This is a genomic window from Xanthomonas sp. WHRI 7945 (assembly GCF_035026585.1).
On the sequence record NZ_JAYIQP010000007.1, the window covers coordinates 112,595 to 169,003 of the forward strand.

The window sequence follows — 56,409 nt, forward strand, 5'->3', positions numbered from 1 at the left end:
GTAGTTGGAGAAGTCCAGCAGATGCTTGGCATAGGCGCCGTAGTACTGCGGCAGCAGCTTGCCGCCGTTGTTGAGGTTGTTGTTCGACTTCATGTACGCCGGCGGCGACCACGGCGAGGCCAGCAACAGCGCGCCATGCGAGCGCGCACGTACCGCGGCCGGAACCTGCAGGCTCCAGCCGGAACTGGAGGGGTCGATGCGCATGCGCATGATCGACAGCCCGATCTGGCCCTCGCCGCTGCCGAAGGCCAGATCGACCTGGGCCGGCGTGAGGTCGGCGATCCAGCCGGCGCCGCTCATGCCGCCGAAGCCCTGGATGGTCTGGTGCGTTTCGCTGGGGGTGACGGTGACGTTCTGCGCCAAGACCGGTGCGGTGGACAAGATCGCTGTGGCCATCGCCAGCACAGTGGCGAGGATCCGTGGTGTTCTCATGGTTGTCTCCGGGGGAATGGGACAGGGGCTTGTGGCAGGGCGTGACGCTACGCCGCCGACATGACATAGACAATCGCTGCATGCACCAAGCGCGACAAGTGGGATGCAACGCGCAGGGAGGCAGGGATTGCATTCGCGAAGGCGTAGGACAGCCGCGAGCCTGCCCCGGACACGCGCATAGCGAATGGCGATGCCTCGGCTACTGTGCAGGCCCGGCGCTGCGCATGCCGAACTGCGGGTGCATGCGCGAAAGCGGCCTTGTCGGTGCATTGCGGATACCAGGTGTTGTGCGGGCGCAATCCTGAGCCGCGCGGCCGCGACATCGCCTGCTTTGTGCACAGTTGCGCATCCAGGTTCGGCAAGTTACGCAAGTGCGCACATGGTACGTGCGTGCACAATGACGCTGGCGGCCGCCAGGGTCTGCCGGCCGCCTTTCCCCCTCCCGACGAGTCCGCCTATGCCATCGCTTTCCTGGTTTCCGCAGCGCACCGCAGCGCTGCTACTCGGCACGCTGTTCGCGCTGGCTGCCGTGGTGCCCGATGCTCGTGCCCAGGCCACCCGCTATGCCGATGCCGCGCCGGTGCTGTTGGGCGTGGCCTGGTATCCGGAGCAGTGGCCCGAGCAGCACTGGGAGCGCGATCTGGCCTTGATGGAGGCCGCGCACGTGCGTGTGGTCCGGATCGGCGAGTTCGCCTGGAGCCGCATGGAGCCGCGCGAGGGCCAGTACGATTTCGGATGGATGGACCGCGCCATCGCCGCGGCCGCGCGGCACCACATGGTGGTGGTGCTCGGCACGCCGACCGCCGCACCGCCGGCGTGGTTGACCCAGGCCTACCCGGACACGCTGCGCATCAGCCAGGACGGCGTGCGCGACGAACACGGCAACCGCCAGCAATTCTCCTTCGCCAGCACACGCTATCGCCGCTTCGCGCGCGCCATTGCCGGGCAGATGGCGCAGCGCTATGGCCGCAACCCGCACGTGGTCGGTTGGCAACTGGACAACGAGTACGCACAGGCCTCGTTCGATCCGGAGGCCAAGGCGCAGTTCCATGCCTGGCTGCAGCGCAAGTACGGCAGCATCGAGGCGTTGAACCAACGCTGGGCGACCGCGTACTGGAGCCAGACCTACAACGACTTCGCGCAGATCCCGGTGCATGAGGACGAGCAGAATCCGGCCCTGTTGCTGGAGTGGAAGCGCTTCGTCAGCGATACCTGGACCGACTATTCGCGCAATCAGATCGAGGCGATCCGTCCGCATGCCGATCCGCGCCAGTTCATCACCACCAATACGATGGGGTGGTTCGCCGGCTTCGATGCCTACAAGCTGCATGAGGTGCTCGACATCGCCGCGTGGGACGACTATGTCGCCGGGGAGCGGTACGACTGGGTGGACAATGCGGCGCGCCACGATCTCACCCGCGGCTACAAGCACCGCAACTACTGGGTGATGGAAACCCAGCCGGGCTTCGTCAACTGGCGCGCGACCAACGTGGCGCTGCGCAAGGGCCAAGTGCGGGCGATGGCCTGGCAGGCGGTGGCGCACGGTGCCGATGCGGTCGCGTACTGGCAGTGGCGCGCGGCGCCGAACGGGCAAGAGGAATACCACGGCACCCTGGTCGGCGCCGATGGCGAGCCGGTGCCGGTGTATGCGGAGATCCAGCAGGTCGGCGCGGAGTTCGCCAAGGCCGGCGCGGCGCTGGCGGGCACCACGCCGCATGCCGACGTCGCGCTGATCAACGATTTCGACAGCCGCTGGGCGCTGGGGTTCCAGAAGCATTCGGCCGATTTCGACGCGGTCGTGCAGATGAAGTCGTTCTACCGCCCGCTGCGGCAGCAGGCGCAGGTGGTCGACGTGGTCTCGGCGATGGCGCCGCTGGACGGCTACAAGCTGGTGGTGGCGCCGTCGCTCAACGTGCTCAGCGATGCGCAGGCGCAGCGCTTGCGGGCCTACGTCGAACGCGGTGGGCATCTGGTGCTGGGCCCGCGCAGCGCGATGAAGAACGCCGACAACGGCCTGCAGCCGCAGCGCCAGCCCGGTCCGCTGGGCGAGTTGCTGGGCGGGCGCGTGGAGCAGTTCTATGCGCTGGACAAGCCGATTCCGGTCGCCGGTGCGGCCGGCGAGGGCAGTGCCAGGATCTGGGCTGAGCAGCTAAAGGCACGTTCGCCGCAGACCGAGGTGCCGCTGCGCTATGGCCAAGCCAACGGCTGGCTGGACGGCGAACCGGCGGTGCTGACCCGGCGTGTCGGCAAGGGCCGCATCAGCTACGTCGGCGCCTGGCTCGACGACGCCACCCTCGACCGCCTCACCGGCGACTGGCTACGCGATGCGCAGGTGCGCGCGCCGCTGGCGGACGTGCCCGCGGACGTGGAAGTGGGCGTGCGCAGCGACGGCCGTCGCCGCGTCGTGGTGCTGATCAACCATGGCAGCGAAGCGCAGCAGGTGCGTCTGCCGGCGCCGATGCGCTCGCTGCTGAGCACCGGCGCGGCCAGCGACGTGGTGCAGCTGGCGCCGGAGGACGTGGCGGTGCTGGACGATCGCCGATGAGCGCGGTTGCGATGCGTGGCTGACGCCGTGCGGCCGATCCGTGCGTGCAGCACGTGTGGATCGGCGCAGGAACGGCCATGGCGGATGCCCCGCGCTGCGCGCGCATTGCGCGCAGCGCGTGTCGCCGCGAAACTTGGCGCAGTAACGCCGGCTTCCTGCCGGCCGGGAGGGAGCCCGTGCGCGCGATCGATGCCGAGCACTATCTGATGGATGTGACGTTGAAGCAGGACCGCGTGGCGTCGATGCAGGCTTGGCCGTATTCGCTGCCGGCGGTGCGCAACCTCGGCGTGCTGCGCTTCCATCCGAAAGTGACCTTCATCGTCGGCGAGAACGGCAGCGGCAAGTCGACCCTGTTGGAAGCCATCGCGGTGGCCTGGGGCTTCAATGCCGAGGGCGGGACCAGGAATTTCAACTTCAGCACGCTGGCATCGCACTCCGAGCTGCACCAGGCCTTGCGCCTGGGCCGCAGCGGCCGCCGCGCACGCGACGGATTCTTCCTGCGTGCGGAGAGTTTCTACAACGTCGCCAGCGAGATCGAGCGCCTGGATGGGGCGCCGTCGTTCGGCGCTCCCGTCATCGACAGCTACGGCGGCGTGTCGCTGCACGCGCAGTCGCATGGCGAGTCCTTCTTCGCGCTGATGCTGCATCGCTTCGGCGGCAACGGCTTCTACGTACTCGACGAGCCGGAGGCGGCGCTGTCGCCATCGCGGCAGATGGCGATGCTGACGCGTCTGCATCAGTTGGTGCAGCAGCGCTCGCAGTTCGTCATCGCGACCCATTCGCCGATCCTGATGGCGTACCCGCATGCCGACATCCTGCAGATCGGCGAGGATGGGCTGCAGCGCGTCGAGTATCGCGACACCGAGCACTACCGGCTGACGCGCGCGTTCCTGGAGCGGCCGCAGCGCATGCTGGACAGGCTGCTCGAGGACGATTGAAGGCGCAGCGGTGCGTCACGGTCAAGTGCCGGTACCAGTGCCGACTCTGTAGAATGGCATCGCCAGCGGGCGTCGCCGCCGCCATCGCGTCGCGGCGTCTTCCTTTCCCACTGGAGTTGCGCGTGCCTTCCCATCCGATTTCGCCTGTCGGCCGTCTGTTCGCCGCCGCGGCCTTCTTCGAAGGCCTGACCTGGGCCGGGCTGCTGCTCGGCATGTTGCTCAAGTACGGCACCCAGACCACCGGACTGGGCGTATGGCTGTTCGGCCGCCTGCACGGGGTGGCGTTCCTGGTCTATCTGGTCGCCAGCGTGATCGCCGCGGTTCGGCTGCGCTGGCCGTGGTGGGCGTGGTTGTTGAGCCTGCTGGCGGCGTTGCCGCCACTGGTCACGGTGCCGCTGGAAATGTGGTTCCGCCGCATCGGGCTGCTCGGCTTGCCGCGGCAGCGCGCGGCGCGCTAGGCGCGGCAGGCCGGGCGCACGCTGCGCGATCTTGCGCTCGGCACTCAGCTCCCTGTTCAAAGGCGCCAGACAAAAAAAAGCGGCCCGGAGGCCGCTTTTCCTGCTGCATTAGCGCTACCGCTCAGCCTTGGGTCACCAGCTTGATGTGGTGCTTCTTGGCGTAGGCATTCTGCGCGGCGTCCAGCGCGGTGGCGTCCTTGTCGAGGGTCTCCGATTCGGTGTTCAGCCGCTCCAGCAGCGGCTGCACCTGCGCTTCGGTATAGCCGTCGGGCAGTGCGGCGATCTCCTGCAGCGTCGCCAGCACCGTGTCGGCGCCCTTCTGGTAGGCCTTCAGCTTGGCGTCCATGTCCTGCGCGTCTTCGGGAATGCCGAAGCCTTCGTAGGCCTTGCCGCTGCTGGCGATCTGCTTGCGCGGGTTGTTCAGCGCGTTGCGGTGGGGCTGCATCGACTTCAGCGCGCTCGCATCGGCCAGCAGTTGCTCGCCGCGCTCGCCGCCGAGCCACGGCTCGGTCACCGTGCCGATGCCATTCCAGGTCGAGACGTTGTACATCAGGTAGTCGTCCGGCGACATGTTCTTGTTGCCGGTGGTGGGATCGCAGGCGGACAGCACGGTCGCGCACAGGGCGAGCAGGACGAGGGTGACGAGATTCTTCAAGAGGATTTCCTTGGGACGAACGAGGTACGGGCCGGGCGACCGGCACGGTAACGACGGGACAAGGAAGTCACGCATGCGGCATGCCGGGGCGAGACCGGCGCGATCATCCTTGATGGGTGCAATGGCGGCAGTCCGGACGGTGCGCGGCCTGCCTTGGCGATGCGCGGCGATTATACCGGCAACGCGCGCGGGCAGCTCCATTGCGCACGACGGACTTGTCCGCGGCGGCTATCATGCCACCCCGCGCAGGCACGCCAGAGCCGCTCGCGGCGCCGATGTCGCGCACCGTTCGCGGACGGGCGCGATGCGTCCTGCGTCGCGATCCTCGCCGCAGTCGCGCCAGCACGTACAAGCGTGTCAGGCATGCGGGGATGCAAGGGACGACAGGCGACGACCGCGAAGGAGCGAGACGATGGGCAAGCACACACGACGGCGACCGATGCACGCGGCGCCCCCCGGGCGATGGCGGCGGCTGGGCGATCGCCTGCGCCGGCCGGCCCTGCTGCTGGCCGCGGCGCTGCTGGTGACCACCGCGCTGTTGAAGCTGTTCCTGCTGATGCAGGCCGTGTCGCGCGGCGTGCTGGTCACCAGCGGAGCGCGCGGCGGTCCGTCCCGGGTGTATCGGCTGGATGCCGACGCGGGGCAATACTGGTTCTGGATCGCCTGGGACGGGGTATTCACTGTCGCGTTGCTGCTGCTGGCCGGCGTCTTCGTGTGGACACTGCTGCCGCCGCGCAAGCGGCGGTAGCGCCCGGCCAGCACGCCGCGGCGTCACTTGCCCATGCAGCGGCGCCAGCGCTCGGCGACGCGCTGCGCGAACCAGGCGGTGGTGAGGGTGCGGGTGATCTTGGGGCTTTCCAGGGTGATGCCGGGCAGCACCGCGCGCGGCAGCGGCTTGCCGGCGCTGCGCTCGGCCAACGCGAAGACCTTGCGGTACAGCGCTGTGTCGCCGAAGTCGGCAGCGTTGCCGCGCTCCAGTGCGCGGCGGATCTCCTGGTCGCGCAGCGCCAGCCGTTCGCCAAGGCTGCGCGCGGCGCGCTCGGTGGTGCCGGGCTGGTCGATGCCCGCGCCGGGAATCAACAGATCGCCGTCCAGCGCCAGGCTCATGCCGCTGGCCTTGGACAGCGCGGCCTGGAACGCCGCATTGCGGCTGGCGTACCAGCCGGCGTTGAAGTCGGCGAAGCGATACAGCAGTGCGTCGTAGTCGCTCGGGTAGCCGAGCAGGTGCCGCGTGCCGAACCAGACCCCGCCGCGGCGGCCGAACACCTCGTGGCGCACCGTGTCCTGCACCGGATACGGATACCCGTCGGTATGCGCCTCGGCGAAGGCAATGCTGACCTGCATCGGGCCACCGGTGCGCACCGGGTTCAGATCGCCGAACAGGCGCTGGCCCAGCGGCACGCTGCCGGCGACGTCCTCGAAGATGGCGCTGAGTTCCTGCTCGGTGCGTGCCGCGGCGATGCGCTCGCCATAGCTGCGGCCATTGGGCGACTTCAGCGCCAGCGCCGCATCGAGCATGAACCCGGGCACGTGCAGCGCCGCCGCGCGCCGGTCCAGTTCCGCGCGCGACAGTTTGCCGAGCCCAGGCACCGGCGGATTGGCCCGATAGGTTGACTCCTGCTCGATCACCGCCAGCACCGCGCAGATGTTGTCGGCGCTGGTGGCCATCTCCTGCGAGGACAGCGCGACATAGACGTCGTTGGCCCAGCCGCTGCGGTCGGGAATCGTCGCCGGAATGCGCCGTGCGATGTCGGCCTTGACCTCGGCCGGGGTGCGCTCGGGCGCGCGCGGCGCCTGCGTGGCGCATGCGCCCAGCAGCACGGTGGCGCACAGGACGAGCAGGCGGGCGGGCGTTGAGAAGGGCAGGCGCTGCATGGATCCGATGGCAGGCGCGACACCGTTGTCGCATGCGCCATCCTACAGGCGCGTCGGGCTGCGATGCGCCATGCGCGAGCCGGGCCTAGCGTGGCGCTTCGGCCTCGCTGGGCGTCCGGACATGCGCCGCGAATCCGGTCCGGCCAGGGGCGACCTCCGGCCGCAGCATCAGTTCCGGAATGGCGTAGTCGCCGCCGTTCTGCGTGCGGAACGCGATCGGCGGCGTGCTCCATAGCGTGTCCAGGCGCTGGCCGAGCGCATCGCGGGTCTGTGCGAACCGGTCCGCATCCATGCGGCTGGTGCGGTGGATCACGAACGGCGGCAGCACGTCGAAGCCTGGATAGTGCAGGATGCCGTGCTGGATCGGGAACAGCAGCTCGTCGATCGGGCCGTTGATGCCGCGCGGCGCGTAGTGCGACTCCCAGCCGCCGGTGCTGACGATCAGCATCGCGCGCTTGCCGGCCAGCGTGCCCTCGCCGTAGCGGTCGCCCCAGCGCGCATCGGAATGTTCGCCGACGCCATAGGCGAACCCATACGCATACACGCGGTCCACCCAGCCTTTCAGGATCGCCGGCAGCGAGAACCACCACAGCGGGAACTGCAGCAGCACCGCGTCCGCCCAGCGCAGCTTGTCCTGCTCGGTGGCGATGTCCGCGCTTTGGCGGCCGTCGGCGAAGGCGCGCTTGGAAGCGAGCGACGGATCGAAGCGGTCGCCGTCCGCGCCGTCCGCGCCGTCCAGGCTGTCCAGGCTGTCCTGCGCGTCGAGCGTGGACTTCCATCGCATCGCGTACAGGTCCGACACCTGCACGTGGTGCCCGGCGGCCTGCAGGCGCTGCACGGCGAAGTCCTTGAGGGCGCCGTTGAGCGACCTCGGTTCGGGGTGGGCGTAGACCAGCAACACGTTCATGGGCGGGCTCGGTGACGGGATGCAGGCAAGGTAGGCCGCGGCCCGCTATAGTGGAAATGAATTGAGGGAATTCCAGCTATTGCCATGCTTAATTTCGGACGCCTGGACCTGAACCTGCTGCTGACCCTGGACGCGCTGCTCGCCGAGCACAATGTGACCCGTGCGGCCGCGCGCCTGCACCTGTCGCAACCTTCGGTCAGCGTGCACCTGGCCAAGCTGCGCGAGGCGCTGGACGATCCGCTGCTGCTGCCCGGGCCGCGCGGCATGCGCCCGACCGCGCGCGCCGACGCCTTGCGCGCGCCGCTGCGGCAGGCGCTGGAGACGCTGCAGCGCGCCGTCGCGCCGGCCACGCCGTTCGATCCGGCGCAGGCCGGCAACACGTGGCGCGTGGCGGCGACCGACTACGGCGAATCGACCATCGTGCTGCCGGCGCTGGCGGCACTGCGCCGCGCGGCGCCGGGCACGCGCCTGGCGGTGCTGGAGATGTCGCCGTTGCAGATCGCGCGCCAGGCCGAGCAGGGCGAGATCGACCTGGCCCTGCATACGCGCGAGGATGCGCCGCCGAACCTGCGCCAACGCACGCTGTTCGCCGAGCGCTACGTGCTGGCCGGCCGCGCCGGGCATCCGCGCCTGCAGCGGCGGCCGACGCTGGCGCAGTTCTGCAAGCTCGAACACGTGATCGTGTCGCCGGATGGCGGCGGTTTCAGCGGCGTCACCGACGCGGCCCTGCACGAACGCGGGTTGCAGCGCCGGGTGGTGCTGTCGGTGCCGCATTTCCTGTTCGTCATCGACGCGCTGTTGCGCACCGATCTGGTGGCGATGCTGCCGGAGCGGCTGCTGCGCGATCAGCCCGGCCTGAAGGTCTGCGCGCCGCCGGTGGAGGTGGCCGGTTACGAGATGGCCATGCTGTGGCACGAGCGGGTGCACCGCGACCCGGCGCATCGCTGGCTGCGCGAGCATATCGCCGCTTCGGTTTGAATGGGGCACGTTTGGGTTTCGGGTGTGCTGCACGCTATCGGAGTGGTTCGGACGGCGTCGGGTTGGCCGCTCGCGGCGGGCTGTCTGTCGCGGCTGAAGCCGCTCCTACAAAGGGCGTGCGACAACGGGTCGAACTGGCTAGCGGCGTGTCGCCAATACGCCGTCCAACGCCAGCTCTGCGCGGAAGCCGGCCTTGTCCAGGCGCTTGGCCACCTCGCGCGGCACATCGCGGCCGCTGGTCAGCTTGTTCGGGCTGCCGGTGTAGTGGAACAGCCGCCCGCCGCGGTGCAGCACCCGCGCCAGCTGGTCGTAGAACACCTGCGAATACAGTTCGCCGGCGATGCCGAAGCGCGGCGGGTCGTGCAGCAGCGCATCCATCGACTCGCTGGCGATCGCGCCGATCGCCTCGGCCACATCGGCGTGCGCGAGCTGCAGGCGGCCGTCGCTGGCCGCCGGATCCGGCGACCACGGATTGAGCGTGCGCAGCCACAGCACGTCGGCGTTCTTCTCGAACGAGTGCAGCTGCGCCACGCCGGCCTCCAGCGCGCACGCGGCGAAATAGCCGAGCCCGCCGCACGTATCCAGCACTCGCTTGCCGCGCGGTTCGATCAGCGCGACCTTGCGCCGCGCATCCTCGAACGGCGACAGCTGTGCGCTGGGCAGCATCTTGATGCCGTCGATCTCGAAGGTCGGCGCACCCCATTCGGTGGGCACCAGCTTGATCAGCGCGCCGCCGAAGCGCGACACCGGCGCGAAGTCCTCGCCGTCCCAGTAATAGATCGTGCGGTCCTTGAGTTTCGGCGGATACGGGTAGGTCTGCCCGCCCCACTGCCAGCCGTCCGCGGCGAGCAGCGCCTGACCCTCGCTGCGCTGCAGATCCAGCGAGCCGGACCAGCGGGCGGCGCCGCCATCGCGTGCGGCAAGCAGCGCTGCGGCGAGCGGGCGGGTCAGCAGGGGGCCGGAGTAGGGATTCACGGGGTTGGCACGTTGCGTCATCGAACGCCAGATCAGCGGTCGTGACGAAGGAGGGGATGGGGCTGGCATCGTAACCGACGCGCTGCGGAACGGATATCGCCGCTGTGGAGGATCTGCGGCCTGGGGCAGCGTAGTTGTCGCTTCCCGCAAGGTCGCCGCCACGCAGTTGAAGATTCATTGGCTAAACGCCGCAAGACTCTCGGGCAACGGTGGCCTGAAGCGCCAAGGCCCCGCGGAAGCAGGGCCTTGGCGTGCAGACAGCGACGTTTGGTACTCAGGCCGTCATTCCGCCCCGTGCCTGCGCAGGCTCCTGCTGGAGCGTGTGCTGTTGCTGCAGTTCCTGCCCGCGCTGCTGGCTGTGCAGATCGATTTGACGCGTGCTCTCCTGCAGCGGCGGCGCCTGCTCGAGATCGACGCGCGCGCGGAAGCCCGGCGTGGTGCCGGCGACGAAGGCAACGTTGTCGCGTACCGTCACTTCCTGGATCTGCTGCGGGCCGTTGACGCCCTCGGCCTTCGCGGACTGCAGGGTATACGCGACCTGGGCGTCGGTGGCGTCAGGCATGCGTTCGCGTAGATGCTCGAAGTAGGGGTTCTCGGGATGCGTCGCTTCCGAGACCAGCGGCGTTTGCTTGGCCTCGGCCAGCGCCTCTCGCGTCTTGCGTCCGACGACCGCGTCGTCGTCCAACCCGTGCGCGCGCTGGAAATCCTGCAGGGCGTGGCGGGTATTGCGGCCGAAATCGCCGTCCGGGTTCAGCGGCTTGCCGTCGGCGCCGCGGTAACCCAGTTCGGACAGCTGTTCCTGCAGTGCGCGCGTCTGGTTGCTGCGTTCGTCTCCGCCCATGCGCGCCAATTGGTCCAGCGTGACCTTGCCGCTCTGGATGTCGGCGACCAGTTCCGGAGTGATGGTCTGCGCCCATTGGTCCGCGGCTCGCACGCGCTCGTCGGCGCCATTGTCGCCGCCGTTGATGATGCGTCCGGCGGCACGTGCATCGTCGCGCAGGTTCTGCGGCACGCGGTCTTCCCAGTAGGCCACCGCGAGGTTGGCGGCGGTCTGCGGCTCGGCGGCCAGGTCGGGATTGTTGGCAAGGTCGACACCGAAGCGTTCGCCATAGCGCTCGTAGTTGTCGCGGCCGGTGTACTGCAGGTAGCCGCGGCCATGGAAACGCCAGCCGTCGCCTGGCTCGGTGTTGCCGATATCGGGGCGGTTCTCGTACATCACGGTGGCGATGCGCTGTGGGTCGCGACTGGCGACGGCCTCTTCGACCTGTTGGCGAGTGAAGCGGTCGTCGGCAGAGGACACCGCGCCGATCAGGCTGTCGGCCGAGGTGTAGCCCATGTTCTCGTGCATGCGGCGGAAGTGGCCGGTCTCGACGGCCGCGTTCCCCATCAGGTTGGCCAGTTCCGCGGGCGAGGTGATGCCGGAATCGACCGCGGTCTTCAACAGCAGTGCCGAACTCTCGTTGAAACGGGGCATGTTCTACTCCTTGAGATGGGGCTATTGGATAACGGCCCGGTGCTTGTCCATTGCCTTTTGCAGTTGTTCCGGATCGATCTGCGCGATAGGGGTCCAGGGAAGGTCCGCGGGATAGCGCACCGTTCCACGAAGCACGTCCATCGTGCCGGTCTTGGGGTTCTCGGTCGGTGCGGCGCTGCTCGCTTCGGCGAGATACCACGCTTGTTTGGTGGTGTCGTACTTCAGGGTGTAGGTGACGTTGCTGCGCGCCTGCTGGTTGATGTAGACGATTTCCTGGGGTTTGAGGGTCAGGTTGTCGTCCAGGCGCGTCGCATTCCGCGCTACGTCGTTGTAGAGGCAGTCGACGGCCTGCGGACTGCGATCGGACACGGTCCATGCCTGGCCCGTCTGTTGCAGCACCAGGAGTTCGCAGGTATTGCCCGAGGCGGCGGCGGTGGCATGACGGACGATGGCCACGGCATCGTCCTGGCCGTCGCCGGTCAGGTCGTGGTTCTTGAAGGCGAGGATGTGGTCGTCCGGCTTGAGCAGCGGGCGCAGCGACGCCTCGCCGAAATCGGCCTCCGTGGCAATGGGAGGCGGAGCGCTCGCGACGGCTGGACTGGCAGCGTTAGCGTTGGCGGGCGGCGCCGCTTCCGCAGATTCTGTGGCGGCAGGCTTGCAGGCCGCCAGGCTCGCGGCGATCAGCAGAGGTAGACACTTGTGTAGTGAGGTCATTGAACGGCTCTCCGGATCTGCAGGCGCGATTGCGCACATGGCGAACGGGCTAGAGGAGCGGAAACCGTCATGTCCAAGGAGGTGGCACCTCTCCCTGTGCTTCATGCGGCATCCCGTTCCATGGACGCGGCCGCGAGCGTAGGCCCGTGGCGATGGCCGCGTTATAGCAAGGGAATGCTTAAGAAATCGTTTCGGCTCAAAAAGCGGCCCGCGCCGAATCGATGCATGGCCGCGAGGCAGCGCCTCCGCCGGACGCAGGGTCGGGATCGGACGGGCTATGGCAAGCGGTTTGCATCGAACGCATATCGGCGGCGAGTCCCAGATCCGTCGCCATGCCGCCTCGCAAACGGGTACCCCACCGGCATAATGCGGATCTCTCTCGCGTCCATGTCGATACGGACGCTCTCCGATCGCAAGAGGCTCATGATGCTCAAAGGTGTGCTGCTCGGTTTCGCCTGCTACGCCGCCTATTCGATCAGCGATGCGTTCGTGAAGGGCCTGGAGGGCGCGCTGCCGGCCTACGAAGTGGTGTTCTTCGGCGCGCTGCTGATGCTCACCGCGCTGCCGTTCCTGAAGAAGCGCGGCGACCGCTGGCGCGAGGTGGTGGTGGCGCAGCGTCCCAGCATCTGGTTGCTGCGCGCGTTCACCGGTGCGATCGGCAATCTCTCCGCGGTCACCGCGTTCACCCTGTTGCCGATGGCCGAGGCGTTCGCGCTGATCTTCCTGATGCCGATCTTCGTCACCTTGCTGTCGGTGCTGCTGCTCAAGGAAGAGGTGCGCTGGCGGCGCTGGCTGGCGGTGATCGTCGGCTTCATCGGGGTGCTGATCGTGCTGCGGCCGGGCTTCCGTCACCTGGGCGAGGGCCATGTCGCGGCGATCGTCTGCGGGCTGGTCGGCGCGGTGTCGGTGATCAGCCTGCGCATGGCCGGGCCTGGGGAGAAACGCCTCACGCTGTACGGCGCCGGCGTGCTCGGCCCGTTGCTGATGGGGGCGCTGCTGATGCTGCCGACCTTCGTGTGGCCGACGCCGCAGCAGTGGCTGCTGCTGGCCGGCTACGGCCTGCCCGCCGGGCTGGCCGCGATCTTGCTGATGTACGCCTCGCGCGCCGCACCGGTCAGCGCGGTGGCGCCGACCCAGTACAGCCAGATGCTGTGGGCGATCGGTTTCGGCCACTGGCTGTTCCACGATCACCTGGACTGGCCGATGCTGGTCGGTATCGCGCTGATCCTGGGCGCCGGGCTGTTCACCCTGGTGCGCGAGGAGAAGGTCACGCAGTGGTGGCGGCGCACCAAGATCGTGTGACGCGGCGGTGCGCTGGCGCCGGGCGATGCGGTCAAGCGCCGCGGCGCGGCCCGCGGCTGATGCCGGCACGCGGCGGGGGTGCCGCACGCCGCAGCTGAATCGTCCGGGTTTGGGCGCGTTGACGCTTCACCCGCGGCGGAGGATGCTCGCGCCCTCTCCGCCACGAAGCCGATCCCGATGATCACGATCCACCGCATCGCCGGAACGTCCGCGCAGCCGTTCTGCTGGGTGGACCTGTGCCAGCCCAGCGGCGAGGAGCTGGCCGAGGCCGACCGGAGCGTGGGCTTCGCCTTGCCCACGCGTGCGGCGATCGGCGAGATCGAGTTCAGCAGCCGGGTGCGCATCCAGGGCGATGTGCTGTTCCTCAACGTGCCGCGGTTCCAGGACGAGGACGGCCCGACCGCGCCGCTGGGCTTCGCGCTGTCGCCGCGGGTGCTGGTGACCCAGCGCGAGCAGCGCATGGGTTCGCTGGAAGCGGTGGCCGCGAAACTGGAGCAGAGCCCGTGCCGGACCAGCGACGATCTGCTGCTGCGCCTGCTCGACCAGGTGGTCGGGCAGCTGGCGGACCGGCTGGAAGCGCTGGAGGCGGAGATCACGGAGACCACCCGCGTGGCCTTCGACCAACCGCACACCTCGCGCGACCTGGAGCGGATGCTGCACGCGGTCGGCGGCATGGGGCGGCGGCTGGGCGGCATGCACAACGCCGGCCAGGGCCTGTTGCGCCTGGCCACCTACCTGGACGGCGCCGCGCCGGACTGGTTCGGCGCCGATGCGGCCAAGCGCATCAGCCTGTTGCACAAGGACCTGGTCACCCTGAGCGAGTTCGAGCAGCACCTGGACGACCGCGTCGAGTTCCTGCTCGACAGCGTGCTGGGCATGATCAACATGGACCAGAACAACGTGATGAAGGTAATGGCGGTGGCGTCGGTGGTGGGCATCCCGCCGACGGTGCTGGTCGGCATCTGGGGCATGAACTTCGCCTACATGCCCGAACTCAAGTGGCACGACGCCTATTTCTGGGCGCTGGGCGTGATCGCGCTGAGCGTGGTGCTGCCGCTGGCGTGGTTCCGGCGTCGCGGCTGGGTGTGATGGCGTCGCACGATGGCGGCCGCCTCGATGGGCGGCACCGCCGGCGCCTGCGCTAGGCCGCGAGGCTGTCGGCCTCGGCTTCGGCTTCGCTATCGCCGGGCTCCTCGCCGCTGACGTGCTGCACCGGCGCGATGTCCCAGGACACCGTGTCCGGATCGATCAGCGCGTGGATCGCAGCGCCGCGCAGCTCGCGCATCAGCCGCCGCGCCGAGGCGGTGCCGTGCGCCACGCTGTCCCACAGCAACATGTCGACCACGGTGCCGTCGCGCCGCCGCGCGATGCGCCGCGAGCGGAAGCCGGGCTGGCGCTGCAGCCAGGCATCGACCTCGGCGTTGGCGCGCAGGAAGGTGCGCCAGGTGCAGTCCTGCAGGCGGAAGGTGGTGATTTCCAGGGCTTCGGTATGCGCTTGCATCGGTTCAGCCCTGCGTTTTGCGCGGCGCGGCGCGGTGGTGGGAGGGGCAACGGCGCGCCGTCGCGGCGGCGCTCGGCGCGTTGGGGGAAGGGGAGGGGAGCAGGATGGGCATGGGAGCACTCCGGTAGACGCGGCGGGGGATCCAGCCTGCACAGGATGCGAGCGCGGCGCCGCGGCGCGTTATCGCGATCCCGCGGAATTCTTGTCCGATCCTGCAAACCGTGCCGCGGCGGCGTCCGCGCCGCCGCAGCATCAGGCAAGCTGTACGTCCCTGGATCGACCGCCACTGCGCCTTACGCCGATGACCGCGCTTGCCGACCGCTACCAAGAAATGGCCACCCTGGTTGCCCGATTGACCACCGCCGATGGCGATGGCGACACCGCCATCGACGGCTTCTTCTGTTCGCACCGCACCGCGCCGTCGCCCAAGACGCATACCGCGCAGTGGCCGTGCTTCGCGCTGGTGGTGCAGGGCGAGAAGTGCCTGAGCCTGGGCACCGAGGAATACCGCTACGGCGTCGGCAACTACCTGTTGGTGGCGCTGGACCTGCCGGTGGTGTCGCGGATCACCCAGGCCAGCCCGGAGCGGCCGCTGCTGGGCGTGGGCATGGCGATCCGCCCGGACCGGCTGCGCGACCTGCTCGAGCGCATCCCGCTGCCGGCGCAGGCCAGTGCCGTGTGCGTGCGCGGGGTATCCGTCAACACCGCCGACCCGGCGCTGCTGGATGCGGCGCTGCGCATGCTCAGGCTGCTCGAGCGGCCCGAGGACATCGCCGCGATGGCGCCGCTGATCGAGCAGGAGATCCTGTATCGCCTGCTGACCGGCCCGTGCGGGCCGAACCTGCTGCGCATCGCGCAGGAGGACAGCCCCAGCAACCGCATCGCCAAGGCGATTGCGTGGCTGCGCCAGCACTATGCCGAGCCGGTGCGGATCGAGGACCTGGCGCGCCAGGTCAACATGAGCGCCTCGTCGCTGCACCACCATTTCAACGCGGTGACCGCGATGACCCCGCTGCAATACCAGAAGCAGTTGCGCCTGCGCGAGGCGCGGCGACTGATGGTGGTGGAGCGGATGGACGTGGGCTCGGCCGGCTATCGCGTCGGCTACCAGAGCCCCTCGCAGTTCAGCCGCGAATACAGCCGCCTGTACGGCCGTTCGCCGCGCAACGACCTGGCCGAGCAACTCGGCCTGGCGGGCTGATCGCGCTTCCGATCCGAACTGGCGCCGCCCGTTGCGGACGCATGCGCTGAAGCCACTGCGATGCACCGCGCCGCAGGCGCTTCCCTGCGCCGCGCGCTTTCTCTAAGGTGCCTGACCATTCGTCGCGCGGGCAGGGCATGAGAAAGACCGGGGTGTGGCTGCTGTCGCTGGCGCTGGTATCGCTCGCGGTGTTCGCGTGGTGGTCGAACCTGCGTCCGCACAGCGCGGCGCGCGCTTCCAGCGCCCCGGCGCCGACGCCGCTGGGCTGGCTGGCGCAGTTGCAGTGGGTGGCCGGCGACGGCGTGCGCGGCCTGGCCGATGGCGCCGCGGCACGCGCACGCTTCGCCGATCCCTACGGCATCGTGGTCGATGCGCACGGCACGCTGTACGTGGCCGATGCCGGCGACAACAACCGCATTCGCCGCATCGACCGCGACGGCACGGTCGCCACTGTCGCCGGCGGCGCCGAAGGTTTCGTCGACGGCATCGCCAGCGCGGCGCGGTTCGATACGCCCTCGGGCATCGCCGTGGATGCGGCGGGCACGCTGTACATCGCCGATACCGGCAACCACGCGATCCGCAAGCTCACCGCGCAGGGCGTGGTGACGACATTGGCCGGCGACGGCATCGCCGGCTTCCGCGACGGTCCGGCGGCGCAGGCGCGCTTCAACGGCCCGATGGGCGTGGCGGTGGATGCGCAGGGACGCGTCTACGTCGCCGACACCTACAACGACCGCATCCGCGTGATCGAGCGCGACGGCCAGGTGCACACGCTCGCCGGCGGCGAGCGCCCCGGCTATGCCGATGGCCTGGGCGCCGCCGCACGCTTCGATACGCCGACCGACCTGAAGGTGGATCGTGCCGGCGTGATGTGGATCGCCGACCTGCGTAACAACGCGATCCGCCAGCTGCTGCCGGACGGACGGGTGGTCACCCTGGCCGGCGCCAGCGACGCGTCGCCGCTGGCGCGGCCGCTGAGCCTGGGGCTCACCTTCGACGGGCACTGCTACGTCGGCAGCGACGATGGCCGGGTGTTGCAGGTCACTTCGACCGGGCACGTGCTGGTGTTGTCCGGCGAACGCAGCGAGACCAGCCTGGCGCGTCCGGCAGGCATCACCGTCGCCGCGAACGGCGTGGTCTACGTCACCGATGCCGGCAGTGCGCGCGTGCACCGGTTGCTGCCGACCACGGCGCAGGCCGCTGCCGCCGCCGCGCCGGCGGTGATCGGACCTGCCGCCGCGCAACCGCTGCCGCTCACCCGCGGCCGCTGGCCGCTGAGCCCGCAGGACGGCTGGCACGAGGTGGTCGGCACGCTCGGCGAAGTGCGCGGCAACTACCAGGGCGAGAGCCGCGACCATCTGCATGCCGGCCTGGATATCCGCGGCGACGTCGGGCAGACGGTCTACGCGATCGCCGACGGCAAGGTCGCCAGCGCCAGCGCGACCTGGGCGCTGGGCAAGCTGGGCGAAGGCATGGCGCTGGACCAGCTCGGCTACATCCACATGCGCGTGGGCCGCACCGCGCAGGGCACGGTGCTGGACCCGCAGCGCTTCCATCTGCTCGTCGACGACAGCGGCGCACCGGAGCGGGTGCGGGTGCTGCGCGGCACCCGCTTCGCCGCCGGCGAGGCGCTGGGCACGATCAACGCGATGGCGCACGTGCACCTGAACGTAGGCGCCAGCGGCTTCGAACGCAACGCGGTCCTGCTGGGCTTCCGCGACTACGCCGACCACTACCCGCCGCAGATCCAGCGCATCGAGCTGCGCGATGCCGCGGGCCAAGCGCTGCCGGCGACGCGCGGGCGCGTGCGGGTGGCGCGCGGCAACGGCGGCGTGCAGATCGTGGTGGAGGCCTGGGACCAGGTCGACCGCAACCTGCCGCGTCGGCGCCTGGGACTGTATGCGCTCGGCTACGAGGTGCTCGATGCGCAGGGCCGGCCGTTGCCTGGCGCCACGCCGGCGCGGCCGAACATCGAGTTCGATCGGATGCCTGCCGATCAGGAGGCGGTGAAGCTGGCGTACGCCGCCGACAGCGGCATCACCGTGCACGGCAGCGCGCGGACCCGCTTCCGTTACGTGGTGACCAATACCGTGCGCGATGGCCGCATCGCCGAAGGCCTGTGGCAGCCGGACGCGCTGCCCGCTGGCGACTACCTGATCCGCATCGCCGCGCGCGACTACAGCGGCAACCAGGCCACGGCCAACCGCGATCTGCCGGTGACGCTGGAGTAGGCGCGGGGCAGCGCATCGGAGTGTTCAGGCGGCGCGCCGGCTGGAGAGACGGCTGTGGAATCGCTTCTCTTGTCCATCTGCAGGGATGAAATCCCTTGTGGGAGCGACTTCAGTCGCGACGGGGGGTGTATCGGGAAAACCCGTCGCGACTGAAGTCGCTCCCACAACGCTGCGTTGGCGTCGAACGTCCGGGTGGAAAGTGCTCGGGCGCCATCATCGGCGGGCCTCATTCGCGACGGCCCTGGAGCCGCTTTCTTGTCTATCCGCAGGGAAACCCATTGTGGGAGCGACTTCAGTCGCGACGAGGGATGCCGGGAGCACCCGTCGCGGCGGAAGTCGCTCCTACACTGCTGCGTTGGCGTCGAGCGGCCGAGCGGAAGGCGCTCGCGCACGGTGATCTCGCGCGCGGGACACCGGTTGCGTCCCCGCGCAATGGCGATCGCTAACGCATGCGCCTACTGCAGCTGCTTGAGCCGTTCGACGATTTCTTCGGCATGGCGGCCGACCAATCCTTCGGAGGTGCCCCAGGCGCTGGTATTGGTCGACTCGACATCGAAGCGCGCCGCGGTCTTGCCGTCCGCGCCGGCGACTTCGATCCGGCTCTTGATCTTGTCGCGCCCGGCCATGATGCCGGCCCAGAAACGCGCCCCGTTGCTGCGCATGTAGTAGTGGTCGATGGTGATCGTCATCTTGCGCGCGTCCGCCTTGCCTTCGGCACCGCGCAGATGCGCCGCGTCCAGCTTCTCGTCGAGCTGGCGCTGGAACATGCCCAGGCTTTCGGCATCGGTGTCTGCATTGCCCTTGATCTGGTACCAGTAGGTTTCCGGCGCGGCGGCCTTGTAGCTCTGGCGTACCACGCTGTTGGTCGAGCACCCGGCCAGCAGCATGACGCCCGCCAATGCGAGCGCGCTCCATACGTTCTTCATGATGTCCCCTTGTCGATGTCCTTTTCTGCCGGGGCGATCGCCGCCGGCGTCGGCAGCATAGCGCGGCGTCGATGCCGCTGCCGCTGTCTCTGCCCCAACGATTGGTGCCGCGCGGAAGCAGCTGCGGCGACGCGTCGTTCGCGTTGCCGAGGCTAGTCCGCATCCCCCAGCCACGGCGCCTGCGCCTTGCGGTACTCGCCGCTGGCCTTGCTCAGGTGCAGCCACTGGTCCACGTAGGCCTTCCAGGCCATGTCGTCGCGCGGCAGCAGGAACGCCTTTTCGCTGTACTGCAGCGGCTGCTGCGGGTTCACCGCGCACAGCCCGGGAACGCGGCGCTGCTGGAAACGCGCTTCCGACGCGTCGGTGATCATCACGTCGGCGCGGCCTTCGGCCAGTTCGCGGAAGATCGCGGTGTTGTCGTCGGACAGGGTCAGCCGCGCCTGCGGCAGCTCGCGGCGGGCGAAGGCCTCGTTGGTGCCGCCGCGCGGCTCGATCACCCGCACCTCGGCGCGGTTGATCTGGGCGACGTCGCGATAGCGGTCCTGGTCGGCGCAGCGCACCAGCGGGATCTTGCCGTCCACCTCGAGCACGGCGCTGAACCAGGCGTGGCGTTGCCGCGGCAGCGACACCGAGATGCCGCCGACGGCGATGTCGCAGCGGTCGGCGAGCAGGTCCGGCAGCAGCGTCGCCCAGCGCGTGGGCACCCAGCGCACCGGCACTTCCAGGCTGGCCGCGAGCGATTGCGCCAGGGCGATGTCGATGCCTTCGTAGCGGCCGTCGGCGCGCAGCAGGCTGTGCGGCAGGTAGTCGCCGGTCGTGCATACGCGCAGCGCGCCGCGTTGCGCGATGGCGTCCAGGTGCGACGTCGCGGCGGCTGCCGGCAGCGCCGCGGCCGCGCTCAGCAGGCAGGCGCCCAGCCATCGGATCATTGCGTTCTCCAAACTCAGGATATCGGGGGCGCCGGCGTGCGCTGGCTGTACGCCGGCTGTCGCGGTGTCGGCGCGCGCCACCTTAGCCGGTTTCCTCGCCGCATGGCGCAGCGTCAAGCGCGGCAGGGGTTTTGCACCTGCAATCCGGCGGCGCATGCCGGGACATGGCCGTTGTGGACGCCGGCCGACACGTTTCGGCACAGGAACTCACGGCACCATAGCGGGGTCCGGAGACAATCCTCCGGTGGACGTATACCTCGCTATGGAATCTCGATCGTCGTGACGTCTGCGCCTGCGGAAGACCGGCTGCTGCGCCTGGGCGCGGCGGCCACCACCTTGCTGATCCTGCTGCTGCTGGGCCGATTGCTGCTGATCGCGCCGTCGCCGCCGCCGGCGCATGCCCACGATGCGCTGCGGTTGGTGTTCGTGCCGCGGCCGGTGCAGGTCGCCGCACCGCAGCCGCAATCGCCGGCCGCCCAGTCCGCGCCGCATGCCGCGGCACGGCGCGCGCCGGCCGCCGCACGCGCGGCGCAAGCGCCGCTGCCGCCACCGACCCGCACCGCCGCCCCCGTGGCCACGCAGGCCGCGCCGATGAGTGCGACGCTGTACACCCGCGACGGCAGCGCACGGTTGCCTGACGGCGTGGCGGTGGATCCGTTCGCCGAGGCGCAGGGCACGCCGCCGGGCACCACCAACCCGCGCGACCTGGCCAAGGCCAAGCGCCTGCTCGAGCGCCCCAATCCGATCGACTATCGGCGCACCCGCTTCGACAAGGACTGGGCCAGCGACGGCACCCTGGGCGACGTGGCGATGCAGGGCATCGGCGATGCGATGAAGAAGATGCTGCCCAAGAGCACCCATCAGCCGGCGGTGGCGCGGCCTCCGCCGGAGGTGCGCTTCAATCCCGGCTTGCACGAGCGCCCGGGCGATCTCGGCAGCGAGGCCACCGGCGACGCCTACAAGGCCGCGCCGATCGCATTCGAGAAGGCGCCCGGGCTGGACGGCGAGGCCAGCCGCCGCATCCGCAAGGCGATCGGCGAGCTGGAGCGGCGCCGCGCGGCCTGCCCGGCGCCGCAGCGCAGCCGCCTGCTGCAATCGGTGCTGGACAACCTGGATGCGCTGCAGCGGGTGGAAAACGCCATGGCCAAGGGCGCCGACCCGATCCAGGCGCAGCAGACGCTGCCGCGCGCCGCCGACAGCGCCTACGACCTGGCGCGGCGCGCGCTGTGGTACGCGGATCAGAAGCTGGCGGTCTGCGCGCCGTAAGGGGGCGCAGGCCGCTTGCCTTTGTAGGAGCGGCTTCAGCCGCGACAGGCAGCCGAAGGTTTCTGTCGCGGCTGAAGCCGCTCCTACAGTGCACACACCATCGTGGCGGGGCGTTCCTCGCTCGTGCCGGCGGCCGGTGCGCAATGGTACGTGCCCAGAGGTTGGCGACTTGCGCGCCCAAGTTGTTCGCCCGTTGGCCTGCCCTTGTAGGAGCGGTTCAACCGCAAAGGAAGAAGCCATCCGGTATCCGGCTTCGATGCAGTCGGGACTGAAGTCCCTCCCACAGTGCACCCAGCCGGCTCGCCGCAAGTCCCTGTGGGAGCGGCTTCAGTCGCGACGAACGGAGTCGGGATCCGCGACGGTTTTCGGCAGCCTGTCGGGACTGAAGTCCCTCCCACAGTGCACCCGGCCGGCTCGCCGCAAGTTCCTGTGGGAGCGACTTCAGTCGCGACGAACGGAGCCGGGAACCTCGGCAGCGTCGGTGACCTGTCAGGGACGCTGCCCCACCTAAAGTGCGCGTCAAAGCCTCGGTCGAAAGGGGGCCCATTGCGGTCCTCACCCGCGCCGACGCCCGGTGCGCGATGATGCGCGCCCACCTTTGCCCGTCCTGCAGCCCACCCATGCCCGGTTCCCGAACGCTGCTGATCCTGTTGCTGTCGTGCTGCGTCGCCGCCGGCGCGCAGGCGCGCACGGTGTACCGCTGCGTGCGCGACGGCACGGTCAGCCTGGCAACCGCGCCGGAGCCGGGCTCCAAGTGCACGCCGAAGGAGCTCGACGATGCCGCGATCGCCACGCCCAACCTGTGGGGCAGCATGGGCGTGTTCAGCGGCACCTTGTACGAGCGCGAGCAGGACGGGCGCCTGGTGTATTCCACGCGCAACCTGCCTGGGTCGCGCCCGTACCTGCGCTTCACCGCGGTGACCCCGCCGGGCGAGGCGGCGCACCCGGGCCTGGGCAAGGTCGGCGCGCCGCAGTTGAACATGCACGCCAAGCAGTTCCGTGCCGCGGCGCGCGCCACCGGCGTGGACGATCCGTGGCTGCGCGCGATCGCGCATGCCGAAAGCGGCTTCGACGCCGCCGCGGTCTCGCCGAAGGGCGCGCAGGGCGTGATGCAGCTGATGCCCGAGGTGGCCAAGGAATACGGCGTGGCCGATCCGTTCGCCGCCGACCAGTCGATCGCTGGCGGCGCGCGCTACATGCAGTCGCTGCTGCGCCGCTACCAGGGCGACCGCACGCTGGCCGCGGCCGCCTACAACGCCGGCATCGGCACCGTGGCGCGCTACCGCGGCGTGCCGCCGTATGCGGAGACGCGCGAGTACATCGACAAGGTGCTGGCGCTGTACCAGCGCTACCGCGAGGCGATGGGGATCAAGGCGGAGACGCCGGCGCAGTAGCGCGCGTTGCGATCGGGCGCTTGCGGGTCGCGTGGTCGCGCGCGTCGCTGCCGACGCGCGCACGATCGAACCTGGCATCCGCACACATCCCGCAACGGTGCGTTCGCGCAGCGCACGGCATCGCATGGGGCATGGCGTACCGACCCGGCGGTCATGCACGGCATCCGGCCATTCCATCGGCAAGCCAGGCTGGCCGCGTGTGTGCCAGGCCTCAGCTCCTGGCCTGCAGCGCCACTTCTTCGTACGGCTGCACCATTCCCAGCCGTCGCCGGCGAAACGCAGCTGGATGCTCTTACCGGAGTCGCGGCCAAGCAGCGTGCCCAGGCTGACGCCGGCGGCGAGCTCTCAGCTCCTGGCCTGCAGCGCCACCTCCTCGTACGGCTGCACCATTACCGAGCCCTCGCCGGCGAAACGCAGCCGGATGCTCCCACCGGAGCCGCGGCCAAGCAGCGTGCCCAGGCCGAGGCTGGCGGCGAGCCCTCAGCTCTTGGCCTGCAGCGCCACTTCCTCGTACGGCTGCACCACCACCCAACCGTCGCCGGCGAAGCGCAGCTGGATGCTCTCGCCCGAGCCGCGCCCGAACAGCGTGCCCAGGCTGACGTCGGTGATGATCTCCGGGGTCAGCCCACCGGACCAGGCCACGGTCGCGTTGGGGTCGGTGAACACTGGCCCGGTCTGCGCGTTGACCGGCAGCGTCAGCGGTTCGTAGTGCGAGGTGATGGCGACGATGCCGTGGCCGCTCAGGCGCACGTTGAACAGGCCGCCGGAGAGCATGCCGGCGACCTTGCGCATCATGGTGATCTGGCTGTCGATGCCGGACTCGGTGGCGAGCACGTCGTTGCCGTTGACGAAGATCGCCTCGCCGGCCAGGCGCAGCAGGGTGATCTTCTTGCCGGCGTCGGCCAGGTACACGCGGCCTTCGCCCTCGACCTTCATCAGCTGCATGCCTTCACCGCTGACCGCTTTCTTAAGCAGGTTGCCCAGGCCCTGTTCCATCAGCCCCTGGCGGGTGAACTTGACCGCGCCCTTGCGCGCCACCATCGCCCCGGCCTTGGCCCAGACCAGACCGTCCAGGCGCACTTCCAGCAGGTGCGGGTTTTCCAGTTCGAACGCGTCGGCGGACGCGTCCTTCTCGCGCGAGGCGGACAGGAATTCGGCCAGGGTGCGTACGCTCATCGTCGGTCCTTGGTGTGGGCAAGGACCGCAGCATACCCGCCGGCCGGCGCCTCAGGGCGTGGCCGGCTCCGCCTGCCGCTGGCGCTGCGCCGCCGGTGCGGCCGCTGCCGGCGCCGTCGGCGTGGCATACAGGTCCAGCAGCAGCAGGGTCACGCCGTTGGTCCAGCCGAAGCCGTCCTGCAGCGCGTATTCGCCGCCGCCGCCGCCGCTGGCCTGCGCGTCCACACCGTACTTCTCCACCAGCTTGTGCTGCTGCGCGAACAGCGCCTGCACGCGGGCCAGGAAGCGGCTGCCGATGCGCTGCGCCAGCGCGTCCTGGCCGTAGCGGCGCAGGCCGTTCACCGCGATCCACTGCAGCGGCGCCCAGCCGTTGGGCTCGTCCCACTGCTGGCCGGTGTGCAGCCGGGTGCTGGCCAGGCCGCCGGGACGCAGCAGCTGCGCCTGCACGGTGTCGGCGCTGCGCTTGGCGCGCGCCGGCGAGGCGACGCCGACGAACAGCGGATACAGCGCCGCGGCGGTGACCTGGTCGCGCAGACGGCGCTGCTGCCAGTCGTAGTCGGCGTAGTAGCCGGCGTCGCTCCACAGGTGCTTGTCCATCGCGGTCTTGCGCGCGCCGGCCAGGGCCGCGTAGTCGGTGTCGCAGCCGGCCGCGCCGGGGGCCTTGGCGCAGGCCAGGGCCAGGGTCGTTTCGAGGTGGTAGAGCAGGCTGTTGAGGTCGACCGGGACGATGGCGGTGGTGCGGATCGTGGCCAGGGTCTTGCGGTCGCCCAGCCAGCGGCTGGAATAGTCCCAGCCGCTCTCGGCGCCGGCGCGCAGGTCGCGGTAGACCTCCGCGGCCGGGCGGTCCTTGGCCTGCGCGGCGGTGCGTACGTCGTGCAGCCAGGCTTCCGGGCGCGGGGTGTCGCGCGCGTCCCAGTAGCGGTTGAGCAGGCTGCCGTCGGCCAGCCGCACCACGTGCGCATGCGCGCTGCCCGGGGCCAGCGCCTGCGCGCCTTCCATCCAGTACGCGTATTCCTTCTGCAGCTGCGGCAGGTAGCGCGCGTAGGCGGCGTCGCCTTCCACCTTGGCCTGCAGCTGCACCATGTGCGAGAAGAACGGCGGCTGCGAGCGGCTCAGGTAATAGGTGCGGTTGCCGTTGGGGATGTGTCCGTAGGTGTCGATCAGGTAGGCGAAGTTGTCCAGCATCTGCCGGCTGCGCTCGGTCTCGCCGCTCTCGACCAGGCCGAGCATGGTGAAGTAGGAATCCCAGTAGTAGACCTCGCGGAAGCGCCCGCCCGGCACCACGTACGGCTGCGGCAGCGACAGCAGGCTGCTGTGCGCCGGCACGTCCACCTGGCGCCGCACCAGCAGCGGCCACAGCGCGTCGATGTGCTCGCGCAGGCCGGTGTCCTGGCGGATCGCCTCGGTCTGCACCGGGCCGGATTCCTCGAAATTGGCGGCGACGAAGCGGCGCAGGTCGAAGCCCGGCTGCTGGCGCTGGGCCAGGTAGTCGGCGTTGATCAGCGCCGGGTCGCGCAGCGGCAGCGCGTCGACGAAATGCTTCTGGTCGTCGAACAGTTCCTGCTGCTGCACCGCCTGGAACAGCTCGGGGTAGGCCAGGTCCGGGGTCAGCGGCACGGGCGTGGGCGCGGTCTGCACCGCCGCCGGTGCGGCCTGCGCGGCGGCGGTGTCGCAGCTGCCCAGCAGCAGGCCCAGCGACAGGCTCAGCAGCGGGGTGCAGCAAGGAGGAGCGGCATGGCTCATCTCGGGTCCAGAGCAGGATGCGTGCGGCATGGTAAACGACCGAAGGAGGAGACGGGAGACCGGCGGCGGTGGCGGCCGCGTGCCGACGAAAGAAGAAAGCGCAGCGCGGTCCGGGCCGAGGCACGACGCAGGCGGCCGATCTGGCGATATCGGCCATGCGCCGGCTGGCTTGAATCGGAGGGTGGACGGCTGGGACATGCGCAAAGCGATGCAAGAGCGGGGCCAATCGCGCTGCGGCGCGGATTCCGCGGCGCGTCGGAGGCGGCCGCCATCGGTTTGATCGCCATGGCCCATGGCCCGGGTGCGCCGGGGTGAGCAGGCGACCGGAGCCTGGAGCATGCGACCCAAGGGGTCTATGGCAAGCGCGAGCTTTTGTGGGAGCGACTTCAGTCGCGACGGGCTTTACCGGTAGTGCGTCGCGACTGAAGTCGCTCCCACAGGTTCGCCGCCCGCTCGGCATGATTGCTCGTACGCGCGTGGTCGTGCATGACGGCGTGGCCGGTCCGCGCTTCGCGGCTGACGTGGCCGCTGGCGGCGTCCGGGTGACGCGCTGCGTCAGGTGCCTGGGCCGACGCCTCCCGCGCGCAGCTGCGCCTGCAGCGTGGCGGCATTGTCGAGGGCATGGCCGAGCGCGGTGTTGTCGAAGATCACCCAGGCCTCGCCCGTCGGCGGCGTGGCGGCGACGACGCGTGCGGCCAACTGCTGCAGGACGTCGTCGGGATAGTCGCTGTAGTAGATGCGCGGTGCGCCGTGCCAGCGCCAGTAAGCCGGCGCGGCCGTGCCCGCCGGCTGCGCGGCGGCGTCATTCAGGGCCGGGTCGGCGGCCACACGCGAGACACCGTGGTGCTGCCACAGCGCCTCGGCGCGCGCGCTGAACCAGCTGGCGTGGCGCGGTTCGCAGGCGATGCCGCCGTGCCAGCGGCGCCGTAGCATCGCGAAGAAGGTGGCGGCGGTGCGCGCATCGAAGGCCAGGCTCGGCGGCAGTTGCACCAGCAGGCAGCCGAGCCTGTCGCCGAGATGGCCGACCTCGCCGAGGAAGGTCTGCAGCAGCGGCGCGACGCGGTACAGGCGCGCGTCGTGGGTGATGGTGCGCGGCAGCTTGGCCGAGAAGCGGAAATCCGCCGGCACGCTGTCGGCCCAGCGCTGATAGGTGGCCGGGCGGTGCGGGCGGTAGAACGAGGAATTGATCTCGACCGCATCGAAGCGGGTGGCATAGCGCGCCAGCTGGCTGGCGCCGTCGCCGACCAGTGCGCGCTGCGTGCTGGCGATCGACCAGCCGGCGCAGCCGACGCGGATGCGTGGGGCGGCGTCGGCACGGCGGGGCGAGGCGGTCGGCATCGGCGGTGGTAGGTGAGGACAGGCGTTCGGGATACCAAGCGCTGCGGCCAAGGGCCGTGAAGGACATTGCCGGCCATGCGCGCCTTGCCTGCCGGTTCATGCGTCGTACGCATCCTCCTCGTCGATCAGCCCGTGGACGAACTGGAGGAAATCCGGGCACACCGGCCGTTCGGCATTGACCTGGTTTTGTTCCGGGCTGAGGTCGCTGTCGAAGGTGTCGGTGGGGAAATAGCTGACGGCGCCCGTGTCCAGATCCAGGCAAAAGAAGTTGCCGCCCCAGTCGTTCGCGAACGGCAGCAGGCGTGCGGGCAGAACCTGTTTCTGCAGCATCGACCGGTAGCTGGACAGCAGCGTGTAGTCGCCATGCGCAATCGGTTTGAAAGCGGCGACTTCTATCGGCTCGTCCCCATCCTCGCCGACCCAGTACGCCCGATCCGGCATGCCGCCGTTGTACTTGAGGTAGTGCGCCCTGAACGACGCCGGCAGCTTGCAGCCGATGACGGATTCCAGGTGATCCAGGTCCGCCGGGACGATGGCGGCTTCGCCATCAGAGAAGGTGTTTTCGAGCATCGCGATCTCCGATCGGCAGCAGCGTCCAGGAGGCGAGTCTACTTCTTGGAGGATGCCTGGTCGGCCAGCTTACGGATGGCGCAAGGACCGGCTCGCAGTCTTGTCATTGGCCGTAGCGCTTGCATGCCGCGCGACCGATAGTGGAACTCGCAGCGATGGCTGCGTGCTGTACCCGCTTGTGTGCATGCAGGTTGCGCCGGAGCGCAGCGTGCGAGGCCACATGCCGTCGCATGTCGCATGCCGCATGCCGCATGTCGCATGTCGCATGCCGCATGTCGCATGTCGCATCGCGCGATGGCGATGGCGATGGCGATGCGTTGCGATGGCGCCGGCGGATCACGCAGATGCCGACGCGTCGCGCATGGCCGGGCAGTCCCGGCCATGCGTGTGCGGCGTTACTGCTTGCCGGCGGCCTTGGCCTTCGCCTTGACCGGCTGGCCGTCGCTGTCCAGCACCTGCACCTCGCCCAGCTTCAGCGCGCGCACCGGCGCCTCGATCTGCTTGAGGTCGCCGACGATGACCCAGGTCATCGCCTGCGGCGCGACGATCTCCTTGATCGCCGCCTGCGCGGCGCGCTGATCGATCGCTTCCAGGCGGGTCTTCAGGGTCTGCACGTAGTCGTCCGGACGGTCGTACTGGACGATGCTCTCGACCGCGCCCAGCACCGCGCCGGTGGTCTCGAAGCTGCCCGGCAGGGCGCGGATGCGCTGGTTCTTGATCTTGGCGATCTCATCGGCGGTCAGCGGCTTGTCGCCGACCACGGCCTTGGCTTCCTTCAGGATCTCGGCGGCCGACTCGGCGGTCTTGTCGGTCTGCACCGGGGCGAAGAACAGGAACGGGCGCTGGCCCTGCGCATCCAGCATGAAGCTGTTGGCGCCGTAGGCCCAGCGCTTGTCTTCGCGCAGGTTCATGTTCAACCGCGAGGTGAAGGTGCCGCCGAACGCGCCGTTGGCCACGCCGATGGCCAGGTTGTCCGGCGCCTTGGTCGACGGTGCCAGCAGGCCGGCCAGGATCAGCGACTGCGGCGCGTCGGTGCGGTTGATCAGGTACACCCGCGGCTTGGGCTGCGCGGCGACCTGCGACAGGGTCTTGGTCGGGCGCGCGGTCGCCGGCGGCTGCCAGTCGCCGAACGCCGCGTCCAGCTGCGGGATGATCTGCGCCAGCGTGGTGTCGCCGGCGACCAGGATGCGCAGGTTGTCCGGGCGCAGCCAGTCGTTCTGGAACGCGGTCAGGTCGCTGGCGCCCAGGCTCTTGATCGCCGCCTCGGTGCCGCTGCCGGTGAGCGGCACGCCATAGGGATGCTGCGGGCCGTACAGCAGCGGCGGCAGGGTGCGCAGCGCCAGGCCCTGCGGCTGGGTCTTCTCCTGCGCGATGGAGGCCAGCCACTGGCCGCGCACGCGCTCGATGTCCTCGGCCTTGAACGCCGGGTTGCGCACGATGTCAGCGAACAACGCCAGCGATGGCGCCAGCTGGTCGTTGAGCGCATCGAGCGAGGCGGCGCAGCTGTCCAGCTCGCACGCCACGCTGGTGATCGCGCCCAGGCGCTGGCGGCGCTGCGCCACTTCCACCGAGTCCAGGCTGCGGGTGCTTTCGTTCATCAGTGCCGCGGTGAAGTTGGCGGTGCCGAGCTTGCCGCCCTGGTCGACGGCGTAGCCGGCGTCGAACAGCAGTTCGACCTGCGTCACCGGAATGGTGTGGCGCTCGGCCAGCACCACCTCGATGCCGTTCTTGAGCTTGCCGCGCTGCAGCTGCGGGAAGCTCAGGCTCGGGAACTGGGTGGTTTCCGGGATGCCGGCGGCACGGTCGATCTGGTTCTTGCCGACGCTGTAGCTGGCCTTGGCCGGCAGCTTGGGCGCGGGCTTGCCGTCGGCCACGGGCAGCGGCTTGAGCGCCTTGTCCTCGGCCACCGGGTCGAAGCCCTCGGCCGCCGGCAGCACGGTCAGCAGGTAGTCGCCCTTGCCGAACCAGGTGTCGGCGGCCTTGCGCACGCTGGCCGCGGTGGCGGCCTGGGCGCGCTGCAGGTCGTGCTTGTAGGCGCCCGGATCGTTGCGATAGACCTGGCCCTCGGCCAGGATCGCGGCCTTGCCGGTGAAGCCGCCGACCTTCTCCAGGCCGCGCACGAAGCCGGCGCGGTAGTTGACCTGCGCGCGCTGCAGTTCGTCGGCGCTCGGGCCTTCGCTGAGGAATTTCTTCAGTTCGTCGGCGATGGCGGCCTCGACCTTGGCCGGGTCCACGCCGTCCTTCACGTCGGCGCTGATCTGCAGCTGGCTGGCCAGCGCGAACGGCTGGATGCTGGCCGAGACGTCGTCCACCAGGTTGTCGCGGTACACCAGGCGCTGGTACAGGCGGCTGGTCTTGCCGCCGCCGAGCACGGTGGTGGCCAGGTCCAGCTGCACCGCGTCGTCGGTGCCCAGCTGCGGCGCAACCCAGGTGCGGTAGATGCGCGGCTGCGCGACCTGGTCGTGCTGCACGCCACGGGTCTGCTTGGCCAGCGGGGTGATCCACGGCTGCTGGCGCGGCACCGGCTTGCCGGCGGGGATGTCGCCGAAGTACTGCTCGGCCTTGGCCTTGGCCTGGGCCACGGTGATGTCGCCGGCCAGCACCAGGGTGGTGTTGGCGGCGCCGTAGTTGTCGTGGAACCACTGCTTGACGTCGTCCAGCGAGGCCGCGTCGAGGTCGGCCATCGAGCCGATGGTGTCGTGCTGGTACGGATGGTTGGCCGGGAAGATGTTGGCCAGGATGTTCTCGTCCACGCGCCCGTACGGACGGTTCTCGCCCTGGCGCTTCTCGTTCTGCACCACGCCGCGCTGGGTATCCAGTTCCTTCTGCCCGATCGCGCCGAGCAGGTGGCCCATGCGGTCCGATTCCATCCACAGCGCCATGTCCAGCGCGGTGGTCGGCACGGTCTCGAAGTAGTTGGTGCGGTCGAACCAGGTGGTGCCGTTCATGTCGGTGGCGCCGACCTTCTCGAACGGCTGGAAATAGGTGCCCTTGTGGTTTTCCGAGCCGGAGAACATCAGGTGCTCGAACAGGTGGGCGAAGCCGGTCTTGCCGGCCGGTTCGTCGCCGGAGCCGATGTGGTACCAGATGCTCACCGCCACCACCGGCGCCTTGTGGTCCTCGTGCACCACCACGGTCAGCCCGTTGGGCAGGGTGAAGCGGGTGTAGCCGATCTCCGGCACGGTGGCCTTGGCGGCCAGCGCCGGCGGCGCGGCGCTGGCCGGCGCGATCGCGGCGCCCGCGCCGAGGGTGAGGATGCTGGAGATCAACAGCGACAAGGGTCGGAGCATACGGCGGGCCTGACAAGGAGAATGGTCCAGCATAGTGGGCGCGTGGCGGGCCCGGAACGTGACTGATGGCACGGCATGGCGGCCGTTGTGCGCTGCGCCGGGCGGAAACGGGCCGAAACCGACGGCAGCGCCGCTGGAAGCCTCCGGTTGCGCGGCCGCCGTGCAGCGGGCGGCGAGGCGGCCACACCGCAGACGGTGCGCGGCACGCAGGCCGCGCACCGTCTGTCTGCACAGAGGCCGCTCCCATTCCGGGCAGCGCGGCGTGTGCGCCGCCCAAGGCGCCGCCGCTGCGTGCGCATGCGGCGTGCCGGCCGCGGCATCCGTCGCTACACTCCGACGCGCACACCAACCAAGGGGCAAGAGTGAAGCGACCGATCCTGGGCATGCTGGCGCTGGCGATTTCAGGCGCGCTGATGGCGGCGCCGCCGTCCGCGCCGAACTTCGATACGCAGCGCATTTCCGCCGACGTCAAGACGCTGGCGTCCGACGCCTACGAAGGCCGCGCGCCGGCCACGCCGGGCGAGGACAAGACCGTGGCCTACCTGAGCGCGCAGTTCCAGGCCGCCGGCCTGCAGCCGGGCGGCGACCTGCAGGACGGCAAGCGCCTGTGGACGCAGGCGGTGCCGCTGCGCCGCGCCGACATCGTCGGTACCCCGCAGGTGGCAGTGGAGGCCGGCGGCCAGCGCCAGGCACTGACCCAGGGCCAGCAGATCGCCGTGCGCGCCGCGCTCGACGGCAGCAGCCAGGTCGCCATCGACGGCGCGCCGCTGGTCTTCGTCGGCTACGGGGTCAAGGCGCCGGAGCGCGGCTGGGACGACTTCAAGGGCGTGGACCTGAAGGGCAAGATCGCGGTGGTGCTGATCAACGACCCGGACTTCGAGACCGGCAAGGGCGCCTTCGACGGCAAGGGCATGACCTACTACGGCCGCTGGACCTACAAGTACGAGGAAGGCGCGCGGCAGGGCGCGGCCGGCGTGCTGATCGTGCACGAGACCGCGCCGGCCTCCTACGGCTGGGCCACGGTGGCCAGTTCCAACACCAACAGCATGTTCGACGTGGTCCGCGACGATCCCAAGTCCGCGCATCCCGCGCTCGAGGGCTGGATCCAGCGCGACGTCGCGGCGGACCTGTTCAAGCGCGCCGGGCTGGATTTCGATGCGCTGAAGAAGCAGGCGCAATCGCGCGACTTCAAGCCGGTGGAACTGAAGGGTGAGCGGTTGCACGCAAACTACGCGGTGAAGTCGGAGGTCATCACCTCGCACAACGTGGTCGCGCGGCTGCCCGGCAGCACGCACCCGGACGACAGCGTGATCTACACCGCGCACTGGGACCACATCGGCGTGGGTACGGCCGACGCCAACGGCGATGGCATCTTCAACGGCGCGCTGGACAACGCCAGCGGCACCGCCGCGTTGCTGGAACTGGGCCGGGTGTTCGCGAAACAGCCGGCGCCGCAGCGCTCGGTGGTGTTCCTGGCGGTCACCGCCGAGGAGAAGGGCCTGCTCGGCTCGGAGTACTACGCGTCCAAGCCGCTGTATCCGCTGGCGCGCACGGTGGCGGTGATCAACATGGACGGCATGAGCCCGTTCGGCCCGTCGCGCGATTTCGGCATCTACGGCAGCGCCAAGCTGGAGTTGCTGGATGACCTGAAGACGGTCGCCAAGCGCTGGGACCTGCGCTACACGCCGGACCCGAAGCCGGAAGCCGGCTACTTCTTCCGCTCCGACCACTTCTCCTTCGCCAAGCGCGGCGTGCCGGCGCTGTCGTTCGCCGCCGGGCAGGACTGGGTGGACGGCGGGATCAAGGCCGGCAAGGCGGCCTCCGACGACTACACCGCCAAGCGCTACCACCAGCCCGGCGACGAATGGCTGCCGAGCTGGACCTTCGCCGGCGCCGCGCGCGACCTGCAGGTGCTGTACACGCTGGGCGCGGAGCTGGCCAATTCGTCGCAATGGCCGAACTGGAGCAGCGATTCGGAGTTCCGCGCCACCCGCGACGCCAGCGCGACGCAGCGGCAAGCCGGCCCCGCGACGCGGTGACGGCCGAGGGACCGGACCCCGCGGCCGATCCGCGGGCGGTCCCGGCCGGAGCTCAGCAGCGCCTCGCCCGGCCTGCGCCGGGCGAGGGCGCCGCTCCATTGCCGCGCTGGCTGGTCCACACCGGCGTGGTGCTGGCGTTCCTGATCGCCGGCCCGCCGCTGGGTACGGTCGTGGTCGGCTTTCCGGTGGCCATGGTGTGGTCGGGGCAAGGCCCCTCCGTCAGCACGCTGTTGCTGGCCCTGATGATGGCGCTGTTTTCCTATGCGTTCGGCGCGCTGCCGGCGCTGCTGACCGGCCTGTTGGCGGCACGTTGCTGGCCACGCCTGCGCGGCTGGCGCGCGCATCTGCGCCTGGGCCTGGCCGCCGCGCTGCTGTCGGCGATCTGCGTCGGCGCGGCGATCGTCCTGCTGCGCCGTCCGCTGCCGCCCGCCAACGAGGTCGCCATCGCGTTGGCCTTGTGCGCGCTGGCGGGGTTCGTCGGCGCCACGCTGGTTTCGCGTTTGCTGCAGGCGCTGCGCGGCGGGACGCGCGCGCGTGCGCCCGAATCGGCATAGCCGTACTGCTGCGGTCCGTGTCCACCCCGGCAGCGTGTTCGCGTTGCTGGACCTGTCGCCGGGGCCGTCCTTCCGCTGCGCAGCCCGCCGATGGCGAATCGGCATTTCCCCGATCTCGCGTCGCCGCAGGTGGGCGCCACGCAACAACGCGTCAACGACACCTAACGGCACTGATCCATGACGAACGACGATCCATCCGATACCGATACCGCCTCCGCCAGGCCCACGGCTGCAGCGCATGCACCGCAAGTGCCCGGCCCCGATATGCCGCAAGGCGACGATCCGGCCGCCACCCCCGATGCCATCGATCCATTGCATCCGGGCCTGGTGCGCACCGGCGTGGTGCTGGCGTTCCTGATCGCCGGTCCGCCGCTGGGCACGTTCCTGGTGGCGGCGCCGTTGCTGCTGATCGGATCGCTGGGAAGCAGCCTGCCGTCCGGCAATGCGCTGCTGGTCGCGCTGGCGATCGCGCTGGTTTCCTATCTGTTCGGCGCGTTGCCGGCCTTGCTGACCGGCGCGACCGCCGCGTGGTATTGGCCACGGTTGCGCGGCTGGCGCGCGCATGCGCGGATCGGCCTGGTGGGGTTCCTGTCGTCCCTGCTCTGCCTCGGCATCGCGTTCGCGGTGCTGGACATGCAGCGCGATGCCATCGAGACCGTCAGCATGGCGTTGCTGTGCAGCCTGCCGGGATTCGTCGGCGCCACGCTGGTCTCGCGCCTGCTGCAGGCGCTACGCTGACCCGCGCCGACGCCGGCCTCAGCCGGCGCTGGCCTGCTGCAGCGACGGGGTGCGCCAGCCGGCGCGCACGCCCCAGAAATAGAAGCCCAGCGCGACCACCGCGACGACGGCCAGATCCGGCCCGTAGGACAGGTAGCCATGCCCGCCGAAGGTGGTGCTGCCGGCCCACGACAGCAGCGCGATGGTCGGCAGGTAGGCGATCAGCCAGCTGGCGCCGCGCAGGTGCTTGCCGAAATCCTTCCAGCCCTGGCGGTGCTGGTAGTAGGCGTACACCGGCAGCGCCACCAGCATCAGCACGATGATCTCGCCGGTCAGCGGCCAGCGCGCCCAGTACAGCAGTTCGGTGGCCAGCACGAAGGCGGTGGCGGCCAGCACCGGCAGGCCGAAGATGCGCAGCGGACGGTGCATCTCCGGCGCGTGGCGGCGCAGCGCCATCGCGCTGATCGGGCCGGTCAGGTAGGAGATGATCGTGGCCACCGAGATCACCGCCGCCAGCGTGCCCCAGCCGCGGAAGAAGAACAGGAACAGGTAGGACACCGCCAGGTTGAAGAACATCGCCGGGCGCGGCACGCCCCAGTGCGGATGCAGCTTGCCCAGCACCGCCGGCAGCGTGCCGTTGCGCTCCATGCCGTAGATCATCCGCGCGGTGGTCGCGGTGTAGGTGATGCCGGTGCCGCTGGGGCTGACGAACGCGTCCACGTACAGCAGCATCGCCAGCCAGTGCAGGTTGACGATGATCGCCAGCTGCGCGAACGGCGAGCGGAAATCGATGCCGTGCCAGCCGGCCTTGGCCAGCAGCTCCGGCGGCACCGCGCCGATGTAGGCTACCTGCAGGATCAGGTAGATCACCGTGGCCAGCGCGATCGACCCCAGCACCGCGAACGGGATGCTGCGCCCCGGATTGCGCGCTTCGCCGGCCAGGTTCACCGGGCTCTGGAAGCCGTTGAAGCTGAACACGATGCCGGCGGTGGCCACCGCGGTCAGCACCGCGGCGAAATCGATCACATGCGCACCGCCATGCAGGCCGACGCTGAAGTTACCGCGGTGGAAACCGCTGGCGATCAGCGCGATGCCGGTTAGCGCCGGCACCACCAGCTTGAACACGGTGATCAGGCTGTTGGAGCGCGCGAACAGCTTCACGCTCCAGAAGTTCAGCAGGAAATACACCAGCACCAGCGCCGCGGCGATGTACAGGCCGGGCACCGACAATTCGCCGGCGCCGCCGGGCTGCTGCATGTACAGGTCCTGCGCCCACTGCCACGGCCACGAGGCCATGTACTGCACCGAGGCCTCGGCCTCCACCGGGATCACCGACACGATCGCGATCCAGTTGGCCCAGCCGGCGATGAAACCGACCAACGAGCCGTGCGAATAATGGCTGTAGCGGACCATGCCGCCGGATTCGGGGAACATCGCGCCCAGTTCGGCATAGGCCAGCGCGATGGTGGTGACGATCGCCGCGCCCAGCAGCCAGGCCCAGACCGCGCCGGGGCCTGCCAGCCCAGCGGCGCGCCAGGCGCCGAACAACCAACCAGAGCCGATGATCGAACCCAGGCCGGTCAGCATCAGGGCGAATGGGCCGACATCGCGGCGCAGGGCGGTTTGGGTCATGGGCTGTTCCAGGCGGCGCGTGCTGCGGGAAACCGCGGATGATCGCAGATGCGGCCGGCTGTCGCACGGCTGCAGGGGGCTTGGAGTCGGGACCAGGGACCGGGGACCAGGGACCCGGAAGAGCGCGTCGCCGCATCTGGGGCATTACCGACTTCCGTTCTTCGGGTCCCTGGTCCCCGGTCCCTGGTCCCGGCTTCATTCTTACGCAAGCTTTACGTCGCAGCGCCAGGCCGGAATGGCGCGCTTATGCGGCACGCGCCTAGAGTCTGCAGCGTCCTTTCCGTTGGATGTCTTCCATGTCGATTCTGCTGATCCAGGGCCCGCATCGCGATGCGCCGGCCATTGCCGTTGCGCGACGCCTGGCTGGCGCGTCCGGTGCGCATGTGGTGCCGGTGGCCTGCGCCGATGCGGCGCAGATCGTGGCGCGGCTGCGGCAGGGCGCGCACGACGAGACCGAGCTGGTGCTGCTGGATTCCGGCGAGTTGCCGGCCGCGGACCTGGCCGAGCACGGCGCGCACCTGCGCGAGGCGCTTGATGCGCTCGGCCATCCGTACATCGAGATGCACGACGCCAGCGCGCAGGCGCTGGAGCCGCTGCTGCATCCGCGCCACGCGCCGCTGCTGACGGTGATCGCCAACGGCGCGCTCGCCGACAGCTACGCGATCGCGCTGGGCGTGGCCGCGCGCCGGCTTGGCGCGCGCGCCGCGCTGGCCAACTGAGGGCGCCGCCATGTCGATCCTGTTGTTGCGCGGCCCGGACTGCGTGGCCGGCCATCGCGGCCGCCCGGCGCGCATCGCGCCGCCGGTGCTGCGGCAATTGCTTGCGCATGCCGGGCGTGCCGGCAAGACCCTGGCGGTGCGCGGCTGCGCCAGCGAGGCCGAACTGCTGCAGGCGCTGGCCCAGGCCGATGCGGCGCGGGTGGAGATGCTGCTGCTGGATCCGGGCGCGTGCTCGGACAGCGCCGCCACCGCCGCCGCGGTCGCGCAACTCGGCCGGCCGTACGTGGAAGTGCACGACGATGCCTGCGACCAGCGCGAACCCTGCCTGTGCGTGGTCTCGCGGCAGCGCGTGGGGCAGGTCGGCGGCTACTGCGCGCAGAGCTACGCGCTGGCCTTGTCGATCGCGCTGGAACACCTGGGCTGCAACGGCTACGAAGGCGATGTGCACGTCGGCACCTGAGCCTGCGCGGCACTACCTGGCCGACTACGACGCCTACAGCTTCGGCCAGCGCGTGGCTTGGGGCACGCTGGCGCACAGCTGGGACAGCGGTGAGCCGCTGGACCCGGTTCGGCTGCTGCAACGGTTGCGCGCGCAGGCCGCGCAGCGGCACGGCGTGGACAGCGACGACATCCGCATCCGCAGCGTCAGCCGGCTGTAGCGCGCACCGCGCATGCTGGCCAGTCGCGGAGGCGGTAGCAAGGCGTAGCGCCGCATCGGCGTGCTGTCACCAACGAAGCGCAGGCGCGGCGTATGCGGAGCGCGCTGAAGCTTCGGCGAGCGAAGCCGACACCGCCGCGGCGTGGCAAGCGAACCAACCCGCTGCGCTGCGGCGCAGACGGCATGTCCGTCGACCGATGCGTCGGAGCTTTTCGATGCAGCGAAGCCGCGGCCGCCATGGCGAGGCTGGCGACGCGATGCCCTTTACGCGAACAGGGCGGCCAGTCGCGCCACCGCCGCCTCCGACGCGGCCCGATCCGGAGTGGCGTCGGCATTGCCGAAGTCGCCGTCGGCCTGCGCCTGCACCAGGATCCCGTCGCGGCGCGGCACCACGTTGAGGTTGTGGCCGCGATAGACCAGCCCGTACGTCACGTCCGGCTGCGGCACCAGCCGCGCGGTCTGTCCGCGCACCGGCACCAGGCTGTCGTCGCCGAGCAGGGCGCGCGCGCCGTAGCCGGTGGCGTTGACCAGGGTCTTCTCGCGCAGCTCGGCGAACTGGCGCGGGCTTTCGAATTCGCGCGTCTGGATCTCGCCGCCGGCGGCGAGGAAGTCGTCCAGCAGCAGCCGCGCATAGGCGCTGATGTTGAACACCAACTGCGTGTAACGGCGCACGTGCGCCACCGGGAACGGATGCTGGCTCGCCGTCAGCGGCTGCGAGCGCGGGCCCAGGTCGGCCAGATACTGCGCCTCCAGCGCTGGATAGTCGGGTTCGCCGTTGCCGCCATGGCCGTTGGGCTGGTCGAACGGCACGTCGGACAGCACGTAGCCGTCGCGCCACTCGATCGGGTCACCGGGCAGGCCGAGCAGGTTCTGGTACATGCCGAACGAAGTGCGCGCCATCTGTTCCCAGCGTCGCCCGAATTCGGGCGTGGCGTAGGCGCTGGTGCACACCCGCGAATCCGGCGACCACACCCCGGTGGCGAAGGAGGAGCGCACTTCCGGCGGCCGCTCCTTTGCATAGATGCGCACGCGCAGCCCGGCGCGCTGCGCGACCAGTGCGGTGGTCAGGCCGATCGCGCCGCAGCCGATCACCGCCAGCTCGGGCTGGCCGGTGGCGCGCGCCAGTTGCGTGGCGATCGCCGCCGAGCCCCACGACAGCGACCAGCCGCTGCCGCCGTGGCCGTAGTTGTGGATCACGGTCTTGCGGCCGATGCGCTCGGCCTCGATGCGCGGCCCCTGCGCGCGGAACGGCCGCGTGCACGCGTGCAGCGCGACGATGCGGTCGGCGCTGGCGCGGATCGGCGCCAATGGCGACGGCGGCGCGAACGCGGCGGGGGCGGGCGCCGCCGGCAGGACCGGCAGGGTCGGCGCTGGCCGCGGCAGCGCGGCGTCGCGCTGCGTACGTGCGAACAAGGGACCGGCGCCGAGCGTGGCGGCGGCCAGTGCGCCGCTGCGCAGAAAGTGTCGTCGGTGCATGCCGGGCTCCTGATCGTGACGGCGAAGTTTAAGCGAGCGCGTGCGCTCGCGTCGCCAACACCGCTTGCTTGCGGTATGCGTCCTGCGCCTGCGCTGGCGCAGGCTTCGCTGGGCGCAGCCACAGCGACAGGGCAGGCGGTCGCTGTGCAGCACGGCTCGGTCCCGTCGTGCGCTGCGGTCGCGGGACGCCCCCGAAGCCTCGCCAGCGCCATGTTTCGCTCCGCCGATCCGCTGCCTCGTCCGCGTCGGCGCGGTTTCGTCGCAAGGGGACTGGCGGCCCGCGCCGCCGCGGCTATGCTCGCCGCATGTCACCGATCCCCGCCGCCATGTTTTCCAGCGTGTCCCTGATCATCCGCCTGCTGTGCGCCTGGGCGGCCGCCGTAATCGTCGCCGGCTTCGTCTGGAGCGGCCTGTTCTACGGCATGGAAGACCGGCCCGGCTGGTTCTTCGGCCTGCTGGCGATGCTGCTGATGCTGTCGGCGCTGGTCGCCGGCATCACCCACCTGCGCCGGGTCTGGTTGATCGCCGGGCGCCTGGACACCGCCAGCCTGTCCAGCCGCCAGCGGCGCCAGATCGAGATCCCACTGGACACCCGCGAGGCGTTCGCGCTGGTCGATGCGGCGGTGCGCGAACTGCCGCGGGTGGAAGAGATCGAGAGCGCCGCCGACAGCCTGCAGGTGCGCGCGAAAGTGCGCCGCATCGATCCGTACAACGGCCGCAAGCCGTCGCGCTGGAACCTGGCCGCGCGCTTCGCGGTCAAGCGCAACCAGGTGCTGGCGACGCTGACCCCCGGCGCCGGCAGCAGCAGCCTGATCCTGTTGCTGGAGCCTGACGCCAGCGCCTGGATCGACCTGTTCGCCGTCGACGAAGGCAGCAACTACGAGAACGCCGAGGCGCTGAGCCGCGCGGTGGCGCGCCGCGTCGCCGAACTGCGCCGTGACGAACAGGCCGCCGCCGCGCAGGCGGCCACCGCGCAGGAACTGACCGTGGCGCGGCTGAACCTGCTGCACGCGCAAGTCGAACCGCACTTCCTGTACAACACGCTGGCCAGCGCGCAGGTGCTGGCGCGCACCGATCCGCCGCGCGCCGACCTGATGCTCGGCTACCTGATCCAGTACCTGCGCCGCTCGCTGCCCAGCGCCGAGGACGCGCTGAGTTCGCTCGGCGAGGAACTCGAACGCACCCAGGCCTACCTGGAGATCCTCAAGATCCGCATGGGTGCGCGGCTGCAGCTGGAAGTACAGGTGCCGGAGGCGATGAAGAGCCTGGCGCTGCCGTCGATGATGCTGCAGACGCTGGTGGAGAACGCGATCAAGCACGGCCTGGAACCCAAGCCCGGCGGCGGCACGGTCTGGATCCTGGCGCGCGCCTTCGACGACCACGTCACCATCACCGTCGCCGACGACGGCCTGGGCTTCAACAGTCAGTCCAGCGGCACCGGCATCGGCCTGAAGAACCTGCGCGAGCGCCTGCGCCTGACCTATGCCGGCGCGGCCACGTTCGCGATCGTGTCCAACTTCCCCAGCGGCGTGGCCGCGACGATCACCTTGCCGTGTCCGCCGCAATGGCAAGCGCCGTCGCCGTCGCCGGTCCCGCCGCCGCTGCCGGCAGGAGCGCGACATGGTTGATGCGATCGTCGCCGAAGACGAGGAACTGCTGCGCACCGCGCTGGTCGCGCTGCTCGGCGAGGTCTGGCCGCAGCTGCGCATCGTCGCCGAGTGCGAGGACGGCGCCAGCGCGCTGGAGCGCCTGGCCGAGCACCAGCCGGACGTGGCCTTCCTGGACATCCGCATGCCCGGCCTGAGCGGCATCGAAGTGGCGCGCGCGCTGGGCGAACTGAGCCCGCGCACCCAGGTGGTGTTCGTCACCGCCTACGATCAGTACGCGATCGACGCGTTCGAGCAGGGCGCGGTGGACTACCTGCTCAAGCCGATCGCGCGCGAACGCCTGCTGGCGACCGTGCAGCGGCTGCAGGCGCGCGCCGCGCAGGGGCCGGACGTGGCAGTGCTGGATGCGTTGCTGCAGCGTCTTGGGCAGCGTCCGCCGTCGCCCTCGGCGCCGCCGCCGCTGGCCTGGATTACCGCCAACAGCGGTCGCGAGACGCGGCTGATCCTGCTCGACGACGTGGTCTATTTCCAGGCCGACAACAAGTACACCACGGTGCTGACCCGCGACGGCGAGGCGTTGTTGCGCACGCCGCTGCGCGAACTGCTGGACGTGCTGGACCCGGCCGCGTTCCGGCAGATCCACCGCTCCACCATCGTCAACCTGAAGGCGGTGGCCTCGGTGGTCCGCGACGACACCGGCAAGGGCCGGATGAAGCTGCGCCACCGCGACGAAGTGCTGACCGTCAGCCAGCCGTACATGAGTCTGTTCCGCGGCATGTAAGCGCCGCGTTTTCGCCTTTTCGCACTGGAACAAGGAATTCGCCATGCGTCTGCTCTCCGCGCTGTGGTCGTGCCTGCTCAGCCTCGCCGGCTGCCAGGGCCACGCCAACCTCGACCTGTCCACCGACGCCCACCGCGAGACCGTGGTGCATACCAGCGAGCGCGGCGTGGCGGTGATCTTCAGCCGCACCACCTACCGCGGCGGGCTGGCCACGTTCCGCTGCGTCGACAGCCGCAGCGGGCACTGCCACTACCAGGTCTATGCCGCCTGCGCGGCGCCGGACGCGGCTGCCGGCAGCGGCACGGCGACAGCGTCGTGCGCGCCGCGCGTGCTGCAGGAGTTCGACCTGCAGGTCGGCCAGCGCCGCGACGTCCCCGGCCTGCCGCGCGACTTCGGCCAGTGCGTCGCGCCCGAGACCCCGGCGGCGGGGCAGCCGTGCGCGCAGGGGTGAGTGGCGGCCGACGTCGAGGGGGCAGTTGCCGATACCGTCGCGGGTCAGAGTCCGCTCATCAGTCCCGACTGTTTCCAAAGCCGGATAGCTGGATGCTTCGTCGTCGCGGCTGAAGCCGCTCCCACAAAGACTTGCACCAAGCCTACTGGGTGCACTGTGGGAGGGACTTCAGTCCCGACTGCTTCCGAAGCGGGACAGCAGATGGCTTCGTTCGTCGCGGCTGAAGCCGCTCCTACAGGAAGCAAGCGGCCGACTCGCTGGGTGCACTGTAGGAGCGGCTTCAGCCGCGACAGGTTGCCGAAGCCGCTGCGATATCGATCTTTTGGGCCCATCTGTCGCGATCGCTTCATGAGGCCTGGCAATCGGACGGCTCCGCTCGTCGCGACTGAAGTCGCTCCCACAGTGGCCTGCGGTGAGCCGTCTGGGTGCACTGTGGGAGGGACTTCAGTCCCGACTGCTTCCGAAGCCGGACAGCAGATGGCTTCGTTCGTCGCGGCTGAAGCCGCTCCTACAGGAAGCAAACGGCCGACTCGCCAGGTGCACTGTAGGAGCGGCTTCAGCCGCGACAGGTTGCCGAAGTCGCTGCGATATCGATCTTTTTGGGTCCATCTGTCGCGATCGCTTCATGAGGCCTGGCAATCGGACGGCTCCGCTCGTCGCGACTGAAGTCGCTCCCACAAGGAATTGCGGCGAGCCTGCTGGGTGCACTGTGGGAGGGACTTCAGTCCCGACTGCTTTCGAGGTCGGATAGCTGGATGGCTTCGTTCGTCGCGGCTGAAGCCGCTCCTACAGAAGCTCGCGGGCTATGCAGGAGCTCGCGACGACGAGCTGGGTGCACTGTAGGAGGGGCTTCAGCCCCGACATGTCGCGGGGCCGCTGAGTTGCTTGCAAAGCAAACGGGGCGCTAGTAATCCACGCCCACCGAGAACAGCAGCGTGCGCGGGTCGCCCAGCGCCACCGCGCGCTGCAGGCCGCCGCTGTAGTAGTCGTGGTCGAATGCGTTCTTCAGGTTCAGCGCGTAGCGCCAGTGGCCCTGGCGGTAGGCCAGGCCGGCGTCGAACACCACGTAGCCGGGGATGCGGTGGCCGTAGGCGGTCTTCTCGCCTTCGGCGCGGCCGCCGCCGCTGAAGGTCCAGCCGTCGTCCACGCCGTGCGGCGCGTACTGCAGCCACAGCGAGCCGCTGTGCCTGGGCACGTTGTACAGGCGGTCGCCGACGGTGGTGACGCGTTGCGCGCCGTCGTCGGTCACCACCGCGTCGGTGTAGGCATAGCCGGCGAACAGGCTGACCCCACTGCCCAGGTCGGCGGCGGCGTTGAGCTCCACGCCGCGGCTGCGCTGCTCGCCGACCGCGATGCTGTAGCCGTCGTTGAGCGGATCGGCCTGCAGCACGTTGCGCCGGCGCAGGTCGTACAGCGCCATGCTCAGGCTGGTGCCGGCGTCCAGTTCCATCTTCACTCCCAGCTCCACCTGGCGGCCGCGCTCGGGGTCGAACTGCGCGCCCTGCGCGTCGGTGCCGACGTTGGGAAAGAACGAGGTGGCGACGCTGGCATAGGGATGCAGTCCGCCGCCGGCATCGAACATCAGCGCGGCCGAGCCGGTGGTGGCGCTGGCGTCGTTGCGCGCGTCCACGCCGGTGAGATGGTCCTCGCTGCGGTTGCGGCTGCGGTCGTGACGCAGGCCCAGCAGCAGCTGCCAGTCGCGCGCGAACTGGATGCGGTCGCGCAGGTAGAGGCCGCCGGAGGCGACCACGCTGAGATTGTCGCGGCTGGGCGTGGCCGGGCAGGCGATGGCGCCGCCGTAGACCGGCGCGTACACGTTCAGCGTGCCGACCCGGCAGGTGGATTGCACGTTCCATTCCCAGGTCTTGAACGCGTCCACGCCGACGGTCAGCGTGTGCTGCCAGGCGCCGGTGGCGAGGCCGCGCTGCAGGTAGGTGTCCTGCACCCAGGTGCGGCCGTCGTAGTGCTGGTCGGTGGCGGTGCGGCGTAGCGTGCGCAGGTCGGCGGCCAGGCCGTTGTTGGCGATGAAGAAACCGTCCAGCCCGAATGCCTGCCAGCGCGCCGCGTGGTGCAGGGTCCAGCCGTTGTCGAAGCGGTGGTCCAGCACGTAGCCGACGCGGCTCTGGTGGCTGTGGTACGGCGGTTGCGTCGGCTCGCCGGTGAACAGCGAACGGTCGATCCTGCCGTTCGGATTGGCGTCGGCGCTGCCTTCCCAGGGCAGTCCCTGCTGGCGGATGTAGTCGCGTTCCTGGTAGCTGGTCAACAGCACGAAGTCGGTGCGTTCGCCCAGGTCCAGCGACAGCGACGGTGCGATCCAGCGGCTGCGGAAATACACGTGGTCGGTGGGGTCGTCCGCATTCATCGCCAGGCCGTTGAGGCGCAGCGCGACCTTGCCGTTGGCCGACAGCGGCTGGTTCAGGTCGACGCTGCCCTGCTGCAGGCCGTCGCTGCCGACGCCCAGTTCGGCGCGGCGCAGCGGCGTGCGCGCGGGGCGCTTGCTGACCAGGTTGACCAGCCCGCCGGGCAGCACCTGGCCGTACAGTAGCGAGGCCGGCCCCTTCAGCACTTCCACCTGCTGCATGCCGAACAGCTGCTCGGCGACGCGGTTGTTGGCGGCGGTGCGCAGGCCATCGACGAACAGCGAGTCGGAGGCGGTCTGGCCGCGGATGATCAGGTCGTCCCAGCCGCGCCGGCCGAAGGTGTTGGCGACCACGCCGGACACGTTGTGCAGCGCATCGGCCAGAGTCTGCGCCTGCTGGCTGTCCAGCAGCGCGCGCGGCACCACGGTGATCGAGAATGGGGTCTGCGCCAGCGGCGCGTCCGACTTGTCGGACTGCGCCGGCGCGGTGCTGCGGAAGCCGGTGTCGACCTCGGCGCGGACCTGCACCGCGGGCAGCGCGGTGGCCTGCATGGCGTCGGTCGCGTTGGCCGCGCGCGCAGCCGTGGAAGCCGCCATGCCGAGCAGGCAGGCGAGCGGAAGGGGATGCAGTTTCATCGGAACCGTGGAGTGGAGGCGGGGAGGGCTAATCGAGAATGATTATATTTCGCGAAGAGGCATTTGCGAAGCGCCGGCGCTCGGCGCGGCGGGCGGCCTCCGGTGCAGGCGCCGCGCAGGCTGGCGCCATCGTCGCGACCCGAACGCTTTATCCGGGAGACGCAGGAGTATCGCTACGGGCAGTGGCGGCCACGGGCGAGGCGGCGCACGACGACTTGCGGTGCGTTGGCATGCCATAGATGCGCACGTCACCGGTGCGCATGCGGGCCGCCAACGGCCGCGGCGGCAAGAACCTGGATGGGGTGCGGACAACGGGCATCGGTGTAGCGTTGTCGCCGCGCACGGCGCGCCGACATGCCCACTACGATGATTGCGCCCGCCCTCCGTTGCGGAGGGCGATGCGCCTAGTTGAGACGCGTCGTGCAGTAACGGTGCGACGCAGCCGGCTCAGCCGGCGACGCGGAACACGCCGGTCTGGCCGCCCGGCGGCAGCCCTTCGAACTGGATCAGCGCGGCGACCAGTTCGGCGTGCAGGCGGATGCGGCCCATCTCGCGCATGATGCGGATGTCCTCGTGGCGCAACTCGCGGTTGGCGACCACCTCGCGCTTGTACTCGAGGATCTCCGGATACTTGCGCGCCATGTTCAGCGCATCGGCTACGCACTCCACCGTGTCGGCATCGACGGTCAGCGGCTCGCGGCTGTTGAACGCGGTGAGCCAGCGCTCGAAGCCGGCGGTGCGGTCGAACATGTTGGCGATGAACCAGATCACGAACAGGATCGCGACCCACGAACTGAACACGATGACGATGCGGGAGAAGGTCACGTGGTAGTCGTGCTGCCACAACTGGTTGGTGATGACTCCCAGGATCACCAGCGAGATCGCCTGCCAGCCGACGATCGAGGCCACCAGCCACTGCTGCTTGGCCTTGGCCAGCAGGTCCACTTCCGAGCGCAGCTGCGCTTCGCTCTTGTGCTGCCAATGCGCGACCTGTTCGGGGAACGAGCGCTGGTGCAGCGCGTTGTCCTCCAGCAACAACCCCAACCCCTTGAACAAAGCGATCATGACAGGCTCCTTGCAGATACGGTGACGAACGACGATGCCGCTGGCGATCTTGAGGCAGGTTCTTTCTAGCACAGTGGCCGCAATTGCCATGCTGCGGTCGCACATGCGGCCGTCGCAGCGCCGCGCCGCCGCACCGGCTGCGGCGCGGCACGCGCAGCCCCCGGCGGCCGCTGCATTGCGTGCGACGTCGCCAACGCGGGCATGCGGTTTGCGCGGCGCATGCACGCCGCTCGCTACCATGTGCCGATGACCGCCATGCTGCGTACGCTCACCGCCCCGGCTTCCGCCCAGATCCGCCGCTGGGTGCTGGGCGCGTTCCCGCGTGGCCATAGCGGCATCGACTACGATCAACCACACGGCGACGCCGGCCTGTTCGGCCCGGACAGCGTCACCTGGCGCATCCATGCCGAGTTCCCCGGCATGCTCTCCGGCGGCCTGTGCGCCTTGCTGCTGCAGACCCTGCATCCGCTGGCGCTGGCCGGCGTCTACGACCATTCCAATTTCCGCGAGGACCTGGTCGGGCGCCTGCGCCGCACCACCCAGTTCGTCGCCGCCACCAGCTATGCGCCGCTGGCCGAGGCGCAACGCCTGATCCAGCGGGTACGCGCGATCCACGCGCGGATCCGCGGCCACACGCCCGATGGCCGCGCCTATGCCGCCGACGATCCGGCGCTGCTCACCTGGGTGCACGTCACCGAGGCCTACGGTTTCCTGCAGGGCTATCGCCGCTACTGCCGCGCGGTGCCGCCGGCCATCGCCGATCGCTACTACGACGAGGTGCGGCGCGTGGCCGAGGCGCTGGGCGCGCAGGCGGTGCCGTCGTCCGAGCGCGAAGTGCTGGCGTACTTCGCCCAGGTGCGTCCGCAGCTGCGGGTGGACGCGCGCTCGCGCGAAGTGCTGGCGGTGCTGTCCTCGCTGCGCCTGCCGGTGCCCGCCGCGGGGCTGTCGCGCGACCTGTTCCTGGGCGCAGGCGCGGCGCTGCTGCCGCCGTGGGCCACGGCGATGCTTGGACGCGGACGCCTGCAAGGCCTGCACGCGGCGGCTTCGGCGCGGATGCTGCAAGGGCTGGCGCCGCTGTTCCGGGTGGCGCTCAGCGACGGCATCGCGCAACGCGCCTGCCGGCGGGTGGGGATCGCGCCGCAGCAACTGGCGCACTGGCCCGGCTAGGTACGGTCCGGCCGTTGCGGAAGATGAACGGGAATGCGCGTGCGCAGTCCGGATGCACGGCTCCTGGCCGGTCAAGATCGCGGCCGCCGTGCCGCTCTAAAGACGACCTATGCCGCACCGTTTCTCCGCCACCGACAAGACGCGCGACCTGCGCTTCAGGCACCGCCTGCGGCGGGCGTTGCGCGCGCCGCTGCATGCGATCCTGGTGTGGGGCCTGCTGCTGGCGGTGGTGCTGGCCGGTGCGCTGGCCTACGTGCTGGTGCAGGACCGCGACAACCGCCTGGCGGCCGCACAGCGGCAGAGCCTGGCGCTGGCGACCGGCGCCGACCGCCTGCTGCAGGTGAAGCTGGACACCTTGGGCCAAGCGCTGCGCGGCGAGGCGGCGAACGCGCAGGCGCTGCGCGCGGAGACCCCGGCACATGCGCCGGCGCTGGTCGAGGCCTCGCTGCAGGGGTTGCTGGCGCGGCATCCGGAATTGCACAGCGTGGCGCTGCTGGATGCGCAGGGTGCGCGCTGGCTCGGCGGCGCGGGCGATCCCAGCGTGCGCCAGTGGACGCAGCAGGCGCAGCGCGGCAGCGCGGGCGTGTTCGTCGGGCCGCTGCAGCGCACCGCCGACGGCGAGCCGGTGGTGCGCCTGGCGTTGCCGCTGGCCTCCGGCGGCTGGGTGCTGGCGCGCTGGCGGGTCGCGGCGCTGCAACAGATCGTCGCCGGCTTCGATACCGGGCACGACGGCGTGGTCGGCCTGATCGACGCCCACGGCCTGCTGCTGGCCGCCAGCGGTCCGGCCGCCGGCGGCCGCGTGCAGCTGCCGCCGGGCCTGGCACGGTCGCAACCGCAGGGCCTGGCGCTGGGCATGCGCGCAGCGGTGTTCGGCCAGCAGGCGCGGATGGTGGCGATCAGCGGCGGGCGCGACTATCCGCTGCTGGCGGTGGCGGGGCTGTCGGTGCGCGAGGCGCTGGCCGGCTGGTGGTGGTTCGCCGGCGGCGCGAGTGCGGTGTACCTGCTGTACCTGGCCGGGTTCACCTACCTGCTCGGCAGCCTGCGCCGCGCCGAGCACCGCCAGCGGCACCTGCTGCAACGGTTGCGCCGCGGCGACGAGGACCTGCGCCTGGCCCACGAGATGGGCGGCATCGGCACCTGGCAGATCGACACCGACCAGCGCCAGCTGCTGCTGTCCGAGCCGACCGGGGCGATGCTGGGGCTGCCGCGGATGAGCATGACGGTCGACGCGTTCCTGGCCCGGGTGCACGACGACGACCGCGCACGGGTGGCGCGCAGCTATGAGGACGCGCTGCAAGGGCTTGGCGAGTACAACGCGGTGTACCGCATGCACATGCCGGACGGGCGCCTGCGCTGGCTGGCCGCGCGCGGCGCGCTGGTGCATGGGCGCGACGGGATGTGCATGACCGGTGCGGTGCAGGACGTGAGCGAGCGGCTGGAGGTGGCGGCGCGGCTGATCGATGCCGAGCGCCAATTCCGGCTGATGTTCGAACGCAACCCGCTGCCGTTCTGGCTGTTCGCGGTGGACAGCCTGCGCTTCCTGGAAGTGAATCAGGCCGCGATCCGCCAGTACGGCTACAGCCGCGACGAGTTCCTGGCGATGACCCTGCTCGACCTGCGACCGGCCAGCGACGCCGAGCGGCTGCTGGCGGACGTGCGCAAGCCGCGCGAAGGCTTCGACGAGCCGAGCATCTGGACCCACCGGCGCAAGGACGGCAGCCTGCTGTCGGTGCGCATCCACAGCGCCGACCTGGAGTTCGGCGGCGCGCCGGCGCGGCTGATCCTGGCCGAGGACGTCAGCCAGCGCCTGGCCTACGAGCGCGAACTCGCGTTCCGCGCCAGCCACGACGTCGCCACCGGCCTGCTCAATCCGCGCGCGCTGGCCGAGGCGCTGAACGCACGGCCGCACGCCGCCTACGCGGTGGCCTACGTGCAGCTGCGCGGCCTGGCGCTGATCGGCGACACCCTGGGCCGCGCCGCCGGCGACGCGGTGCGCTGCGCGGTGGCCGCGCGCGTGCGCGGGCTCGGCGAGCGCTTCGGCCTGACCGCATACCAGCCATCGCAGGACTTCGTGCTGGCGGTGCTGGATCCGCAGCAGCTGCCGCAGGCGCTGCAGGCGCTGCTCGAGGCGGTCGCCACGCCGGTGCAGGGCGGCGACTTCGCCCAGCAGCTGCAGGCGCATGTCGGCGTGGCGCTGTGTCCGGACGATGCCGCCGGCGCCGAGGAGGCCATCGGCAGCGCCGCGCAGGCGGCGCACGCGGCGCAGGCCGACGGGCGCAGCGTCGCCCGCTTCGAGCGCAGCATGTCCGCGCGCATCGGCGAACGCCTGCGCCTGGCCGGGCGCATCCACCAGGCGATCGAGCGGCAGGAATTCGAGCTGTATTTCCAGCCGGTGGTGCGCGCCGACAGCGGCGCGCCGCGCCTGCTGGAGGCGCTGATCCGCTGGCCGCAGGCCGACGGCAGCTACATCGCCCCGGACCAGTTCATCCAGCTGTGCGAGGACACCGGGCTGATCCTGCCGTTGGGCCGCTGGGTGATGCGCGCCGCGGCGCAGGCACGGCGGCAGCTGGCGGCGCACGGCTGGCCGGGGTTGCCGGTGGCGGTGAACGTCTCGGCGCTGCAGTTCTTCGATGGCGACCTGGTCGCGGACCTGGCACAGGCCTGCGCCGAGGCCGGCCTGGCCGCCGACGGCCTGCACCTGGAGCTGACCGAGAGCAGCCTGATGCGGCATCCGCAGCAGGCGCTGGAGGTGCTGCGGCAGCTGCGCGCGCTCGGCGTGTGCGTGGCGCTGGACGATTTCGGCACCGGCTTTTCCAGCATGGCCTACCTGCGCGACCTGCCGCTGGATGCGCTGAAGATCGATCGCAGCTTCGTCGCCGACGTGCATCGCGACGCGCGCAATGCGTCGATCTGCGAGGCCCTGCTGACGCTCGGCCGCAGCCTGGGCCTGGAAGTGGTGGCCGAGGGAGTGGAAAGCGCCGAGCAGTTGCAGTGGTTGCGGGCGCATGGCTGCGACCACGTGCAGGGCTACCTGATCGGAAGGCCGGTGCCGTTGGCGCAGGCGATCGACGCGCTCGGCGCGTTCGACGCGGTTACAGCATGATGTCGACGGACTGCTGCGCGCCGGGTGCCGGCAGCGGCACGCCGTCCCAGTAGCGGCGCAGCGGCTCGCGCACCAGGTCCAGCGCGGTCGAGGCACCGCGCGCGCCGGGAAAGCGCTGCAGGTTGTGCGCTTGCAACGCGAGCATGCGCCGGTCCTGCTCGCCGACCTTGCGCAGCAGCGGCCACACCAGCCAGCGCACCGCCCATGCCGGCGCCCAGCGCCCGTCCACGTGCAGACTGGCGAACACCTCGGTGCTGCGCAGGCCGACCGGGGTGAAGTGCAGGCTGATCCGTACGCGGCCGCCGCGCGCGTAGCGGTATTCGATCTGCGCGGTGCCCGGCGCGGCGAAGTGCGCGCGTTCCAGCGTGCGCGGCGATTCGAACAAGCGGTACAGCCAGCCGCTCTGCGCGGCGGCGCCGGCGTAGTCGACGTGGAAGCCTTCGGTGGTGGTCTGCAGGCAGGCGCGCATCGCGGTGCGCGCGCCGCCACGGCGCACCAGTCCCGGATGCAGCAGGTGGGTATGCAGCGGGTCGAGGAAGTTCTCCAGCGCATCGACCACGTGCGCCTCCCAACGCGTGCGCCACAGGAAGCGCCGCGACGGCGGCTGCAAGGCCTGCACCAATTGCGCCGGGTGCGCGTCGCCGTCGGGATCCGGGCGCAGCCAGATCAATCCGTCGTGTTCGCGCGCGGCGAAGGCGCGCACCCGCACCGCCGGCGGCGCCTGCCCGGGCGGCATGCCGGGGATCTCGCGCAGCGCGCCGTCGCGGCCGAAGCGCCAGCCGTGGTACGGGCAGGCCAGTCCGTCGCCGGTGGCGCAGCCGGCCGACAGCGGCGCATGCCGGTGCGGGCAGCGGTCCTCCAGCGCGAGCAGGCTGCCGTCGGCGCAGCGCGCGATCGCCGCGTGCCGGTCCATCACCGTCACCGCCAGCGGCCGAGTGCGCAGCGCGTCGGCCCGGGCGACGGCGAACCAGTGTCGGTACAGCGAGGGATGCCAATCGTTCATGGCCGCTAGCGTCGCATGCGCGGCATGCCGATGTCTGGAGGCGTGTTCCCGATGTGGCGCGTGCGCGCCGGCGGGCGCTGCGTTTTGGCGTCGCCGCAAGCGATCATTACGTTGTGCAGGCATCGGTGTGCGGTGTGCCCTTGTACCCGCGCAACACCGCCGGTCCGCTACGCTACGCGACGATCGTTCCGGTCACCCTGTTGCGCCCGCCGCGCTTGGCCGCGTAGAGCGCCTGGTCGGCGATGAGCACCAGCTTCTGCCATTCGACCTGCGCCTGGGCCGAAATGCAGTAGCCGACGCTGACCGTGCAGGCGACCGGTACGCCGGACGGGGCCACGATGTCCTGGCGCTCGACCATGCGCCGCAGGCGCTCGGCGATGTCGCGCACCACTGATTCGTCGCCATGCGGGATCAGCACCATGAACTCTTCGCCGCCCACGCGGGCAAGCAGGTCCGGGCTGCGGATGTGCCGTGCGAGCGTGTCGGCGATGGCGACCAGCACCTGGTCGCCGACGGTGTGGCCCAGCCGGTCGTTGATGGTCTTGAAGTTGTCGACGTCGATCATCAGCACCGTGATCGGAGAATTCCTGTCGCGCGCCTTCTGTGTGGCCGATTCGCCCTTGTCCCACATCACGCGACGGTTGGCGACGCCGGTGAGGGCGTCCTGCGAAGCGTGGCGAATCAGTTCCGCATGCATCTGCCGGGTCAGCATCCACAGGAATCCGGGGGTGATGATGGAGGTCAGCACCATGCGCGAGAGCAACCCGAAGGTCGAGGTCGGATCGTAGCTGGTGTCCGCGGACGGGTTGAACGACCACCATGCGATCCGCAACAGCAGCATCAAGGCCCACAGGAAGTGGAAGGCGGCGGTGAAGCGCGCCGCGGTTCGTGCGGTCGGGTCGGCGTAGCGCCACAGGGCCACGCCCGTGGCGACCGTCAACAGGCCGCGCAGGACACAGCCGCAGATCACCATGATGCGGAGATTGACGCCGCCCTGCTGCAGGAAATAAATCTCTGCGGCGGCGATGAGCGCCACCGGAATCACGATCCACAGCTGCAACAGTGGCCGCCGCAGATAGGCGTTCACCGCGACCAGGGTCAAGAGCGTGGCCAGATCGAGCGTCAGATTGCCGATCAGCCCCACGCTGGCGTTGTACACCGGCAACGCCGGCAGCAACAGGATGCCGAAGCCGGCGGCGAAGGTGGCGTAGCTCAGGCCGAGCAGCCGCAATCCGCGAACGGGCGCCGCATTGCGTCCCGTCAGATGGATGGCAAGGAACACCGCCGCCGACACGGCCGCCAGCAATGCGTTGACGATCAACAGCGTGCCGGCGTGAGCCAGGTGCGCGATCCACTCCACAGGTCCCCCGATCCGCGGCAGAAACGATATTCTGATGCCGCCCATTATAAAACAGCACATATGCGCCGGCGGCGCGACGTGGCCCCCCGCCTGGGCATAACGCGCCGGATACGCCAGCTTGCCGGCGGTGGAGCTTCGACGCGGCGGTCTCTCTACAGGGCAGGGACAGGTTTGCGATAAACGTCGGTTGCCCATCGCTGCGTGTTGCGAGCGAATGCAGGAGTGTCGGCATCGCCGGAAAGATCTTTAGGGAGTTCCCTGCGCGATCGGAGTCGGAACTGAGGGCAGACCTGATTGGTCGCCTGCGCCCCTCGTCATGCGTCTGTGCAAACCGGCGTGGCTGCCGGCGACGCCGTTCACAGCCGATAGCGGCGCATCAGCGGCACGCCGATGCGTTCGGTCAGCGTGCCGAGCGCGGCGATCGGCTGGCGCCGGCGCAGCGGCAGGTGGCGCGCGTCCACCGCGCTGTACTCGATCACCGGCGTGCCGCCGCGCTGGCGCTTGAAGCTGGCCGCGCCGGCGCTCTGGTTGAGCCGGCGGCCGTGGCGCAGCGCGTGTTCGAAGCCGCACGCGGTGAGCGTGCGGTACAGCGCCAGCCGTTGCGGCTGGCGCAGGTCGTAGCCGACGATCGGCGCGGTCAGCGTGCGTCCGATGCCGAACAGGCCGGTGATGCAGACCAGTTCGCCGCTCGCGTCGCGAAAGCCATCGAAGCGCAGCAGTCCGGCGCGGTGCCAGGCGCGCAGGAACTCGGGGTGGTAGTCCGGATTGCAGCGCGAATACTTGTCCAGGTACAGCTGCGCGTACAGCGCGGCGATGCGCGGGTAGTCGGCCTCGCCGATGGCGTCGTTGCCGCAGCGCTGCAGGTCGGTGCGGGCGGTGAGCTTGAGGTCGCGGGCCAGGTCGCGGTGCTGCAGCAGCGCCGGCCAGTCTTCGTACAGATACACCTGGCGGCTGCCGATCAGGGTGAAGCCCTGCGCCTGCAGCGCGTCCAGCCAATGCGGCGTGTCCACCCGGTTCAACGAGCGGAACCACAACGCGTGGTCCGGCCAGCGTGCGCGCGCGGCGTCGAGCAGGGCGCCCAGTCCTTCGGGCGGCAGCGGCGGATACAGGTTGGTGGACAGCAGCCAGTTGTTGAGGGTGACCGCGCGGTCGATCCGGGCCCAGTCCAACCACGCGCCGATGCCGCCGCACAGCCCGCGCAGCGGCGCGGCCAATGCCGGCGGCAGCAGGCGCGCGGCTTCCTCGGCGGCGTAGTCGGCATAGGTGGTGCGCGGCGAACACACCCAGGCGTTGCCCGCGCGCTCCTCGCTGACCGTCGCCGGCATCGCCAGCGTGCCGGCCTGCAGCATCTCGATGCGGGCGTACAGATTGGAGCCTACGCTTTGCGCATCGCGGCCGGCGTGCAGCGCGGCGAAGCGTTGCGCTTGCACGGCGTAGTCGGTACCGGGCTCGGCGTCGTCGTTCATGGCGGCGGCAGGACCTCGCCGTCCCATTCGATGTCGCGGGTGGAGGCCTCGCGCAGCGTGCAGCGCTGGGCCAGCGCCAGCCGCGCATGGCTGCCCAGGTCGCGCAGCGCGCCGGCCAGCGGGCGCCGGTCGCCGCGCGGCGCCAGCACGTCGTCGGCGCGCGCATAGTCGTCGCGCCAGCGGCGCAGCTGGCCGTGGCGCAGCGCCGCGGGCAGGGCGACGCCGAGCATCAGCGGGCCGAGCATCGCCGCGCGCGTGGCTGCCGGGCGTACCACCGCCGCCGGATCGCGGCAGCTGCCGTCCAGCGCCGCGACCAGTGGGTCGGCGGCAGCGAACAGGTGCAGGCCGCTGGTCGCGCGCGGATTGCATTCGATCACGCTGCAGCGGCCCTGCGCCGAGACGATCCAGTCGAAGGAGATCTGTCCGCTGAAACCGAGCTGGCCGACCAGCTGCGCGGTGAAGCGCTCGATCTGCGGCGACGGCGCGGCCTCGAAGTAATAGCTGGAGCTGCGCTGCAGCCGGTAGCGCGGCCGGTACACCGCATGCGCCAGCAGCACGCCGTCGCGCGCCACCGCGTACGAACAGCGTTCCTCGCCTTCGCAGTAGCGCTGCGCGACCCAGTCGCCCTGGTCGGGCAGCGGCGGCGCGGCGGCGGGCAGGCCTTGTGGATGCACCCGCACGTGCACGCCGAAGCGCGAGTATTCCGGCTTCAGCACCAGCGGCGCGCTGCCGGCCCAGTCGCGCGCCTGCGTCAGGCTGCGCACCCGCATGCTGTCCGGCACGTCCACGTCGGCATCGAGCGTGCGCGCAAGCTGCAGGAACTGCCATTTGCTGTGCAGCGTGCGCAGCGTGTCGAACGCGTCCACCAGCACGTCGAGTTGCGCCGGCAGCGCGTGACGGTAGCGGGCGAGGTAGAACACTTCCTCGCAGGTCGGCAACAGCAGCGCGATGCGATGGCGTGCGACCAGCGCATTGAGGTCGGCGACGTAGGCGGCCGGCGCGTCGCGTGCGGGGGCGATGCGATGGCTGGCGGTCGCCGCGCGCGACCAGGCGGAGATGCGGCAGGCCACGCTGTCGGCCAGATGCACGCGCCAGCCCTGCGCGGCGAAGCGCCGCGCCAGGTCCAGCGCCACCGGCGCGCGCGCGCCGGTGATCAGCACCGCCGGTGCGCTAGCCATCGGCCGCTGTGCGTGCGGCCGGCCGCCATTGCCGGCAATGCGAAGGCACCATGCGCAGCGCCGGTTCGGCCAGGCGCAGCGCATGCAGCCGCGCCAGCGTGTCGCGATAGACGCGGTGATCGCCGAGCAGGCGGGTGACCAGCGCCGGCGGCGGCGTGCCGTCGGCGATCGCGGCGCTGGACCAGGCCGCGTCGGCGACCAGGAACACCGGTCCGTGCGCATCCTCGAACCACAGGCCGTAGTGGCCGGGTGCGTGCCCGGGCAGTGGCACCAGCAGCACGCTGCCGTCGCCGAACAGGTCGCGCAGCGTGCCGAAGCCGCGCAGTGCCGCCGGTGCCGGACAGGTCGGCAATGCTTCGAACCACTGCATGCGTTCGCGCGCGCCGTGCAGCAGCGCCGGCAGGAAGCCTTCGCGCAACGCCGCCAGCCGCCCGCGCCGTTGCAGGTCGTCCCAGGCCTGTTGCGCGCAGGCGATGCGCGCCTGCGCGAAGTCGGCCACGCCGCCGACGTGGTCGCCGTGGAAATGCGACAGCACGACCCAGTCGATCGCCGCCGCATCGATGCCGTCGCGGGCCAACTGCTCGCGCAACGACTGGCCCGGCGCCAGTTGCACCGGCGTCAGCACGCGGTACAGGCGCTCGGGAAACTGCGCGGTGGCATCGAGGAAGTGCTGCGAGTAGCCGGTGTCGAACAGCAGGTTGCCGTGTACCGGGTGCTGCAACAGCGCCGCCAGCGCCGGGAACTGGCACGGCGCCAGCGTCGCGCCGCGGCGCGTGGCGCGCTCGGGATGGGTGCAATGCCCGGCTTCGTACAGCCGCCATTGCAGCGTCGGTGCGCTCATGTGCGTCCTCGCCCGGCGGCGTGGTGCGTGGGCGATGTTGCGGCCACGGCGCTTTGGCGGGCAAGTCGCGTCGGGACTGAAGTGCCTCCCACGCGTGCAAAAGCGCGCACGCCTGCGTCGGCGGGCGATGCCGGGCAGGCCGGGCCATGGGCTGGCCGGGACCGCCTCACCTGCGCGCCAGGGCCGCCAGCCCGGCCTCGGTGGACAGCACCGGCGCGTAGCCGAGTTCGCGCCGGGCGCGGCCGATGTCCAGCGTCTGCGAATAGCCGAGCACGCCGATGCCGTAGCGGCTCAGCCGCGGCTCCGGTTGCCCGCGCCGGCGCAGCGCGATCTGCTCGCCGACCGTGGCCAGCGCCAGCGCCAGGCCGCGCGGCACCGGCAGCAGGCGCACCCGCAGCTGCAGCACCGCGAACAGTTCTGTGAGCAGGTCGCGCACCGCGATCGGCGCGCCGTTGCTGATGTTGTAGGCGCGGCCGTCGCCGACGTGCTCGGCGCGCAGCGCGGCCAGCGCCGCGGCCACCGCGTTCTCCACGCAGCACACGTCGATCATCGCGCGCCCGCCGTGCACCAGCGGGAACCGGCCGCGCTGCGCCACCGCCAGCAGCCGCGGCACGATCGCGTTGTCGCCGTGACCGAACACCGCGCGCGGGCGCAGCACCAGCGCCGGCAGCCCGGCCGCGGCGGCGGCGCGCACCTTCTCCTCGGCTTCCCACTTGGTCTGCGGATAGCCGCCGATCCAGCGCGCCGGCGGGGTGAACTCTTCGCTCACCTGGTACTGG

General features: G+C 70.3%; 47 protein-coding genes (2 of these 47 only partly in view). 22 read left to right on the forward strand and 25 right to left on the reverse strand.

Going from position 1 to position 56,409, the window contains the following annotated elements; all coding sequences use genetic code 11:
• Positions 1-432: the 5' end (the start) of a glycoside hydrolase family 30 beta sandwich domain-containing protein gene (locus VDQ83_RS07940; RefSeq protein WP_455434490.1), read on the reverse strand. The gene continues 786 nt to the left of window position 1, outside the view; only the first 432 of its 1,218 coding nucleotides appear in the window; the start codon lies at positions 430-432; its stop codon lies off the left edge, out of view.
• Positions 433-889: 457 nt separating this feature from the next.
• On the opposite strand from VDQ83_RS07940, the gene VDQ83_RS07945 reads away from it, so the two are divergent.
• From VDQ83_RS07945 to VDQ83_RS07955, 3 genes are all read left to right on the forward strand, one after another.
• Complete coding sequence (locus tag VDQ83_RS07945) at positions 890-2,977, forward strand: beta-galactosidase (RefSeq protein ID WP_455434491.1); 2,088 nt, start codon at positions 890-892, stop codon at positions 2,975-2,977.
• Between the two features lie 176 nt (positions 2,978-3,153).
• Entirely contained in the window at positions 3,154-3,915 is a 762-nt protein-coding gene (locus VDQ83_RS07950) for an AAA family ATPase (protein WP_455434492.1), read from the forward strand.
• A 137-nt stretch (positions 3,916-4,052) separates the two neighbouring features.
• A complete protein-coding gene (locus tag VDQ83_RS07955; RefSeq protein WP_455434553.1) occupies positions 4,053-4,373 on the forward strand; it encodes a DUF3817 domain-containing protein in 321 nt (106 codons plus the stop codon).
• A 121-nt stretch (positions 4,374-4,494) separates the two neighbouring features.
• Here VDQ83_RS07955 and VDQ83_RS07960 read toward each other — a convergent pair whose 3' ends face one another.
• Complete coding sequence (locus tag VDQ83_RS07960) at positions 4,495-5,028, reverse strand: hypothetical protein (RefSeq protein ID WP_309918774.1); 534 nt, start codon at positions 5,026-5,028, stop codon at positions 4,495-4,497.
• A 439-nt stretch (positions 5,029-5,467) separates the two neighbouring features.
• On the opposite strand from VDQ83_RS07960, the gene VDQ83_RS07965 reads away from it, so the two are divergent.
• Entirely contained in the window at positions 5,468-5,776 is a 309-nt protein-coding gene (locus tag VDQ83_RS07965; protein ID WP_455434493.1) for a hypothetical protein, read from the forward strand.
• A 23-nt stretch (positions 5,777-5,799) separates the two neighbouring features.
• On the opposite strand, the gene VDQ83_RS07970 is transcribed toward VDQ83_RS07965, so the two are convergent.
• Positions 5,800-6,903, reverse strand: coding sequence for a DUF1615 domain-containing protein (locus tag VDQ83_RS07970; RefSeq protein ID WP_455434494.1), 1,104 nt, complete (start codon positions 6,901-6,903; stop codon positions 5,800-5,802).
• Between the two features lie 85 nt (positions 6,904-6,988).
• Complete coding sequence (locus VDQ83_RS07975) at positions 6,989-7,810, reverse strand: NAD(P)H-dependent oxidoreductase (protein ID WP_455434495.1); 822 nt, start codon at positions 7,808-7,810, stop codon at positions 6,989-6,991.
• Between the two features lie 84 nt (positions 7,811-7,894).
• Between VDQ83_RS07975 and VDQ83_RS07980 the strand changes: the two genes are divergently transcribed.
• Positions 7,895-8,788: a LysR family transcriptional regulator gene (locus tag VDQ83_RS07980; RefSeq protein WP_455434496.1), complete on the forward strand. Its 894-nt coding sequence runs from the start codon at positions 7,895-7,897 to the stop codon at positions 8,786-8,788.
• Positions 8,789-8,926: 138 nt separating this feature from the next.
• Here the strand turns inward: VDQ83_RS07980 and VDQ83_RS07985 are convergent, their stop codons facing one another.
• From VDQ83_RS07985 to VDQ83_RS07995, 3 genes are all read right to left on the reverse strand, one after another.
• Complete coding sequence (locus VDQ83_RS07985) at positions 8,927-9,784, reverse strand: class I SAM-dependent methyltransferase (RefSeq protein ID WP_455434497.1); 858 nt, start codon at positions 9,782-9,784, stop codon at positions 8,927-8,929.
• 253 nt (positions 9,785-10,037) lie between these two features.
• A complete protein-coding gene (locus tag VDQ83_RS07990; protein ID WP_455434498.1) occupies positions 10,038-11,237 on the reverse strand; it encodes a peptidoglycan-binding protein in 1,200 nt (399 codons plus the stop codon).
• A gap of 21 nt (positions 11,238-11,258) precedes the next feature.
• Complete coding sequence (locus VDQ83_RS07995) at positions 11,259-11,951, reverse strand: hypothetical protein (protein ID WP_455434499.1); 693 nt, start codon at positions 11,949-11,951, stop codon at positions 11,259-11,261.
• Between the two features lie 426 nt (positions 11,952-12,377).
• Between VDQ83_RS07995 and VDQ83_RS08000 the strand changes: the two genes are divergently transcribed.
• Both VDQ83_RS08000 and VDQ83_RS08005 read left to right on the forward strand, forming a co-directional pair.
• Positions 12,378-13,253, forward strand: coding sequence for a DMT family transporter (locus tag VDQ83_RS08000; protein ID WP_455434554.1), 876 nt, complete (start codon positions 12,378-12,380; stop codon positions 13,251-13,253).
• 177 nt (positions 13,254-13,430) lie between these two features.
• Positions 13,431-14,342 (forward strand): CorA family divalent cation transporter, encoded by a 912-nt coding sequence (locus VDQ83_RS08005; protein ID WP_455434500.1) that lies wholly within the window; start codon positions 13,431-13,433, stop codon positions 14,340-14,342.
• Positions 14,343-14,394: 52 nt separating this feature from the next.
• Here VDQ83_RS08005 and VDQ83_RS08010 read toward each other — a convergent pair whose 3' ends face one another.
• Positions 14,395-14,754, reverse strand: coding sequence for a hypothetical protein (locus VDQ83_RS08010; protein ID WP_263397012.1), 360 nt, complete (start codon positions 14,752-14,754; stop codon positions 14,395-14,397).
• 301 nt (positions 14,755-15,055) lie between these two features.
• Between VDQ83_RS08010 and VDQ83_RS08015 the strand changes: the two genes are divergently transcribed.
• Positions 15,056-15,955, forward strand: coding sequence for an AraC family transcriptional regulator N-terminal domain-containing protein (locus VDQ83_RS08015; RefSeq protein ID WP_455434501.1), 900 nt, complete (start codon positions 15,056-15,058; stop codon positions 15,953-15,955).
• 137 nt (positions 15,956-16,092) lie between these two features.
• Entirely contained in the window at positions 16,093-18,186 is a 2,094-nt protein-coding gene (locus VDQ83_RS08020) for a gluconolaconase (protein WP_455434502.1), read from the forward strand.
• A gap of 455 nt (positions 18,187-18,641) precedes the next feature.
• On the opposite strand, the gene VDQ83_RS08025 is transcribed toward VDQ83_RS08020, so the two are convergent.
• A complete protein-coding gene (locus VDQ83_RS08025) occupies positions 18,642-19,112 on the reverse strand; it encodes a DUF4410 domain-containing protein (RefSeq protein WP_263397015.1) in 471 nt (156 codons plus the stop codon).
• Between the two features lie 152 nt (positions 19,113-19,264).
• Positions 19,265-20,041, reverse strand: a complete 777-nt coding sequence (locus VDQ83_RS08030; RefSeq protein ID WP_455434503.1) for a transporter substrate-binding domain-containing protein — start codon at positions 20,039-20,041, stop codon at positions 19,265-19,267.
• Positions 20,042-20,320: 279 nt separating this feature from the next.
• Here VDQ83_RS08030 and VDQ83_RS08035 point away from each other — a divergent pair, with 279 nt between their 5' ends.
• Complete coding sequence (locus tag VDQ83_RS08035) at positions 20,321-21,307, forward strand: hypothetical protein (RefSeq protein ID WP_455434504.1); 987 nt, start codon at positions 20,321-20,323, stop codon at positions 21,305-21,307.
• A gap of 620 nt (positions 21,308-21,927) precedes the next feature.
• Entirely contained in the window at positions 21,928-22,701 is a 774-nt protein-coding gene (locus VDQ83_RS08040) for a lytic transglycosylase domain-containing protein (protein WP_263397018.1), read from the forward strand.
• A 480-nt stretch (positions 22,702-23,181) separates the two neighbouring features.
• Here VDQ83_RS08040 and VDQ83_RS08045 read toward each other — a convergent pair whose 3' ends face one another.
• From VDQ83_RS08045 to VDQ83_RS08065, 5 genes are all read right to left on the reverse strand, one after another.
• The gene (locus tag VDQ83_RS08045) at positions 23,182-23,877 is read right to left on the reverse strand and encodes an AIM24 family protein (RefSeq protein WP_455434505.1); all 696 of its coding nucleotides are present in this window, start codon (positions 23,875-23,877) and stop codon (positions 23,182-23,184) included.
• A 51-nt stretch (positions 23,878-23,928) separates the two neighbouring features.
• Positions 23,929-25,620, reverse strand: a complete 1,692-nt coding sequence (gene treA, locus VDQ83_RS08050) for an alpha,alpha-trehalase TreA (protein ID WP_455434506.1) — start codon at positions 25,618-25,620, stop codon at positions 23,929-23,931.
• A gap of 555 nt (positions 25,621-26,175) precedes the next feature.
• Positions 26,176-26,958 carry a DUF72 domain-containing protein gene (locus VDQ83_RS08055; protein ID WP_455434507.1) on the reverse strand — a complete coding sequence of 261 codons (783 nt, stop codon included), beginning with the start codon at positions 26,956-26,958 and terminating at the stop codon, positions 26,176-26,178.
• A 96-nt stretch (positions 26,959-27,054) separates the two neighbouring features.
• The gene (locus VDQ83_RS08060; protein ID WP_455434508.1) at positions 27,055-27,528 is read right to left on the reverse strand and encodes an SMI1/KNR4 family protein; all 474 of its coding nucleotides are present in this window, start codon (positions 27,526-27,528) and stop codon (positions 27,055-27,057) included.
• Between the two features lie 395 nt (positions 27,529-27,923).
• The gene (locus tag VDQ83_RS08065; RefSeq protein ID WP_455434509.1) at positions 27,924-30,818 is read right to left on the reverse strand and encodes a M16 family metallopeptidase; all 2,895 of its coding nucleotides are present in this window, start codon (positions 30,816-30,818) and stop codon (positions 27,924-27,926) included.
• Positions 30,819-31,180: 362 nt separating this feature from the next.
• On the opposite strand from VDQ83_RS08065, the gene VDQ83_RS08070 reads away from it, so the two are divergent.
• The 3 genes from VDQ83_RS08070 to VDQ83_RS08080 all read left to right on the forward strand — a co-directional run bounded on the left by VDQ83_RS08070 (position 31,181) and on the right by VDQ83_RS08080 (position 34,149).
• A complete protein-coding gene (locus VDQ83_RS08070; protein ID WP_455434510.1) occupies positions 31,181-32,857 on the forward strand; it encodes a M28 family metallopeptidase in 1,677 nt (558 codons plus the stop codon).
• A gap of 98 nt (positions 32,858-32,955) precedes the next feature.
• Positions 32,956-33,411 (forward strand): hypothetical protein, encoded by a 456-nt coding sequence (locus tag VDQ83_RS08075; RefSeq protein ID WP_455434511.1) that lies wholly within the window; start codon positions 32,956-32,958, stop codon positions 33,409-33,411.
• A gap of 249 nt (positions 33,412-33,660) precedes the next feature.
• On the forward strand, positions 33,661-34,149 hold the full coding sequence (locus VDQ83_RS08080; protein WP_455434512.1) for a hypothetical protein: 489 nt from the start codon (positions 33,661-33,663) through the stop codon (positions 34,147-34,149).
• Positions 34,150-34,167: 18 nt separating this feature from the next.
• On the opposite strand, the gene VDQ83_RS08085 is transcribed toward VDQ83_RS08080, so the two are convergent.
• A complete protein-coding gene (locus tag VDQ83_RS08085) occupies positions 34,168-35,760 on the reverse strand; it encodes an APC family permease (RefSeq protein WP_455434513.1) in 1,593 nt (530 codons plus the stop codon).
• A gap of 296 nt (positions 35,761-36,056) precedes the next feature.
• Here VDQ83_RS08085 and VDQ83_RS08090 point away from each other — a divergent pair, with 296 nt between their 5' ends.
• The 3 genes from VDQ83_RS08090 to VDQ83_RS08100 are packed head-to-tail and all read left to right on the forward strand — an operon-like array spanning position 36,057 to position 37,138.
• Positions 36,057-36,479, forward strand: a complete 423-nt coding sequence (locus VDQ83_RS08090) for a hypothetical protein (protein WP_263397028.1) — start codon at positions 36,057-36,059, stop codon at positions 36,477-36,479.
• A gap of 10 nt (positions 36,480-36,489) precedes the next feature.
• Complete coding sequence (locus tag VDQ83_RS08095) at positions 36,490-36,939, forward strand: type II 3-dehydroquinate dehydratase (RefSeq protein ID WP_263397029.1); 450 nt, start codon at positions 36,490-36,492, stop codon at positions 36,937-36,939.
• A complete protein-coding gene (locus VDQ83_RS08100; protein ID WP_455434514.1) occupies positions 36,920-37,138 on the forward strand; it encodes a hypothetical protein in 219 nt (72 codons plus the stop codon). The genes VDQ83_RS08095 and VDQ83_RS08100 overlap by 20 nt, the downstream gene beginning before the upstream one ends.
• A 263-nt stretch (positions 37,139-37,401) precedes the next feature.
• On the opposite strand, the gene VDQ83_RS08105 is transcribed toward VDQ83_RS08100, so the two are convergent.
• Positions 37,402-38,613 carry an FAD-dependent oxidoreductase gene (locus tag VDQ83_RS08105; RefSeq protein ID WP_455434515.1) on the reverse strand — a complete coding sequence of 404 codons (1,212 nt, stop codon included), beginning with the start codon at positions 38,611-38,613 and terminating at the stop codon, positions 37,402-37,404.
• 326 nt (positions 38,614-38,939) lie between these two features.
• Here VDQ83_RS08105 and VDQ83_RS08110 point away from each other — a divergent pair, with 326 nt between their 5' ends.
• The 3 genes from VDQ83_RS08110 to VDQ83_RS08120 are packed head-to-tail and all read left to right on the forward strand — an operon-like array spanning position 38,940 to position 41,452.
• A complete protein-coding gene (locus VDQ83_RS08110; RefSeq protein WP_455434555.1) occupies positions 38,940-40,241 on the forward strand; it encodes a sensor histidine kinase in 1,302 nt (433 codons plus the stop codon).
• Positions 40,234-41,001 (forward strand): LytR/AlgR family response regulator transcription factor, encoded by a 768-nt coding sequence (locus VDQ83_RS08115; protein ID WP_263397032.1) that lies wholly within the window; start codon positions 40,234-40,236, stop codon positions 40,999-41,001. The genes VDQ83_RS08110 and VDQ83_RS08115 overlap by 8 nt, the downstream gene beginning before the upstream one ends.
• A 43-nt stretch (positions 41,002-41,044) precedes the next feature.
• Positions 41,045-41,452, forward strand: a complete 408-nt coding sequence (locus tag VDQ83_RS08120) for a hypothetical protein (protein WP_455434516.1) — start codon at positions 41,045-41,047, stop codon at positions 41,450-41,452.
• Positions 41,453-42,356: 904 nt separating this feature from the next.
• Here the strand turns inward: VDQ83_RS08120 and VDQ83_RS08125 are convergent.
• Positions 42,357-44,447, reverse strand: a complete 2,091-nt coding sequence (locus VDQ83_RS08125) for a TonB-dependent siderophore receptor (RefSeq protein ID WP_455434517.1) — start codon at positions 44,445-44,447, stop codon at positions 42,357-42,359.
• Between the two features lie 447 nt (positions 44,448-44,894).
• Positions 44,895-45,512 carry a hypothetical protein gene (locus VDQ83_RS08130; protein WP_455434518.1) on the reverse strand — a complete coding sequence of 206 codons (618 nt, stop codon included), beginning with the start codon at positions 45,510-45,512 and terminating at the stop codon, positions 44,895-44,897.
• Positions 45,513-45,713: 201 nt separating this feature from the next.
• Between VDQ83_RS08130 and VDQ83_RS08135 the strand changes: the two genes are divergently transcribed.
• Both VDQ83_RS08135 and VDQ83_RS08140 read left to right on the forward strand, forming a co-directional pair.
• Complete coding sequence (locus tag VDQ83_RS08135) at positions 45,714-46,679, forward strand: oxygenase MpaB family protein (protein WP_455434519.1); 966 nt, start codon at positions 45,714-45,716, stop codon at positions 46,677-46,679.
• A gap of 109 nt (positions 46,680-46,788) precedes the next feature.
• Positions 46,789-49,782 (forward strand): bifunctional diguanylate cyclase/phosphodiesterase, encoded by a 2,994-nt coding sequence (locus VDQ83_RS08140; protein ID WP_455434520.1) that lies wholly within the window; start codon positions 46,789-46,791, stop codon positions 49,780-49,782.
• On the opposite strand, the gene VDQ83_RS08145 is transcribed toward VDQ83_RS08140, so the two are convergent.
• The 6 genes from VDQ83_RS08145 to VDQ83_RS08170 all read right to left on the reverse strand — a co-directional run.
• Positions 49,772-50,785 (reverse strand): Rieske 2Fe-2S domain-containing protein, encoded by a 1,014-nt coding sequence (locus VDQ83_RS08145; RefSeq protein ID WP_455434521.1) that lies wholly within the window; start codon positions 50,783-50,785, stop codon positions 49,772-49,774. The genes VDQ83_RS08140 and VDQ83_RS08145 overlap by 11 nt on opposite strands.
• Positions 50,786-50,957: 172 nt before the next feature.
• Positions 50,958-52,340, reverse strand: coding sequence for a diguanylate cyclase (locus VDQ83_RS08150; RefSeq protein WP_455434522.1), 1,383 nt, complete (start codon positions 52,338-52,340; stop codon positions 50,958-50,960).
• 161 nt (positions 52,341-52,501) lie between these two features.
• Positions 52,502-53,611 carry a hypothetical protein gene (locus tag VDQ83_RS08155; protein ID WP_455434523.1) on the reverse strand — a complete coding sequence of 370 codons (1,110 nt, stop codon included), beginning with the start codon at positions 53,609-53,611 and terminating at the stop codon, positions 52,502-52,504.
• Positions 53,608-54,789, reverse strand: coding sequence for an ATP-grasp domain-containing protein (locus VDQ83_RS08160; protein WP_455434524.1), 1,182 nt, complete (start codon positions 54,787-54,789; stop codon positions 53,608-53,610). Before VDQ83_RS08160 ends, VDQ83_RS08155 begins: the two co-directional genes overlap by 4 nt.
• Entirely contained in the window at positions 54,782-55,630 is an 849-nt protein-coding gene (locus VDQ83_RS08165; RefSeq protein WP_455434525.1) for an MBL fold metallo-hydrolase, read from the reverse strand. Before VDQ83_RS08165 ends, VDQ83_RS08160 begins: the two co-directional genes overlap by 8 nt.
• 166 nt (positions 55,631-55,796) lie before the next feature.
• Positions 55,797-56,409 carry the 3' portion of an NAD-dependent epimerase/dehydratase family protein gene (locus tag VDQ83_RS08170; protein WP_455434526.1) on the reverse strand. It continues 365 nt past the right edge of the window, so the window shows 613 of its 978 coding nt (coding positions 366-978); its start codon lies off the right edge, out of view; its stop codon occupies positions 55,797-55,799.

Bases quoted from the DNA above. Each gene is read 5' to 3' on its own strand.
- VDQ83_RS07945 (WP_455434491.1), top strand. From the start codon at position 890: ATGCCATCGCTTTCCTGGTTTCCGCAGCGCACCGCAGCGCTGCTACTC.
- VDQ83_RS07965 (WP_455434493.1), top strand. From the start codon at position 5,468: ATGCACGCGGCGCCCCCCGGGCGATGGCGGCGGCTGGGCGATCGCCTG.
- VDQ83_RS07970 (WP_455434494.1), bottom strand. From the start codon at position 6,903: ATGCAGCGCCTGCCCTTCTCAACGCCCGCCCGCCTGCTCGTCCTGTGC.
- VDQ83_RS07975 (WP_455434495.1), bottom strand. From the start codon at position 7,810: ATGAACGTGTTGCTGGTCTACGCCCACCCCGAACCGAGGTCGCTCAAC.
- VDQ83_RS07980 (WP_455434496.1), top strand. From the start codon at position 7,895: ATGCTTAATTTCGGACGCCTGGACCTGAACCTGCTGCTGACCCTGGAC.
- VDQ83_RS07985 (WP_455434497.1), bottom strand. From the start codon at position 9,784: ATGACGCAACGTGCCAACCCCGTGAATCCCTACTCCGGCCCCCTGCTG.
- VDQ83_RS07990 (WP_455434498.1), bottom strand. From the start codon at position 11,237: ATGCCCCGTTTCAACGAGAGTTCGGCACTGCTGTTGAAGACCGCGGTC.
- VDQ83_RS07995 (WP_455434499.1), bottom strand. From the start codon at position 11,951: ATGACCTCACTACACAAGTGTCTACCTCTGCTGATCGCCGCGAGCCTG.
- VDQ83_RS08000 (WP_455434554.1), top strand. From the start codon at position 12,378: ATGCTCAAAGGTGTGCTGCTCGGTTTCGCCTGCTACGCCGCCTATTCG.
- VDQ83_RS08005 (WP_455434500.1), top strand. From the start codon at position 13,431: ATGATCACGATCCACCGCATCGCCGGAACGTCCGCGCAGCCGTTCTGC.
- VDQ83_RS08010 (WP_263397012.1), bottom strand. From the start codon at position 14,754: ATGCAAGCGCATACCGAAGCCCTGGAAATCACCACCTTCCGCCTGCAG.
- VDQ83_RS08015 (WP_455434501.1), top strand. From the start codon at position 15,056: ATGACCGCGCTTGCCGACCGCTACCAAGAAATGGCCACCCTGGTTGCC.
- VDQ83_RS08020 (WP_455434502.1), top strand. From the start codon at position 16,093: ATGAGAAAGACCGGGGTGTGGCTGCTGTCGCTGGCGCTGGTATCGCTC.
- VDQ83_RS08025 (WP_263397015.1), bottom strand. From the start codon at position 19,112: ATGAAGAACGTATGGAGCGCGCTCGCATTGGCGGGCGTCATGCTGCTG.
- VDQ83_RS08030 (WP_455434503.1), bottom strand. From the start codon at position 20,041: ATGATCCGATGGCTGGGCGCCTGCCTGCTGAGCGCGGCCGCGGCGCTG.
- VDQ83_RS08040 (WP_263397018.1), top strand. From the start codon at position 21,928: ATGCCCGGTTCCCGAACGCTGCTGATCCTGTTGCTGTCGTGCTGCGTC.
- VDQ83_RS08045 (WP_455434505.1), bottom strand. From the start codon at position 23,877: ATGAGCGTACGCACCCTGGCCGAATTCCTGTCCGCCTCGCGCGAGAAG.
- treA (WP_455434506.1), bottom strand. From the start codon at position 25,620: ATGAGCCATGCCGCTCCTCCTTGCTGCACCCCGCTGCTGAGCCTGTCG.
- VDQ83_RS08055 (WP_455434507.1), bottom strand. From the start codon at position 26,958: ATGCCGACCGCCTCGCCCCGCCGTGCCGACGCCGCCCCACGCATCCGC.
- VDQ83_RS08060 (WP_455434508.1), bottom strand. From the start codon at position 27,528: ATGCTCGAAAACACCTTCTCTGATGGCGAAGCCGCCATCGTCCCGGCG.
- VDQ83_RS08065 (WP_455434509.1), bottom strand. From the start codon at position 30,818: ATGCTCCGACCCTTGTCGCTGTTGATCTCCAGCATCCTCACCCTCGGC.
- VDQ83_RS08085 (WP_455434513.1), bottom strand. From the start codon at position 35,760: ATGACCCAAACCGCCCTGCGCCGCGATGTCGGCCCATTCGCCCTGATG.
- VDQ83_RS08090 (WP_263397028.1), top strand. From the start codon at position 36,057: ATGTCGATTCTGCTGATCCAGGGCCCGCATCGCGATGCGCCGGCCATT.
- VDQ83_RS08095 (WP_263397029.1), top strand. From the start codon at position 36,490: ATGTCGATCCTGTTGTTGCGCGGCCCGGACTGCGTGGCCGGCCATCGC.
- VDQ83_RS08100 (WP_455434514.1), top strand. From the start codon at position 36,920: ATGTGCACGTCGGCACCTGAGCCTGCGCGGCACTACCTGGCCGACTAC.
- VDQ83_RS08105 (WP_455434515.1), bottom strand. From the start codon at position 38,613: ATGCACCGACGACACTTTCTGCGCAGCGGCGCACTGGCCGCCGCCACG.
- VDQ83_RS08110 (WP_455434555.1), top strand. From the start codon at position 38,940: ATGTTTTCCAGCGTGTCCCTGATCATCCGCCTGCTGTGCGCCTGGGCG.
- VDQ83_RS08115 (WP_263397032.1), top strand. From the start codon at position 40,234: ATGGTTGATGCGATCGTCGCCGAAGACGAGGAACTGCTGCGCACCGCG.
- VDQ83_RS08120 (WP_455434516.1), top strand. From the start codon at position 41,045: ATGCGTCTGCTCTCCGCGCTGTGGTCGTGCCTGCTCAGCCTCGCCGGC.
- VDQ83_RS08125 (WP_455434517.1), bottom strand. From the start codon at position 44,447: ATGAAACTGCATCCCCTTCCGCTCGCCTGCCTGCTCGGCATGGCGGCT.
- VDQ83_RS08130 (WP_455434518.1), bottom strand. From the start codon at position 45,512: ATGATCGCTTTGTTCAAGGGGTTGGGGTTGTTGCTGGAGGACAACGCG.
- VDQ83_RS08135 (WP_455434519.1), top strand. From the start codon at position 45,714: ATGCGGTTTGCGCGGCGCATGCACGCCGCTCGCTACCATGTGCCGATG.
- VDQ83_RS08140 (WP_455434520.1), top strand. From the start codon at position 46,789: ATGCCGCACCGTTTCTCCGCCACCGACAAGACGCGCGACCTGCGCTTC.
- VDQ83_RS08145 (WP_455434521.1), bottom strand. From the start codon at position 50,785: ATGAACGATTGGCATCCCTCGCTGTACCGACACTGGTTCGCCGTCGCC.
- VDQ83_RS08150 (WP_455434522.1), bottom strand. From the start codon at position 52,340: ATGGGCAACCGACGTTTATCGCAAACCTGTCCCTGCCCTGTAGAGAGA.
- VDQ83_RS08155 (WP_455434523.1), bottom strand. From the start codon at position 53,611: ATGAACGACGACGCCGAGCCCGGTACCGACTACGCCGTGCAAGCGCAA.
- VDQ83_RS08160 (WP_455434524.1), bottom strand. From the start codon at position 54,789: ATGGCTAGCGCACCGGCGGTGCTGATCACCGGCGCGCGCGCGCCGGTG.
- VDQ83_RS08165 (WP_455434525.1), bottom strand. From the start codon at position 55,630: ATGAGCGCACCGACGCTGCAATGGCGGCTGTACGAAGCCGGGCATTGC.